We start from the raw sequence: 41,674 nt of genomic DNA on the forward strand, positions 1-41,674 counted from the left end.
TCCGCTACGTGTCCACAATTTGCGGGCAACCCCAGTTTGCGTTGCTTCTTGGTGCGTTGTTGTGTTGTCACTTATGTGTTGTCGCGCGTCATTGGGTGTTTGCGCGTCGAATTCGCCTCGCCTGGAACAATGGTTGGATTGACTTCTACCCTGTGCTCTTGGGCAGTTTCTTCTGTAGTGAAGGGCACCCCCGAACAGGAAAGAAGCACTACCTGTATAAGACGAAGGGTCTTGTTCTCGCGCCAAATGGAGATTCCCGCTGCATTGAAGTGCGCGTCGCAGGAGCTAGCCCTAACCGGATGAGTATGCAGGGCGTAGCCCTGTCTCGGGATGCCGAAAGGATTCGTCTTGACGTCATGCGCAACAACGGTTGGACCTTTTGGGCGGTCGTCCGTGGTATGCCATTGGAGCACGGAAACGTAGAGCATGGACTTAGCTCTTCGCAGGTGGCTGCGGGATTAGAGTGCGTGCGTGATGAGTGGCGTTTGGGTGAGGTTGCCTGGCCGCCGAATAGTGTGTAGTCGCCGAACTGGGACCGTAGGTTGTGGGGCACTTCACTAGCAGTTGGTTCGTATTGCCGTTTCTGGGGCCGTGACCTGTAGACTGGTTCGGTACATACGGACACGTCTACCGCAGAAAGTGCATGGCTTTAATGTCTGAATCCAACTCCCGTAACCACGGCCGTGGCCGCGAAGGTTCCGCAGAAGGCAACCGTGGGCACTACGGCTCTGGGGGCCGCAAGTTTGAGAAGCACGGCGGCGCAGCGGGGCGTCGAGAAGAGCGTCGCGGTGATCGCCGAGACGACCGCCGAGGTGGCCGCGCAGGCGCTAAACCTCGCCGCAACGACCGCAATGGGCATGGCGGCGGCAAAAATAAGGTCTCGCACCCACAGCGTTCAGGCTACCGTGAGGAGCGCATCAGTCGTCGTATGACAGATCCAGACCTGCCATCTGATATCGACATTACGGATCTTGATCCTTCGGTACTTCAGGATCTTTCGTCGCTCTCCAAGGAAAACTCCGAAGCCGTTGCTAAACACCTCATCATGGCGGCAACGTGGCTTGAGGACGACCCCCAACTGTCGCTACGCCATGCACGTGCTGCCAAAGACCGTGCCGGACGTGTATCAGTCGTCCGTGAAATGAACGGAATCGCTGCATATAGGGCTGGAGAGTGGAAGGAAGCCCTTGCGGAGCTGCGTGCAGCGCGCCGCATTTCCGGTGGCCCTGGGCTGCTCGCGGTCATGGCTGATTGCGAGCGAGGCCTCGGGCGCCCAGAAAAGGCTGTTGATTTGTGGCGGGGCGAGGAGGCTAAGGAACTCGCGGCGGAGGATGCGATCGAGTTGGCTATCGTTGCTGCAGGGGCGCGATTGGACATGGGGCAGGCAGATTCAGCCGTAGTTACCATCCAACGCGCAAAGCCTTCTAAGGATTCCACGGGATTCTCGGCATGCCGCCTTTCCTACGCCTATGCCAATGCTTTGTTGGAGGCTGGCCGCAAGGAAGAGGCCCGGGAGTGGTTCCAGCACGCGATTGACATCGATGAAGGAGACTGGACCGACGCTGCAGAGCGTCTGGCCGAGTGCAAATAATGAGTATTCTCAAAACCCATGATTCATTGCTCCTCGATCTCGACGGAACAGTATGGGAGGGCGGACAGGCTCTTCAGTGCGTCGTCGACGTGGTCAATTCCTGCGGTATTCCTGCAGTTTATGTCACGAACAATGCATCCCGAAGCCCCCAAACCGTAGCCGGTATGCTCGGCGAGATCGGCTTGGAGACGGATGCGCAACACGTTGTTACCTCTGCGCAAGCGGTAGTCAAGATCGCTCGTGAGGAACTTCCAGCAGGCGCGAAAGTCCTCGTCATCGGCGCGGACTCATTTCGTTCACTGGCGCGTGAGGCGGGCTTCGATGTTGTACAAAGTGCCGACGATAAGCCCGCCGCGGTCCTGCAAGGTATGGACAAGTCGGTGGGCTGGGAGCAGCTCTCTGAAGGCGCGTTGGCAATTAATCACGGCGCAAAGTTCTTTGCCTCCAACCTGGATACGTCTCTTCCGACGGAGCGCGGAATGGCTGTGGGCAACGGCTCGCTAGTCGCAGCTATCGTTTCAACTACCGGCGTAGAACCCATTTCGGCAGGTAAGCCGGAACCCGCTATGTTCACTCAAGCAGCTAAGCTCGTGGGGTCGACGAAGCCTCTAGCTGTAGGGGACCGCCTTGACACGGACATTGTTGGCGGCAACAACGCTGCAATGGATACCTTCCACGTCCTTACAGGTGTGTCCCGGGAGCTTGCTCTGATTGAAGCTACTGCGGAGGAACGCCCTGATTTCATTGGTGCAGGATTCCACGAGCTCTCCTTATCGGCCGCACAGGCGCGCCCAGGTTCCCAGGGAGGCTTCCGGGCACGGTTTGACGGCTACGACATTGTTCTTCAAGGCGGGAACGAGAAATCGACGTCGATCGAGGCGTTGCGTACCGTCCTCGAAGTTGCCTGGGCCGGTGCTGAGCCGCCTCGCTACATTCAGCCACGGAGTGAAGCCGCGGAGAGGGTTGTGTCTACATGGCGGTAAAGCCTCATGACCCGCGCGCGGTTTTGGCTCCGGAGAAGCTGGATGCGTCGCTCGCGGAGATTCTCAATGAACCAGCTGAGAACCTTGAACAAGAACTTGCTCAGCTGGATCGCGCTCATACTGTGCTGCGGGATGCGCTCCAAGACAATTAGCGCTGACCGTCGAGGATTCTAAGGGAAGAGGAGCTTTTCATGCCACCGCAACGCCGCCGTCTCGACGCGGAGCTAGTGCGCCGAAAGATTGCGCGCTCACGGGAACAAGCCGTTGAGATGATCAAGGCCGGCCGCGTGACCGTCGGGGGTTTCAAAGCGATGAAGCCCGCGACGGTAGTTGAGCCTGAGGTGTCTATCAAGGTTGAGGCCAGCGAGGGGGATGATTGGGCTTCGCGTGGCGCGCACAAGCTCCTTGGCGCTCTCGAGGCTTTCGACGTTGACCTTAGGGGAAAGCGAGTGTTGGATGCGGGGGCGTCGACTGGCGGCTTTACCGATGTGTGCCTGCGCCGCGGTGCCGCGGAGGTGCTATCCGTCGATGTGGGCTACGGGCAGTTGTTGTGGCGTTTGCAGAATGACGAACGGGTTACGGTGCTCGACCGCACTAACATTCGCCACCTGACACTTGAGCACACGAATGGTCCCTGCGACGCCATGGTTGGTGACCTATCGTTTATCTCCCTGAAGCTTGTGCTTCCAGCGATTGCATCGTGCATGGCTGATGGCGCGTGGCTATTGCCCATGGTCAAACCACAGTTTGAGGTGGGCAAAGACCGGATAGGGTCCGGTGGTGTGGTGCGCTCTCCTGAGCTACGGGCGGAAGTAACCAAGGATGTCGCTATCTTCGCTCAGGAGCTCGGGCTCAGCGTGAAAGGCGTGGCGGCATCGCCGTTACCTGGACCAAGCGGCAATGTTGAGTGCTTCCTCTGGTTGGTCAAGGATGGATTGTCCACCCCGGAAGATAGGCTTGATGCAATGATCGAGACGGCTATCAAGGAAGGACCCCAGTGAGCAGTAGTGTCGCCGCGGAGGGCACCAACCGCCGCGAAATTCTTCTTGTTCCGCACGCGAGCCGCGCGGATAATCTTGCCGCTACGCATCGCGCGGCGGAGCTGCTCCAGGAGGCAGGCATCAAGGTGCGCGTGTGCGCAGCGGATACCGTCCTTCCGGGCCTGCAGCATGTTCGGCATACGCCAGCTGCTGCCGAAGGTTGTGAATTGGTGCTGGTTCTCGGTGGCGATGGCACATTTTTGCGCGCGGCAGATATGGCGCGTGCCGTCGATGTTCCCGTGCTTGGAATAAACCTGGGCCACGTCGGCTTCCTCGCCGAGTGGGAAGCGGAGTCACTCGACCGTGCGTTAGTACGAGTTATCGAGCAATCCTATGAGGTCGAAGACCGGCTTACTATCGACGTCACCGTGTTTGATGCTGACGGGAAACTGCGTGAGCGTAGCTGGGCGCTCAATGAGGCGTCGATTGAGAATCTCAACCGCTCGGGGGTGCTGGACGCCATCCTCGAGGTGGATGGGCGCCCGGTATCTGCTTTTGGTTGCGATGGCGTGCTCATCTCCACTCCGACTGGATCCACGGCCTATGCCTTCTCCGCCGGAGGGCCAGTTCTGTGGCCTTCTCTTGATGCCATCCTGGTTGTGCCAAACAACGCGCATGCCTTGTTTACCAAACCGCTCGTGGTGTCTCCGGATTCGCAAGTCGCGGTGGAATCGGCGTCGGCGACGACTCCGGCCGTGGTCATCCTTGACGGATTCCGGGAAGTCTCGATGCCTCCAGGTTCGCGCGCGGAGGTCGTTCGTGGTGAAAGGCCGGTGCGCTGGGTACGTCTAGATCAGCAGCCATTCACTGATCGTCTGGTGTCCAAGCTGCGCCTCCCCGTGGAAGGATGGCGCGGGCCTCGTCACTAGGTTGTTTAGTGCGTATTCAGGAAGGAAGATAGCTCACCGTGCTCGTTGATATCAGCATCTCTGACCTCGGCGTGATCGAAAGTTCCGCAGCGGAACTATCGCCAGGACTCACCGTGCTCACCGGCGAAACCGGCGCTGGTAAGACCATGGTGGTAACTGGACTGCGCCTTCTCGCCGGCGGTCGCGCGGATGCATCACGTGTGCGCGATGGCGCCGCGAAAGCAGCCGTAGAAGGGCATTTTTCTTCCAGTTCTCTTGCCGTAGCGAAGGTAGTCGAAGAATCAGGCGGTGAACCAGATGAAAACGGCGAGTTCATTGCCTCCCGCACGGTGTCGGCGGCGGGACGCTCACGCGCCTACTTGGGCGGGCGTTCAGTGCCGGCGGCGACGTTAGGAGAGTTCGCCTCCCACCTGATTACTGTGCACGGTCAGAACGACCAGCTGCGTTTGCTATCTGCCGATCAACAATTGGCAGCGATCGATCGATTTGAACCTGCGATTGACAAGGTTCGCACCGCATATACCGATGCGTTTAGCCACTGGCGCGCGTTGGCTAAGGACTATCAGCGTCGTACGGAATCACGGCGCGAGATGGCGCAGGAAGTTGACAGGTTGCAGTTCGCTATTAAGGAAATTTCCGAGCTCGATCCGCAACCAGGCGAAGATGCCGAACTCGTGACCCTTATTAAGCGCTTGCAAGATGTTGATGCTTTGCGTGAGGGCGCAGCCACCGCTCTCAGCGCTCTGGATGGGGGCGAAGGATTTGGGGATGAGGACACCGCCGTCAATCTTGTCGGCGCCGCCGAATCAGCACTCGCTGGGGCAAGTGATACCGAGCTCGCTCGCCTAGGGGAGCGCGTTAGCGAAGTCACCGCGCAGCTGACCGACATCGCTGCCGAGCTCACGACGTATTTGAGCGATCTACCCGCCGATCCCAACCTCCTCGAGGAATCCCTACAGCGCCAACAGGAGCTCAAGCGGCTTACCCGCAAATATGCTGCTGATATCGATGGAGTCCTGGCCTGGCGGGATGCCGCTGAGGCCAAACTCGCTACGTTGGATACCTCTACCGAGGCCCTTGAGGCCTTAAAGAAAGAGGTAATGGAGGCCGAAAAGACGATGGTGTCCAAAGCCGAAAAGCTCACTGCCGCCCGTACCAAGGCCGCGAAGAAGCTCGGGGCTCAGGTCACCGAAGAAATTCATGGCCTGGCCATGCCGAACTCCACCTTGACGGCCGCCGTCAAGAAGACGAAGTACTCCAAGTCCGGCGCGGATGAGGTCGAATTTCAACTCAACGGCAAGCCCTTGGCTTCCGCGGCCTCGGGCGGTGAGCTCTCGCGCGTCATGCTGGCCATGGAGGTAGTTTTGGCCAGCGGCGACGGGACCACCTTGGTCTTCGACGAGGTGGATGCCGGCGTCGGTGGCCGCGCGGCGGTGGAGATTGGGCGTCGTCTAGCGCGGCTGTCCACCACCAACCAGGTCATTTGTGTCACACACCTGCCGCAAGTGGCCGCCTATGCGGACTCACACTTGCACGTGTCGAAGGAGAAATTCACGTCGGGTGTTGCGGATCTGACCGCCGAGGAGCGCGTTGAGGAGCTCGCGCGTATGCTCGCTGGCCTCGATGACACCGAGACGGGCCGCGCGCATGCACAAGAGCTCTTCGATAGGGCTCAAGCAGAAGTCGAGACTTTCCGCGCGCCTTCCACACCTTGAGCCCCTAACAGGGGAAACTGTCAGACATGAGTCTGTTTTCCCGTAATACCGATCTGCCTGGAGAACACGGCGCGCTGCGTGATTGCACCCCGGGTGGCAAGGGCATGAAGAAGTTTAGCGCTGGTGACTTCGCAGTCATCAACGCCGCCAATATCTCCCGCCAAGAGGCCCAGACCCTCGTGGATATGAAGCCGGCCGCCGTGATCAACGTCGCGGAGTTCTCCACTGGTTCTATCCCGAATTATGGACCCCACATGCTTCTCGACGCCGATGTCACCCTCATCGAGGGCGTAGGCCAAGATTTTGTGGACAATTTCAAGGATGGAAAGAAGGCGCGTCTGACCGAAGACGGCGCCATTTTTGCGGGCGATACCCAGCTTTCTTCGGGAACGGTGGTTACCCGCGACCGGGCGGAAAAGAATTTTGCTTCTGCCCAGCAGGAACTCATCGATCATATGGAGGCATATTTCGGTAACTCCATTGAGTTCATTCATTCCGAAGGTCCGCTACTCATCGATGGCCTGGGTGTTCCCGATGCAGGGTCCGTCATGGCCGGGCGCAAAGTTCTCGTGGTCTCGCCCACTGAGGAACACCGCAAGAAGCTGACGCTCCTGCGCAACTTTATCCGCGAGTATGAACCCATCATTATCGGCGTGGACGCTGCCGCGGACACCCTGGTTGAGCTGGGATACCAGCCTCACTTCATCGTGGGTAACCCTTCCGAGGTGAGCTCGGAAACCCTGCGCAGCGGTGCCCAGGTTATTCTCCCCGCCGAGCCGGACGGCACTGCTGACGGGCTCGAGCGCATTCAGGATTTGGGGATTGGTGCGATGACCTTCCCTGCCGCCACGGATTCAGCTACCGATCTCGCGCTGTTGCTTGCGGACTACCACGAGGCTCAGATGATTGTGCAGGTTGGCGGATCCCTCGACCTCGACGACATCTTTGCTAACGAGCCGAATGCTACGCCCGCGGCTTTGCTGTGCCACATGAAGGCGGGCACGCGCCTGGTGGATGCGGACGCTGTTATCAACCTTTATTCCGCGCCCGATTCCGGAGCTATGGGATGGCTGTGGGCGCTGCTTGGCATCCTCGTAGCACTTGCCGTCGTTATTCTGATCGTCGGCTTGGGCGGCGATGAATCCTTCCTCCAGAACCTGATCGATACCTGGAATAACTTCGCGTTAAGCGTGCAGGAGTGGTTTAAATAATGATGTCGCCTAAGTCCCTCATTATCACCGGCCTCGGTTTCGGCGCAGCCCTTGGCATTGCGTTGGGCACGCTGGTGATTGCTCCAAACATGGATTCCGGATCGGGTCCCGGGGGTGAATCGACCAGTGAGGTGCGCGAGAAATACGGAAAGCTGGTTCTTGAGAATAACATCGCGGAGGCCCAGCTAGACTCTGCTGATTCCGTTATGGGAGATCTCGGCCGATACGTGGTGGATGGTTCCTTGGCGCAGCGCCCGGTCATGGTTGTGAGTATGCCCGATGCCGACGACGCCGACGTCAAGGCCGTCAAGGATTTGCTGGGTTCTGCAGATTCCACCGATGCAGGAAGCATCAAGCTGACTGAGAAGTTTGTAGCCCAAGAATCCGCGGACAAGCTTTTGTCCCTCGTTACCACCACGTTGCCGGCGGGAGCGAAGCTCGATAAAAAGAAGATTGATTCCGGCACACATGCTGGTCAGGCACTTGCGGCGGGGTTGATGATGGATGCTGAGACCACCGAGCCGCTTGCATCAGTTGATGATCGCGCGACCCTTTTGCGGGCTCTGCGCGATGCCGGCTACATTGACTACAAGGATGGCACTATTCTTCCTGCCCAGGCCGTAGTCGTCGTGGGCGGAGGCATGACCCCGGGAGAGGAAGACGACAGCGCTGCTGCGAAGTACGCCATCGATACGACGGTCAACTTCCTAGAAGGTTTTGATTCGGTGGATACCGCGATGGTTTATGCAGGGCGCGTGGAATCCGCCGGTGACGACGGCGTCCTGGATAAACTCCGAGCCGACAAGACGAAGATCAGCACCGTGGACTCCATTGATCATCCGGTGTCCCAGATGGCCAGCGTTTTAGCCGTGAAGGAACAACTCGACGGTGGCCACGGTGTGTATGGTTCTGCGGCGAATGCTGAAAGCGCAGCGCCGGCGCTGCCGAAGGATCTCTAGATGTCACACCATTTTCGTACGGTGGGAACCGAGCTGCTTGTCGACGCCCCCATCATCGCTGTTCGCCGCGATGATGTCGTCATGCCGGGGGAGGTTGTTGCTCAGCGAGAAGTTGTCGAGCACCTTGGTGCTGTAGCCGTTGTGGCGTTGGATGAGAACAACCGTATCGCCATGGTGGAGCAGTACCGGCATAGCGTCGGCAAGCGCTTGTGGGAGCTGCCGGCCGGCTTGCTCGACGTGAAGGGCGAAGACGAGCTCAGCGGCGCGCAACGCGAGCTCCAGGAAGAGGCCGGCCTGGCCGCCGAGGAATGGGCAGTGTTGACTGATCTGGTGACCTCCCCGGGATTCTGCGAGGAAGCCGTGCGCGTGTTCTTGGCGCGAGGCCTGTCGAGCGTGCCCAAACTCAACGCCGAAGGCGACGAGGAAGCTGACATGGGCTTTGCATGGGTTCCCCTTGCGGAGGCTGTCGAGCGCATCCTGGTGGGGGAGATTGTGAACTCCATTGCGGTGGCAGGAATCCTTGCGGCATATGTCTGCGTGCGTGGGGATGCCACCCCGCGCCCAGTTGGCTCTCCTTTCGAGCTACGGCCGGAATCGATCGCTCACCGGCGCCCGGGTCCGGATCTTAAGCAGCTGTGACGCCCTCTAACCCCGCCGCAGCCGCCGGACAAGCTTGGTTGATGCACCTCATGGTGGAAAAAGGTGCCTCGAAGAATACGGTAAGCAATTACCGTCGAGACATTAACCGTTACGTCAATTGGCTTGCGGAATCTGGGATCACGGATTTGCGCCACGTAACCCGCTCGCACGTGGAGAACTACCTCGTTTACTTGCGTAAGAGTCTTGCGCAGTCCTCTGCTAGTCGCGCTTTGGTTGTCGCTCGAGGACTGCATAAGTTTGCCCTGGCCGAGGGGATGATCGAGGAAGACGTCGCGGCGGAGGTTTCCCCACCCAAGCGGGCGCAACCGCTGCCGGAGACTCTTAGCGTGGAGGATGTGGAGGCACTCCTCGATGCCATCCCTAGCGGAGATACTGCAACGCCCATTGATATCCGAGATCGCGCTCTATTGGAGATGCTGTATGGTACGGGCGCACGTATCTCCGAAATCATCGCGCTAAATGTGGACGATGTGACGGGTGAGGGGAGTGCTTCAGTTCGTGACATTGTGTTGTTGAGCGGCAAGGGCGATAAGCAACGGCTAGTTCCGCTGGGTTCACATGCGGTGACAGCGGTGGAGAACTACCTAGTGCGTGCCCGCCCAGTGCTGGCTACGGGAGCCTCTCACGCCCTGTTCCTCAACACTCGGGGCAAGTCTTTATCGCGGCAAAGCGCCTGGGCCGTGATCAAGACCGCAGCGCAGCGCGCCCACCTGAGTACCAAAATTTCTCCGCACACACTGCGTCACTCATTTGCCACCCATCTGCTCGAGGGCGGGGCTGATGTGCGTACCGTACAGGAGCTCTTGGGGCATTCTTCCGTGACGACGACACAGATTTATACCCACGTCACTGCGGATTCACTCCGCGAAGTGTGGCGCACTGCCCATCCACGCGCCTAAGAGCGCCTAGAATCGTCACGACTTCAACCTAATGAAAAGGATATTTATGGCTTCAACCACTGCTTTGTCCCAAACCTATCGAGCGGTTGCGCTAGCTTCCGTGCTCTCCGTAGGTTCCCTTTCCGGCGTCGCGTCGGGCATCGTGAGCGCAACTGGGGTGCTGCCAGGGTTCGGCACGGCCGCCGCCTATGCACAAGACGCCACCATTCCGGTGCCGGCTGGTCAGACCACGACCGTTTCGCTGCCAGTTCCTGTCGACGTCAACGTGGCCTCCGATGGCTGGAACGTCACTGCTTCCGGCGGCAGCGCTACGGTGACTGCACCACCCGCGGGAGGACAAATCAGTGTGCCGGTGACCTACCAAGGCGTGACCATGACCATCGTGCTCGTTGCTGACGCCGACGTCACCGCCGATGAACTCAACGACGCAGCTGAGAACGGAGACCCGGGCCAGCTCGGCGGTGAGCAGCAGGACCACGAGAACCCGGACAATCCCGGGGGCAACGGGGGGCCGGCGGGGAACGAGAACTCCGATGACAGCGCAGGTGGTGGTGAGCAGAACGGAGGACAGCCTCCCGTCGATGGCTCGGCGCCCGCTGTGGATGGCTCTGGTCAAGGCCACGTGCCTCCTCCGCGAACAGGCCGCGGGTGGGAAGGAATTGATGATTCGAATACTTCCTATGTGAACCTGGAATCCACGATTGACGGCCAAACAATCACTGCCAAGCTTGGGCTCAAACAGGCTCTCGACCTGTACAACCGCTTCAAGCACCTTGAGGATGACGGAGTTACGCTGCGCTACCTCAACGCGGAAGGCGAGTTCGTAGAGGGGGTCAAACGGGAGATCGACAAAGGCTCGCGCACCATGACCCTGACCTACCCAGAGGGGGCGGAGCCGGACAATCCTTTCATCATGCAATTCGTGAACAAGGACACTCAGTCCGCTGAGCTGGTAGTGACGCTTACCGATCCAACCCGTGAGAGCGCGAGTGAGGTGCCTGCGGAGCAGCAGCTGGATTCTGATGCAGCTGACAAGGCCGGGGGAGAGGAACAAGGAGACTCGGGGCTTGGAGTTGGCGCACTTGCAGCAGGTATCGCGGGCCTCGGAGTTATCGCGCTCATCGTGTGGCTCGCGCTTAAGGGACGCCGGTCGAAGGGAGCACAGGAGGACGCCTAATCTAGGCCATGGACTTTATTCACCGGTTTTCCTTAGCTATAATCGCGGCGCAGGCACCCACGGGGTACCCTATAATCACAAGGATGTAAGAATGCGGCGCCGCGTGTTGCTGCAAAGCCGAAGCGGAAAGACCGCACAGGGGCCGTACAGGTCAAGGAAGCAGGTGTGACTGTGAGCGACGAGGGACTGTTTGAGGCCTCGGAAGCACAGGTCGGGTTAACCGGCCGCCCACTGCGGGAGCTTCCGGAACCGGAGCCATTGGAAAAGCATGGTCCCGCCACGATTATTTCCATGTGTAACCAGAAGGGTGGCGTCGGAAAAACCACGTCCACCATCAATATGGGCGCGTGTTTGGCGGAGCTGGGGCGTAAAGTCCTCCTCGTTGACTTGGACCCGCAGGGTGCTCTTTCGGCCGGCCTAGGCCTGACCCACGACCAGATCCAGGACACCATTTATGACGTCATGCTTGATAGCGAAGTCTCAGTGCATTCCGCTATCGTGCACACCGGTGTGGCCGGGCTCGACCTCGTCCCCGCCAACATCGACCTCTCCGCCGCTGAGATCCAGATGGTCAATGAAGTTGGCCGCGAACATACCCTGGCTCGTGCCCTTCGCCCGGTACGCAAGGACTATGACTTCATCATCATTGACTGCCAGCCTTCACTGGGTTTGCTCACGGTCAATGCTTTGGCCTGCTCGCAGGGAGTTATCATCCCCATGGAGTGCGAGTTCTTTTCCCTGCGCGGCCTCGCGCTGTTGACCGATACCGTGGAGAAAGTAGCGGACCGCATTAACTTCGATCTCGAGGTCATGGGAATTCTGGTTACCATGTTTGATCGCCGCACCCGCCACGCCCGGGAGGTCATGGACCGCGTGGTGGAGTATTTCGGGGACAAGGTCTTTGACACGGTGATTACACGTACTGTTCGTTTCCCAGAGACGTCGGTAGCCGGCGAGCCCATTACTACCTGGGCTCCCAGCTCCCAGGCAGCCAAGCAGTACCGCGACCTGGCTAAAGAGGTCATCGAGCGAGCTAACGGCTAGTCGCTCATTATGACCCAACCGGAGATTACCGGCTTTCGCATCGCCCTGGGCAATTTTGAGGGCCCTTTCGACTTGCTGCTGCAGCTGATTCAGGCGAAGAAGCTGGACGTTACGGAGGTGGCGCTGTCTGAAGTTACCGATGAGTTCGTGGCCTATACGCGTGCTTTAGGGGCAACCGCGGATTTGGATGAAACCACGGAGTTCCTTCTTATCGCCGCAACACTTCTGGATTTGAAGGCCGCTCGATTATTGCCGCGTGGCGAAGTCGATGACTTTGAAGATCTTGAGCTCCTGGAGACTCGCGATCTCCTCTTTGCACGCCTTCTGCAGTACAAGGCTTATAAGCAGGTTGCCGACCAGTTCGCGCAATGGCAGCGCGCGGCCCAGCGGCGTTATCCGCGTGCGGTGGCGATGGAGGAGCGCTTTAGCAACCTTCTTCCGCCAGTCAAGATTGGGCATACTCCAGCCACGTTCGCCGAACTCGCAGCTGGTGTCTTCCGGCCCAAACCCCCGGAAGAGGTTGCCACAGGCCATATTCACCAGGTTGCTGTCTCCGTGCCGGAGCAAGCCGGAAAGATCCTCACGACGCTCAAGATGCTGGGCACAGGGCAATGGATGAGTTTCGAAGCCTTAACCAGGGACTGCACCATCTCTATGGAGGTCGTTGGACGTTTCCTGGCGTTGTTGGAGCTCTACAAAGCCAAAGCGGTTGATGCTTCCCAGTCAGAGTCTTTGGGGCCACTTGAATTGTCCTGGACCGGGCTCGACGTGGACCCGGCGGTCGTCGCGGCGGCGAACTGGGATTAGGGTAGGCTACCGAGTCATGGACGATACGTCATCCTTGGCCCCCAGCGACCTCGCAGCCCCGAGCCGACAGGGAGCTTTGCCTCTTATTTCACAGTTGCGCTCACGCCTGGAGTCCATCCTCCTCGTTATTGATTCCCCAGCCAGCGTGGAGGAGCTGGCCCGTGTACTGGATGCGGAGGTCACCGTCGTCAGTGATACTCTGCGTGCACTAGAGCGCGAGCTGAGCGAGCGCGGCTCCGGCATCGATCTGCGTGAGACACCGGAGGGCTGGCGCTTTTATACGCGTAAAGAGAACGCAGATGCCGTCGAGCAGTTTGTTCTCGATGGCACCCAAACCAAGCTTTCCCGCGCGGCATTGGAGACCTTGGCAGTTATCGCATACCGCCAACCGGTCACCCGAGCCCAAGTCGCTGGCGTACGCGGCGTCAACGTCGACGGAGTAGTTCGTACGCTCATGTTGCGGGGGCTCATCCGGGAGATAGAGAGCCCAGAGCCCTCAGCTGGCAACGCACATCACTATGAGACTACTGAGCTTTTCCTAGAGCTACTCGGTATTGATTCCCTTGAGCGCCTCCCGGATCTCGCTCCGCTGCTGCCAGACATCGAGCAGATCGACGAGGACTACTCATAAAGGCGCTGTCTGCGGTAGGATTGCGGCCGGACATCGGCGCGTTTCCGCGCGCCGCAAATTGAAGAACTATTGAGAGGACACATTCCCGTGACTCCACCCGCTCGCCGCGATGGCACACCGGAAAAGAAAAAGCGTGACAGCGACATGATCGTGTCGAACGCTAAGCCGGCCCGCCATCAGCATGTAAAGAAGAAGGCCACCGCAGAATCTATCGCCCGAGACTTGGGCGCGGACTGGCTGGTAGACGGTAAAAATAAGAAGGGCTCCCAGAACCAAGGCGAGCGCCTGCAAAAGGTCTTGGCAAAGGCCGGCGTTGCTTCGCGCCGCCATGCAGAGATCCTCATCGATGAGGGCCGCGTTGAGGTCAACGGCCAGGTCATCATCAAGCAGGGCACTCGTGTTAACCCCAACACGGACGTGATTCGCGTCGATGGCACACGCATCAACGTCAACGAGGAGACCCAATACTTCGTGCTCAACAAACCGCGCGGTATGCAGTCCACGATGTCGGATGACATGGGCCGTCCTTGCGTGGGAGATGTCGTGGCTGATCGCGTGGTAGCAGGCCAGCGCTTGTTCCATGTCGGACGCCTCGATGCGGATACCGAGGGCCTTCTCTTATTGACTAACGACGGCGAACTTGCCAACCGTCTCATGCATCCCAAGTATGAGGTGACCAAAACATACCTCGCGACTGTCCTTGGTGAAGCAGATAAGAAGCTCGTTCGTCAGCTGCGCGAAGGCATCGAATTGGACGATGGTCTTGCGCAGGCGGACTATGTGCAGATTGTGGACAAGAACCAGGGCTATTCGCTGGTGCGCGTCGAGCTGCACGAAGGCCGGAAGCACATCGTGCGCCGCATGCTTAAAGAAGCCGGGTATCCGGTCCAGCGTCTCGTGCGCACCAAACTCCACACGGTGCAGTTGGGTGATATGAAGCCCGGCTCCTTGCGTGCACTGAACTCCAACGAACTGACCAGCCTGTACAAGGCGGTGGGGATGTAATGATTTCAAATATGCCCAATCAAGGCCTCATTCTGGCTGTTGACGGTCCCTCCGGAACCGGTAAATCCACGACGTGCCGAGCACTGGCCAAGAAGCTTGAGGCCAAGTACGTCGATACCGGTGCAATGTACCGCGTGGCAACGCTTGCTGTGCTGCGCGCGGGTGTGGACCCAGCGGATACTGAGGCGGTGATTGCAACGACTGCTGACCTGCCTCTCGAGGTGTCTGATGATCCGGATTCCACCATGGTCATCTTTGATGGTGAGGATGTCTCCCGCGTCATCCGAGAAGATGAGGTCACCCGCAATGTCTCGGCAGTTTCCGCCATTCCGGAAGTGCGCCAAAACCTCGTTGAACTGCAACGTAAGCTTGCCGCCCAGGCTCACCGCGCGATTGTCGAAGGGCGCGATATCGGCACGGTTGTTCTTGCCGATGCCCCCGCGAAGGCTTTCATGACGGCTAGCGCCGAGGTCCGAGCACAGCGCCGTCACGACCAAAACCTAGCTGCCGGCATCGACTCGGATTTTGACTCCGTGCTTGCCGCCGTCGAACGGCGCGACGCCGCCGACTCTTCCCGCGCTACATCGCCGCTGCGCCCGGCGGAGGACGCGGTACTCGTTGATACGTCCGAGATGACCCGAGATGAGGTCCTTGACGCTCTCATCGCCGTCGTCAAAGAATCGGCTGCACAGGAGGCCTGACATGACTAATGAACCGCAGAATCCGGATGTAAATCCGGCGCAGCAGCCGGAAGACTTTGAGACGGAATTTCACTATCCGGCCGGAAAGCTTGAAGAAGAGGTCGTACGCGATCCGCACGGCGGTTGGGCTCCGAAGGATTTCGACTCTGAAGACTTTGACTATGAATTCGACGAGTCTGAATTCAGCGAGGCCGATTTTGGTGAGGATGAGACCGATTTCGATGATGAGGCTCCGCTGAGCGAGGAAGAATGGGAAGCCCTATCCCACGCCTTTGGTGTCGGTGAGGGCCATACGGAGGAAAACCTGTGCACGGTGGCCGTAGTGGGCCGCCCGAACGTGGGCAAGTCTTCTCTGGTGAATCGCTTCCTTGGGCGCCGTGAAGCTGTTGTAGAGGACCACCCGGGCGTGACCCGTGACCGCGTGTCTTATGTAGCGGAGTGGAATGGCCAGCGCTTCTTTGTTCAGGACACCGGAGGTTGGGACCCGAACGTCAAGGGAATCCATGCCGCCATCGCACGCCAGGCAGAGCAGGCGATGGAAACTGCCGACGTCATCGTATTCGTGGTGGACACCAAGGTGGGCATCACTGAGACCGATGCGGTTATGGCTCGGAAATTGCAGCGCTCCGAGGTCCCAGTCATCCTGGTATCCAACAAGTTTGATTCGGAAACCATGTATGCAGACATGGCCGAGTTCTACGCGCTTGGTTTGGGCGATCCGTGGCCAGTATCTGCTCAGCATGGTCGGGGCGGTGCCGACGTCCTCGATGAGATCCTCCGTTTGTTCCCTGCGGAACCGCGTCATTCCTCGATTACCTCCGGTCCTCGCCGCGTGGCGTTGGTGGGCAAGCCGAACGTGGGCAAGTCCTCCTTGCTGAACAAGCTGACGGCGGAGGAGCGCTCCGTGGTAGACAATGCTGCAGGCACCACGGTCGACCCAGTTGATTCCCTGGTGCAGCTGGACCAGCGTTTGTGGAAGTTCATTGATACCGCAGGTCTGCGCAAGAAGGTTAAAAACGCGCAGGGCCACGAGTACTACGCCTCCTTGCGCACGCGCGGCGTGATTGATGCGGCCGAGGTGTGCGTCATGCTTATCGACGCTTCCCAAGAAGTCTCGGAGCAAGACCAACGCGTCCTCAACATGATTCTCGAGGCCGGAAAAGCCTTGGTTATTGCCTTTAACAAGTGGGACCTTGTGGATGAGGATCGCCGCTACTACCTAGAGCGCGAAATTGATGAGAACCTGCGCCACCTGCCGTGGGTGACCCGTGTGAATATCTCTGCTGAGACCGGGCGCGCCCTGCAAAAGCTTGAGCCCGCCATGATCGAGGCCCTAGAAAGCTGGGATCAGCGCGTGTCCACCGGTCAGCTCAACAATTGGATGCGTGACGCGATTGCCGCGAATCCACCGCCGATGAATAATAACCGCCTGCCGCGAGTGCTCTTTGCCACTCAGGCGTCGACGCAACCACCGACCATCGTGCTGTTTACAACCGGCTTCTTGGACGCTGGCTATCGTCGCTACCTAGAGCGTAAATTCCGTGAGCGTTTCGGTTTCCACGGCTCGCCCGTGCGCATCGCGGTGCGCGTGCGCGAGCGCCGCCAACGCCGATAGCTCCGCTAGCGGGCTGAAGGCGGAACCACGAAGAGGCCTCAAATCCACCCGTTTGCTTCGGCCCGCCGAGCAGCCTCGAAGCGATTTCCAGCCCGCGTCTTCGCCATGATGGCGGAGACGTGGTTGCGCACGGTCCCGCCGCTGAGGTGAAGTTGCGAAGCGATATCAGCGGAGCCGAGTCCACGGACTAACAGGCGGCATACCTCGATTTCTCGTTCGCTCAGTGGGTTGTCGGGGGCGAAGAGAATGTCCTGAGCAAGCTGCGGATCGATAACGCGCAAACCCGAATGGACACGGCGGATGGCATCAGCGAGTTCATCGGGAGGGGTGTCTTTGACGAGAAAGCCATCTATACCTGCTTCGAGAGCGCGTTTGACGTAACCGGACCGTCCAAATGTGGTGACGATAAGGCTCCGGCAGTCGGTGCTGGCGATACTCTTGGCAGCATCGATGCCGTTCATACCAGGCATCTCAATGTCGAGTAAAGCCACGTCAACGCTGTGCTTAGCGACGAGCTCCGCGACCTCTGTCCCAGAGCCACAGCCTGCAACGACTTCAATGTCCGGCTCGGTATTAAGGAGCGCGGTCAGCGCGCCGCGAACTAGAGACTGGTCCTCGGCAATGAGCACCCGGATGGCGTTCGTCAAAACTGCTTAACCTCCTGCGTATCAGGTCCTTTGAGCGTCACGCGGACTGTGGTCAAACCGCCGGCGCGCTCGATTGTGACCTCACCGCCGGCGGCTTCTGCCCGGCGGCGAAGACCTGCGAGGCCCGTGAGACCGGAGGCAAGTGCACGCGTAGCGTCTTCTGTGAAGCCACAGCCGTTGTCCATAACCTTGAGGGAGTTCTCCGTGAGTAGTACCCAGCATTCGGTAGCCCCAGAATGTCGCACGACGTTGGTGCTAAGCTCCCGTAACGCCCAGGAGAACAGATCTTCATGAGACTGTGGGTGCGTGAGGGTATCCGGAAGGTGAGTTTGTATTCTGGCGGTTTCGAGGATTCGGCGCGCAGCGTGAATCTCGCCGGCAAAGGTGGGGTTCTTCATACGAGTAACAGTCGAGCGGACTTCGGCGAGTGACATCCTTGACAGGGCGCTGATCTCCTCGAGCTCGGCAGCTGCCTTGGCGGGGTCGTGTTCGATGAGCCGACGGGCTACTTCGGATTTGAGGTTGATAGCAGTAAGCGAGTGGCCGAGAAGGTCATGGATATCGGAGGCAATATCTTCGCGTTGATGCGCCAGATCCAAATCATGGCGAAGAGCTGTCTCAGTGTCCTCGCGCTGGGACAACGCTCCGAGGACCAAGATGAGAAGCGGCCAGCCGAAGAGGATGATCGCGAGGTCCATAAAGCGAGGATTCTCGTAGATCCATGCGGGGATACCAGCAAGTATGCCGGTGAGCATAATAACCGTCGTGGCAGTCCTGAACGGTTGTGTATATGCTACGAGCGCTCCGAGATATGGGACGAAGGCGACAGCCCAGGCACCATATCCCGGAATAGATGCTAGGGCGAGTAGCGCGAGGATAACCCACCGAAGGGTGACGCGTTGATCCAAGGTCCAGCCGCGCGGAAAGAAGTCGACAGAACCAAAGGAGAGAAAATAGGCCACACAGAAAAGCACAGTGATGGCCACAGCCCAGGTCCGCTGAGCAGGCGTATAAGTGGGAAGGAACAAGACCTGGAGAAGGACAAGCAGGAGAAAGATCAACCAAATAGCTGCGAAAGCGGCATTGCGAACCTTGAAGCTACTCATCATGCTCGGTTCTTGTCGCGCTTGTGAAGAATCAGGCACAACCCGACGAAAACCATTGTCCATACAGCGATATTAACCCATGCGTACCATAGCGGGTCTTCAATAAAGAGCTGCTCGCTATTGATCATTTGGGCGCCTTCAGACAAAGGCCCACGCGAAAGAGCCTGTGCGCCGTACATCGGAGTGAATCGTCCGACCACGAGTAGCGATTCTTTTAGCGGCATGAAAACATTTCCGGCGAAGGCGAGAATGACAATAGTGGATGTCGTGATAGAGACGGTGTTTTCTGAGGGAAAGAGCATGGCACAGGCCATGCCGTAGAAGCCGAAGGGGATAGCGCAGGCGACGGTAGCAAGAAATGCTAATGCCCACTGGGTCGGTTGCATGCTTGCTGCGGTGAGTGCACCGGTAATGAAGACAGCGGCGATCGGTAAGATCGCGCGGACCGCGATATTGAGGAAATTGGAAATCCCTAGCTGGGAAGAGCGCAGGGGAGTGAGCGCCAATTGCCGGCCCCATCCTGCACGGTTTTCTGCAACCATGGAGCCGGCGGCGCCAACAGCACCTGTAGCACCGGCATAGAGCGCCATGCCGATCATCACCAGGGCAGCAACATTTCCGCCGTTAAACTCGACTTGGCCGTATTCTTGCATGGCGCCGAAGAGAATATAGAAGATGATTGGAAGGCCAACGCTGAAAAAGAGCGTAGGCAGGTCGCGACGTAGCCGCTTTAAGTCGTGGGCAGCGTAGTTGAGGGTGGTGCGAAGAGTAGGGTGCGCAGCGGTGTGGGGGCTCATGTGAAATCTCCTTATCGCGTGGTGTTACTGGATGTAGCGTTGTAGAGCTCGAGGAAGGAATCCTCCAAGCTGTGTCCTGTGATAGTGATGTCGCGAGCAGTGGTTTCGTTAAGCAGGTAGCGTGCCACCGCATCAGAGTCTCGAGCAGTGATGACCAGCCCCGTGTCTGTTTGCTCTTGGTGGATAGCTCCGGGAAGTAGGTTGGCCGTCAGCACATGTGGTACCTCGCCGGGAAAGGTGGCCCGGACGATGCGGGTGGAGTTGGAGTTGCGGATCTCTTCTGTCGAGCCATCGGCTTGAATGTGGCCCTTGTTGAGCATGATGATGCGCTGGGCAAAGGTCTCGGCTTCTTCTAGGTAATGGGTGGTGAGCACGATGGTGCGGCCGGCATCTGCCTCTTCGCGCATAGTTTCCCAGAAGTGGTGTCGGGCACCGGCGTCCATCCCCGTAGTTGGCTCGTCGAGAAGCAGCACTTGCGGATCTCCTAAGAGAGCCAGTCCGAAGCGAAGGCGTTGTTGCTCACCACCGGAACATTTGCTCACGCGGCGCGACAGGATATCTCCTAGATTTGCGCGCTCGATGATGTCGTCAAACGCACGGTGAGATGGGAAGGCCGCGCCGAGGAGCTCGAGGGTTTCCTTGACGGTGATGTTAGGAAGAAGGCCGCCGGATTGCATGACGGCTCCTATGCGTCCGCTTTTAATAGCGGTCTGTGGGCTTTCTCCGAGCACCTGGATAGTGCCGGATGTCGGTGTTGTCAGGCCCAGGATGAGATCAATAAGCGTCGTTTTTCCGGCGCCGTTCGTTCCCAGCAGGCCAACGATTTCGCCCCGATGAATGGAAAGGGAGACGTCGTGAAGCGCTTGTACAGGATTGGGCGAGGCCGCATTAAAAACCTTGCTGACGCCATTGACGTCAATGACTGGTAGGAGAGTGCGTGTTGTGCTCATATCTTCACGCTATGGTGGGCAGATATGTGCAGCGTAGACGTGGTGTCACCAATTAGACGTGACAGTTGTCATGGTTGGGGCGGGCTGGCTACTCGCCAGCGCGGGCCAATAAGAACGCATCCGTCCGATAAGGAATGCGAAGGACTTGGCCGGGGCGAAAGCCCATGTGTTCGAAGAGGTACCAGTTGAGGTTATGTGTCATGCGTTCATGGATCTTGTGGCCATTGCGAAGCCAATATGAGCGAGTATGCATGAGAGCATGAAGGCCTTCGGGGCTCAGCTCGTGTTCCCACGTCAAGCGGAGCTCTTGGCGAAGCGTCCATGGTTCACAAAAAGCGGGATAGAAACCGGGACGGTGGACATCTCCGGAATGCATGATGCGGGAAAGACGCAGGACCCACGGGTCCGCATTGACGTCCAGAGTGTTCCACACCAAGAGGACTTTTCCGTTGGGGCGGAGAACCCGGTCAAACTCTGCACAGGCTCGTTGGACGTCAACCCAATGCCAGGTCTGCGCGCAGGTGAGGGCGTCGAGGGAGGCGTCGGCAAGCGCAGTGTTCTCGGCAGTTGCACGCCAGCACGGCACCCCGAGGCGGTTTAGGACTCGGGTCATGTCAGGGGATGGATCGCTGGCGTAGACAACGGGGTTGCTTAGTGATTCAGTGAGCTTTCCGGTGCCTGCGCCAACATCGAGGACAGTCCGCGCGGAGGCAATGAGCCGTGATACCTCCTGCGGGTAACCAGGACGCACGTCATGATAGGCGTCGGCGCCGTGGCTGAATGATTGGGCAGAACGAAGACGCTGCTGAACTGTGTTGAAGCTCGGTGCCTCTTTCCCCGAAGCCGGGCGATAGCTGGGGTAATGCTCGGGAACCGGGAAAGGGGATGAGGCGCTGGGAGAATCAGTTGATTCGGAAGGAGTTGGGCTCATGATGCTCCTAAATCTACCGCGGTGCTGCAGGTTCGTGGATGTCGGTGGGATGTTTTAAGGTGGACGAGGATATTTTCCCGAGGGCGAGCGTGGCGAGGCAAATGATGAGTGAAGATTCTGCAGCATGGCTGCGGTGTTCGCGCACGCTGGCTGGGATCATCTCAACCGCAGCTTGCGTCATGGCGCTGGTCTCGTGCAGCTCGCCTGAAGAAGACACGACTACTTCTCCATCAACAGCAGAGTGGAGAAGTGACCTCGGTTTTCCCGTCGCCCCTATGCTCGTTGGCCCCGACCCCGGGCACACGAAAAAAATGAAGTTGGCCTCCGGACGTAGTTTTCTCCTCCACGTGCCCGAAAACTACACTGCAGATCGATCCTGGCCGGTCCTGTTGTCCTTCCACGGTTATACAGATTCTCCGGAAAACATGGAGCAATACAGCCAGTTTGATGCGGCTGACGCCATAGTCGCCTACCCTGCAGGGGAAAATGCGGCGTGGGCTCCGGCACCTTATGCTGCTACCAGCGCGGAAGAAGACCTAGAATTCGTGCGAGCAATCGTGGACAGCCTGCGCGCGACTTATGAGGTAGACGATAACGCTATCTTCGCTGCGGGCCTGTCCAATGGAGGAGGATTCGCGGCATTCTTAGCCTGCCGTATGCCGGGGACGTTTCGTTCGGTAGCTACTGTATCGGCGGCTTATTACGAAGGCATCCATACGGATTGCTCAGACAAGCCTGTTGGCCGTTTGGATATTCACGGTACAAAAGACCCCGTTGTCAACTATGAGGGCGGCGTGCGGCACGAGACTGCTTATGCTTCGGTCGCAGAAGTGCTCGGGCAGCATCAGCGTCGTAACAAGTGTCGTGGCGACGTTGAGTCCGTACGTCTCACAAACGGTGCCACCAGAGAGACATGGACTGCCTGCCAAGCACCGCTGCAGCACATTCGCATCGAAGGCGGATCCCACGTGTGGCCTGGTGGAAACAACGCTACGAAAACTGAGGTGGGTAAAGGTTTTGCCACCGACGCGGTACTAGACTTCTTCGGTATCCCCGGCCGGCCTGCAGACACCGAGGAACACGGAGTGGCCTAGGATTGATTCCTTCGTGGACTACTCGCTCAGCGTGTAGTGATTAAAGGGGATGCCGAGGGAGCGAACCCGCGTTAAGCAGATATCTGCCACCGTTTTATAACCAGCTTGGTGCGCGGCACTGGTGGTTTCCGTGGGGGCCGGAATCTGTACGAGGTGAAAGGAGCGTTGGCCGCCATCCTCGCGATTGAGCTCGACGACGGCCTGCGCGGTGGTGCCAGAGCCAGCAAAAAAGTCGAGGACTACCGCGTTGGGGCCGCCGGCGATTGCGATGAGGTGCTTGATAAGCCGCACTGGTTTGGGAAAATCGAATACGCCTTTAACACCGAGTGCCTCTTCAGCGTCACGACGGCCTGTACGGGTTACACCGAATCGTTCCCCGTCCAGTATGGAGCGTGGGCGCGCACCCTTCTTTTCATAGTTTTTGGTATAGACAAAGCCGCGTCTGAAAACCAGGTCGTCATAGTGCTTATCAACTTTGTCCCGCCCCCAACGCCAGCGCGCGACCTTCGACTTCCCGTCGGGTTGATGAGGCCAGTATTTATCACCATTCGGACCGACGATGGGAAAGTCGAGGCTTGGTAGATAACCCAAGGTCTTGGAATCTAGGCGAACGAGGGAATAGTTACCCTTCTCATCGCGATGGTTGTAGCGGGTCGATGTCTGCGCCCCTAGATCAACATTGAACCCGGAGTTTTCCGGAGATTTAGCGTAGCAAAGGACATATTCGTGCTCTTGGACGGCATATCTTGAATCATTCTTTCCAGTACCGCCTTTTTTCCAAATGAGCTGGCTTGCAAAGCAATCCTCGCCGAAAACCTCGTTGAGGAGTAGGCGTACATGGGCACATTCTGATTCGCCGATCGAAACCACGATGAATCCTGTGTCTGCGAGTACTTCACGCGCAAGGATCAGTCGCGGAAGCATCATAGAAAGCCATTCGGCATGCCATTGACCAAAGTGCTCTGAGCGCATTTCTCGCCGTTGGCGGAAGTTGTCGCGATAAACAAAATCCTTGCCGGTGTTATACGGCGGGTCGATATAGATGACGTCGGCCTTCATACCGCGGGCAACAAAGCTCTTGAGCGCGGATAGATTATCGGCGACGGTGACTGAATTGGTGGTGGAATCCGAGCCGCTTATCAACGTTTGCCTCCCCGCAGCTTGAGAGGCAGCAAGCGCAGCGGCAGCATTCTTTCCGGGCCACACTAAGCCAAAGGCTGAGTCATCGTTTGTGGGTATTTCTAGCCCATGAGAGGGCGTCGAAGAATCAGGTTGTGTAGCGGGTCGGGGAGTTGGCTCAGAATGAGGGGAAGGCATTGTGGGCAGGTTTGTACTTTGGCGATTGATCTACGGACGAGGGTATGTGCGTTAATTATTGCGCAAAGAACTGAGCGCGGAGCGCAGCCAAAGAAGTGTGTCCTAGAGTGCACAGCAATGCTAACGAAAGCGCGCCTGCTTTTACCAAGTTGTTGAACGAAAAGGGGTAGGTGGAGGGGGTAAACGGATGCGCCGACCCTGAGAATTCTTAGAGTGCTGCTTTGTGTGGGAACGGTACGTCTCATAACTAGGGTGATTAATAACTCGTGTGGCGAAGACTCTGGTGCGTCGGTACGGTGGAGTCTCGTGATGGCTCGCAACGTGAATGCCGCGGTCGATAGTGCACTTGTTCGTAGTGTGCGGAGCCGATCGATGGGGTTCACGCCTACTGATCGGTTGTAGCCGCAGGCGTATTGACACGTTGGTAGCTAGCACGGTTAGAAACAGTAAAAGCAACGAAAGGATTGTAGGAATGGGTATTTTTGACAAGGCAAAGGACGCGCTGAACTCCGATAAGGGCGAGCAGGTTTCGGACAGCGCACTGGACAAGGGCGCTGATCTTGCTAAGGGTAAGCTCGGCGAAGATAAGGCCGATAAGATTGACTCTGCTCGCGACCAGCTCGATGATCGTATCGGTAACGAGGGCGCTTAAGTCCTAAAAATTGAGGGCGGAGGCAGTGTGCCTGGTACCCTGACGTCGCAGGAGTAAGAACCCACTGCCTCTGAAATGCCACGCTAGGCTCGCTCTATAAGTCCTGTCCACGATGTGGGCAGGACTGTATAAGTTTTGTAGCAATGTATATGTTGGTTTCGGCTGGGACATAATATGGGCGAGTTGATAGAGAAAAGGAATCTGAGAGAAACCTTTAAATCCTCCTATGTTGTGTTTATGAATATAAAATCGGTCATTTCCTAGGTAGGCTGAACACTGTGAATACTTCAGTAGGTGTGGAACAAAGTAGCCAGCCCTTTAAGCAGCTTCTGATTGAGCAAGCTGGCCGGGTCATTGCTAAGGCGGGCATCGATGAAGTGCGCCTTCGGGAGGTTGCTGACCAGGTTGATGTGCCTCTTGCGGAAGCTCAGGCACTTTTTGCTTCCGAAGCGGAACTCGTCGAGGCAACTAAGCACTCTCTCAATGATGCACTGACGTCAACTATTGATGTGCACCTACAAGGATTGCCCGAAAATGCGACCGCGGTAGATAAGCTTCGTGCTACCGCGCTGTCCTACTTTTCTTTTGCGGTCGAGGACCCATCCTCTTTTGCGGCTTTTACTGCTGTCTACGCTTCTCCCCGCACGGGATTGACGGCTGAGGACTTTGCTAGCCGTGATGGAGAGGCTGACACCTGCCCCATTATGCGTATTCTTTTTGACCTGACTAAAGACGCTATTAAAGAATCCGGCGGCACGGAGCTCGATGCCTATGGGACGCTGCTCTCCGCTCTGTCGATATTCTCCCACCTACACGGCGTTACACAGCTTGCAGCCGAAGGGATTCTGCGCTACCTCTCGCCAGCGGCGAAAAAACAAACCTTTAGTGCTGTCATGGATACGCTGAGCGTTGGTCTTTATCCCTTTTTTAGGGGCGAGCGTATCAAGCGCGCCGAACCTTGCGGCCTGGCAGGGGAGCAGCCTGAAACACTCCTAATCAGTGCAGAAAACTTTCCGCGGGGGACTGAAGAAGAGCAGCGGAGAGCTCTGCTCCGAGGTGCCGTTGAGGAGGCTCTAGACCACGGCGTGACTGGCTTGCATATCGGTGGCGCCGCAAAACGAGCAGGACTTAGCGTCCAAGAGGCTGAACACCTTATTGAAAGCGACCAAGAGCTGGCGAGTTTCTTGGAGCGCTATTTGGACAAAATCAACTATGAGTTCATTTACCGTCAGGTAGCCGCGTTGCCGCAGGACGCTAGCGCAGTGTCGAAGATTAAAGCTACGGGCTATGGATATGTCTCGCATGCTTTGCATGACCCGCAAGGATTTGAGGCGCTCATTAAGATCGCATCCGGCCCGATCGTGCCCATGTCGTTTGAGGATGACTTCCTGCCAAACGCGAATAAAGCGGTCGAGCTTCAACGTGATTTCAGCGAGTTCGGCCGAGCCTTTGGGTTCATTATGTCTCTCGTACGCGAGGCTATCGATGAGGTGGACGGGCCGCGCACTCCATGGGTTCTTTTTACATTAGTGATTTCAGTGTGGGCTGGCGCCCACGGTCTTGCCATGCTGAGCACCAACGGGCCATTGCGTGGGTATAATTCCGATTTTATTTTTGAAATTCTGACTCAGTATATGGATATCGAACTCGGCGGCATCATGCGAAGCCTCAATGGCATGGCAGGCTAGTTCAGTGAAATGAGCGTGCGGGATGCTCAACTGAGAGTGATTCGCATCATATTCCTCCCTACTTTCTTAGAGTGAAAGTGGGGATTCTTTTGTCAATATCTGAGGGTGGCGGCACCTTGTCGGGGTGGTGTGGACGTGGGCTTTGGCTGGGCGCATTCATTGCGTGAAGGGGGTAGAAATCGGTCTGGAGCGACTAATGTTTACGGCGTGAACGGCAAAGATGTCGATGGCCGGTGTCTCTGAATGGGGGTAGCAAGTAGTTGCTCAAGTGTAGAAAATATACTCTGCAGGTTGTATGGTGGCCACGTCCGAACCTTAATCGCAAGCCTTATAAGGCTAAGCGGGTTTTCACTTCAGTTTAAGAAAGACTAACTATGCGCCCTACTCGCTCTCGCATTGTCGCCACTGTAGCGGCAGTGGCTACCTTTTCTTCCGTTATCGTTGCTCCTCAGGCAATTGCGGTAGAGGAACCGGCAGAATCTTCCTTCGTTCATGAGGAGAATGGCACTGGCACTCTTGATGTCAACGGCACTGCCTTCGACGAAGACGGCAACCTGGTTGATGAAGACAACGCTGGTGATAACGCGATTGAAGAGCTTGACCGCGACTCTCGCAACAACGACATCAGCTTTTATGACGCGGAAAACAGCAAACCGACGACGCTTGATGAGCTGAAGAGCACTGAATCATCGACGGCTGACGCTTCGATCAAGGTCGTCGAGAAGGACGGCAAGCTGGTCTGTGAGATTTCTGATGCTCCTGGTAAGGAAGGCGAGATTCTTGAGCGCAAGCTCGACCTAGCTCGTGCATTCTATGATGGCGGCAACAAGCTGCTGCAGACCGTATGGGAAGTTATTCCTGTTGTCGGCGATCTCGTCCCGTCGGACTTCATCAAGAAGATTGGCGCAAGCTCGTGGGAGCGGATCGCTGAAATGGTCCGTGAAGGCGAGAAAGACAAGGATGTCACGTGGGACCTCGCACGTGCGCAGGGCATGGCTATCGCAAAGATCGAGAACTCCGATGCTGATGTCGATTTGAAGAACCCGGATGCGGCGAAGAAGACCGTCTCTGGGCTCATCAAGTTTGCTGATGGTGCTTTCGGTACTGGAGTCGCTACCGTATTGAAGGTTTTTAATGCCGCCGTTACGATTGCTGGCCTTTTCCCGGGCGCTAGTGCCGCTAAGGACTTGAAGCTGAGCGATACTCAGCGCAAGGAAATTGAGTCCACCCTGTCTGGTATCTCGACCGCGGCTTCTGCGTTGGCCGAGGTTAACGCACCGGCTGGACAGAAGTGTGCGGACATGCTCAATGGCAAGCAGGTCAGCGACGAAGCGCCGGATTCCACCTCGACAACCGAGTCCTCTGAGCCTTCTGAGTCCGCCGAGCCTTCTGATTCCGAGAAGCCCTCCGAGTCCACTGAGCCTTCCGAGTCGAGTGAACCCTCCGCATCAGATGAGGCTTCTGAGTCCGCAGAGTCGACTGCGCCTGAATCTACTGAGTCCGAGGCGGCCGAACCTGAGGATCCGACGGAGGAATCCGAGCCTGCTTCCACTACCTCGGCCCCTGTAGATTCCGATGATGAGGATAATAACGGTGAAGACGGGGAGCCTGGCCGTGATGGCAAGGACGGTGCCGACGGCAAGGATGGCCGCGATGGACGCGACGGTGAGGACGGCCGCGATGGTCGCGATGGCCGTGATGGCAAGGACGGCGCCGACGGCAAGGACGGCCGTGACGGTCGCGACGGCCGCGATGGGCGTGATGGCAAGGACGGCGCCGACGGCAAGGATGGCCGTGACGGTCGCGACGGCCGCGATGGGCTTGACGGCAAGGATGGCATCAACGGCCGCGATGGCGTCGACGGCAAAGATGGTAAAGATGGTGAAGACGCTGATATGTCCTCCGCTGTTGGTTACTCATTCCTTGGAGCGATTCTCGGTGGCGGTCTAATCGTTTCCATCTTCGGCGCTATTGATTACCTCTACCTGCTGGGCTACCTGCCCAAGGAAGGCATTCCGTGGCGCGCTAACCGCTAAGACCAACTCGTAGTTCCAGCCTGAGCAGAGAAATCTCAGGCAGAGCAATACAGAACAGCCCCATTGCATCCGCAGTGGGGCTGTTTGCATGAGCGATTGAGGGGTAGGCAAGCGCAGCATTGGGCCAAAGCTTGCTGTTTATAGCAGCGTGAGTGCGTATTTCAGAGCTGCCTGTGATGGCGTTTGCCCTTGTGTTGGGCTGGCACAACGAACACAGCGGTGTTGACCAGATGGTTTATCGCAATAAGAGCAGCATTCCTGTGGCGGTTCTAGGCGATGAGTAGGTCGTAAACACCGGACTATAGAGTGGGAAGCGTGACTGCAACAGTCCTTTAAGCACTAATTTCTTTTTCATGCGCCACGCCGTCCGCGGTGCCGCCGACCCATTGGAGGTGAAGTAGGTGGGCAAATCATCTCAGCTCGCAACTATGAAGAGCTCGCGGAGGCGGCCGCGCCGGTGGTGGGAAATCGGCGTAATCCTGCTCGTCGTCGTGATCATCGCCGGCAGCGTACACGTGGCGCGTAATACCGCAGGGATATCCGTGGGAGAGTTGGACCCGATTGATCGGCGCGCCTTAGAGGAGTACTCGGAATACGCCGCTGCCGTCGCAGATCGTCCGGAGCCGGCGGCCTGGCTCAATGCGGCCGCTACCGAGTTCCCCACGCTGCTAATCAGCAGGAAGACCCACTTTTCCTACCTGATCAACCCCTCCCAAGAAGTCTCTTCGCCCTTCGCTGCCCCTGTAGACATGGGCGATAACCCCGCCGGCCTCGAAGTCTATCGGTTGGACCGGATCTACCCGAGGCTGTGGCCGATTAAGATTGCCGGCGGCAACTTCAACACGGTGGGCGAGACCACGACGGTCCAGGGGAGCGATGTCTACTACCTCAAATTCGGCGAGGATAATTTTGACAAACAATTCTCCTCAGAACACTTCATTACCTTCTTCGCGCATGAATCCTTCCACTTCTACGGTCAAGCTCGGTGGGCTTTGGACTCGCGTGTCTTTGGCGAGCTCTCCCCGCATGGGGTGGAGCTGCTCGACGAGAGAATGCGGCTGCTCGATGCAGTCCGCGACGCGGGTGCAGACCAAGCTCGGCTGAGGGAACTGGCCACAGAATTGCTCGCTCTGGAAAAGGAACGCCTAGCTGCAGATCCTGACTACGTCAGCCAAGAACGCTGGATGGAAACCGTGGAAGGCACGGCTACCTACCTCGGGATAATGGCCTCACGTGCGGTGGGGTATGACTTTGGCCCGATGTACTTCGACAACACTAAGGAAGCGCGTTTCACCGACGTTGTTCCGTTCCTAGAGTCCGGGCAGATCGACAATGACTTTCTGCGCAATCGATTGCCATATGAGGCCGGCGCTCAGTTGTGTTTGCTGCTTGCAGCATTAGCGCCGAGCGGGGAATGGCAGGCCTTTCTCAATGAACAATCTCCGGATTCTCACCGCACGCTTATCGACGCCCTGGGCCACGTCCTTAGCCAAGAGAAGTAGATCCGCTAAACAGGGCCGCCAATAAACTGGGCGAAAAAGAAAGGCTGGTCAGAAAAGCTCTGACCAGCCTGGATGCTGTCGGACTAACAGGATTTGAACCTGCGACCCCTACACCCCCAGTGTAGTGCGCTACCAAACTGCGCCATAGTCCGCCGCCGCACCATTTGGTGCAACTGCTACAGATTACACCAGCGGTATTCGCTTCGACAAATCCCAGGTTGACGCGTGTTTTGAAGGCTCTAGAACTCGCCGCTGGAGTAGACCCACTGCCCGTCTTGCCTGCGGAAAGAGGAGCGTTCCCGCTGAGAGCCTTGTGCGGCGCCCTTATAGAAGGCCTCGAATTCAACGACGCCGGTATCGTCCAAGGGGCCGCCGGCGACGGTGTCGATAATATCGAGGCGGTAAAAGCGGATGCCGCTATCTGCGAGGTTGAGGCGCTCAGGGCGGGTCTCTGGGTCCCAGGTGCGGAGCAAATAGTCCTCGTCGCCGGTGACGAAAGCACTGAACCGCGAGCGCATCAGCGCCTCGGCCGAGGGGGCGGGCGTGCCGGCGTGGTAGCGCGAGCAGCACTCGCCAAACGTCAAGCCGGTTCCGCAGGGACAGCGGGCAGCCGGATCAAGAAGGTTGAGAACTATCATGTGAATCTATTGTGCCGCGGTTGTCACGGTGGTGGTCACCTCGAGGGTGAGGAGGGAGTCGATGGTGGTGGACGTGGAGGCGTCGCCAAGCGCGCGTTGTTGATCCGCGCTAAGGGAGGCAGGAAGTGTCACCGTACGTGTAAATCGGGATTCGGACTCTTGGGTAATGCTGACGGACACAGCTTCGAGAGCCTTCGCGTCGATCTTGTGTGCCTTGCCCGCCGCCTTGATGGCCTGGGTGCTTGCCACAGCCAGTGCGGACATGAGGAGGCCTTCAGCGGTAAAACCTTGGCCCTTGCCGCCGCTTTTCTTCGTGCGGTCAGCGGTCACAGAACGGTCGTTGTGGCGTACTACGACGCCCATCCTCGTGCCCACCGCAGGGATTGCCACCGCGGAGTCATCTGCGACCGGCGCGGGAAGGTTCTCCGGAACGATGAACTGCTCCGCCCACGCGCCAATCAGGTCCGCAGCGCGTGCGGCGGCGCCTTGCTTGGTGACGAGGTGATCAGCCTTATCCAAGGCGACCAAGGACTTGGGGTAGCGCGTGGTGCGGAAAATGTTCTGCGCATTGTCGATGCCAACGGTCTGATCAATGGGGGAGTGCAGCACCATCAGGGGCTTGCGTAGGCGCGGAAGGTACTCCTCCGGGTTGGTCTCAGCAAGGTCTTCGAGGAAAAGGCGCGAAATGGTTAGCGCGCGGCCGCCCAAGGTGACCTCTACCTCGCCATTGGCGTCGACCTCGCCAATCTTGTCGGCGTAATGCAGCACTGAATGTGCGGGATCGAAAGGAGCACCGATGGTGGCGACGGCCTTAAGGGAACGAATGCCGTTGGCCGCCGCGAGGGCAGCGGCGCCGCCCAGCGAGTGCCCCATGAGGAGCTGCGGTGCGGAGTAGTTCTGGGCCAGCCACTCGGCGGCGGCCTGGATGTCTGCAACGTTTTGGCTGAAACAGGTATCAGCGAAATTTCCCTCGGACTGTCCCAAGCCTGGGAAGTCGAAGCGTAGGGTGGCGATGCCAAAGTTTGTCAGCTGCTTGCTCGCGCGGGCGGCGCCGGGGGTATGGCGCGAGCCGGCAAAGCAGTGCGCAAAGATGGCGAAGGCTTGCGGAGGGGAGTCTGGGAAATCGATGGTTCCGGCCATCGTGGTACCGGTGCTGGAGGGGAGCGACACGTTCACGGATTGCATGCCCACAAGGATATAAGGGCAACTGCACGCCTGCGAACCGGGGTTGACTAAAGTCGATAGAAGACCTGTATGACGCACAAGGATGGAGGAGTGCTCATGGGCGCATTCGATTGGTTCTGGAAGGCAATGGGCGCGCAGTCCGAGCGCAACAATAAAAAGTCGAAAGCTGTCGTCACGGCTGCGGATTCCGCGGTGGAAGAAATTGCCAACTTATCGGATGCAGACGTTGCCACCACCGCACGGGAATGCGTGAAGGATGGCGCGATTGCGGATAAGTCGCGTTTCCTCGCCGCTCTGGCTGTGGCCAGCGAACGCAAGCTCGGTATGCGCCCATTTAATGTCCAGTCCCAAGCCGTTCTCCGCTTGCTTGAGGGTGATGTCATCCAGATGGCCACCGGCGAGGGAAAGACCCTAGTGGGCGCAATGGCCGCGACTGGTTTTGCGTTGACCGGAAAACGTGTCCACTTGGTGACGGTCAATAACTATCTCGCGGCGCGCGATGCCGAGTGGATGCGCCCGCTTGTGGAGTTCTTCGGCCTCACGGTGGCCTCGGTAACGGAGAAGCTCGGCCCGGAGGAGCGCCGCGCGGCTTACCTATCTGACATCATCTATGCGCCAGTCAACGAGCTCGGTTTCGACGTGCTACGGGATAACCAGATCACCTCCCGTGAGCAGACGGTGCAGGCGCGCGCAGATGTTGCGTTGGTGGATGAAGCGGACTCCGTGCTTGTCGACGAAGCCCTCGTCCCCCTCGTCCTCGCCGGAAACCGCCCGGGTGAGGAGTCCACAGGCCACATCACCAACGTGGTTTCGCGCCTGCGCGAGGAACAGGACTACGTTATTGCGGAGGACGGGCGCACGGTAGCGCTGACCGACGATGGAGCGGCGCGAGTCGAGCGCGAGTTGGGCATTGATTCGCTCTACTCCGAGGAGAATATCGGCTCCGTACTAGTCAAAGTGAACTTGGCGCTGCACGCGAAGGCGCTGCTCATTCGTGACATTCACTACATCATCACGGACGGAAAGCTGCAGCTTATCGATGCCTCCCGCGGCCGCGTAGCCGAACTGCAGCGCTGGCCCGACGGCCTGCAGGCCGCTGTGGAGGCCAAGGAAGGCTTGGAGGTATCGGAAGGAGGACGCATCCTCGACACCATTACGCTCCAGGAACTCATGCGCCGCTACCCGTTGGTGTGCGGGATGACCGGTACCGCTGTGGAGGCGACCGATCAGCTGCGCCAGTTCTATAACCTCCACGTCTCGGTCATCGATAGAAACAAGGAACTGCAGCGCTTCGATGAGGCGGATCGCATCTATGCCTCGGTGGATGAGAAGTCCCGGGCCATCGTGAACGAGATCGTCGCGATCAACAGCACCGGTCAACCAGTTTTGGTGGGCACCCACGACGTCGCCGAGTCCGAAGATCTCGCCGCTGCGTTACGCGAACGGGGGATCGAGGTTAACGTCCTTAATGCGAAGAATGACGATGACGAGGCGCGCATTGTGGCGGAGGCTGGCGACGTCGGCCGTGTCACCGTTTCCACCCAGATGGCGGGCCGCGGCACGGATATCAAGCTGGGTGGCGCTGATGAGTCAGACCGCGATGCCGTCGTCGAGAAGGGTGGTCTGGCGGTGCTCGGCACCTCGCGGCACCGTTCCTCGCGTCTGGATAACCAGTTGCGCGGTCGCGCTGGCCGCCAGGGAGATCCGGGCAAGTCCATCTTCTTCGTTTCCTTAGAAGATGACGTGGTTAAACAGGGTGGGGAAGATGAATCCTTGTCCGCCCGTCCCGATGCCGACGGGCTCATCGAATCCAAAAGGGTTCGTGATTTCATTGCGCACTGTCAGCGCGTGACCGAGGGGCAGCTTCTAGAGATTCACGCGCAGACCTGGAAGTACAACCACCTGCTCGCAGATCAGCGCATCATCATTGATGAGCGGCGAGCTAAGCTGCTCGATACCGACCAAGCCTGGCAGGAGCTGGCTGAGCGGGCACCGGAGCGTGCTGCTGAGCTTCGTGACGTCCCCGCTGAAGCGCGCGAGCGGGCGGCCCGTGAGATTATGCTCTTCCACCTCGACCAGGCGTGGGCCGACCACCTGGAGTTGATGGATGATGTGCGGGAATCTATCCACCTACGTGCCATCGCCCGCGAGACGCCAATCGATGAATACCACCGCATCGCGGTGCGCGAGTTTAAAGACCTAGCGCAGCGCGCGGTTAATGACGCCGTTGATACTTTTAAGACCGTGCTTATCGATTCAGATGGCGCCCATCTAGAGGATCACGGCCTGTCCCGCCCGAGCGCAACGTGGACTTATATGGTCTCCGATAACCCACTATCAGGGGGCGGAAACTCCGTGCTCAAGGGCATAGGAAACATTTTCCGTTGATGTAAATTGCGGAGAGGCGACTCGCGCGGGCGGCGGAGTCGCTAATATGGAATGAGTCAACATTGATCCGACCCTTCGGAGGTAAAAATGAGCGAGAATACCGGAACGCCGGAACCGCAGGCAGAAACTACTTCTGTCTTCCGCGCAGATCTTCTTAAGGAGATGGAAAACGGCACCGCGGCGGGCTCTGACGCCTCCGTTGCTGGCGCTGAGAACTTGGCTGAAGGCCAGGCCCTGCTCGTCGTGAAGCGTGGCCCTAATGCAGGCGCTCGCTTCCTGCTTGATCAGCCGACCACCACCGCCGGCCGCCACCCAGAAGCTGATATCTTCCTCGATGACGTCACCGTGTCTCGTCGCCACGCGGAGTTCCGTGCGAAGGACGGTCAGTTCGAGGTGGTTGATGTCGGATCGCTCAACGGAACCTACGTGAACCGCGAGCCGCGCAATGCTCAGGTGCTCGAAGTGGGCGATGAAATCCAGATCGGTAAATTCCGCTTGGTATTCATTGCCCCGAAATAAGGCAGTGCCTGTCCTAAAGAACTAGGGGAGAAGGCCGGGAGAAAGCTTCCTCCCGTGCTCCCCTTATGTCATAGTGAAACCGTGTAGAAAGCAGTAGTAGTCCTATCGTGAGTGCGCAGAAGTCCACCGCCGCTGCCGCAGCAGCGTCTTCCGTGGCCAAGAAGACCAAGCCTGCTAAGCAGAAGCCCATGTCCATTGGCGTAACGCTAAAGCACGTGCAGAAGCAATTTCCGGATGTGACGGTGTCGAAGATTCGCTTCTTGGAATCTGAGGGGCTGATTACTCCAGAGCGCACCGCGAAGGGCTACCGCCGCTACTATCAAAAGGACCTTGATCGCCTTCGTTATATCCTGACTGCGCAGCGCGATCACTATACGCCGCTCAAGGTTATTCGGGAACAGCTAGACGCGATGGATTCGGGGCAGGTTACCGCCATCGTGTCCTCCCAGGCCGAGGCCCTCATCAGCGCCGAGCAGCTACGCGCACCGGTGGTTTCTCGGCTTACCGACGCCGATGTGGCCGACCAAGCAGGCACCACGCAGGAAAACATCGCCAAGCTGGTTTCTGCGGGACTGATTAAGCCGGATCCGGCGGGCTTCTTTGATACGGATGACGTGTCCATCGTGTCCGCGGCCGTGGCGCTGGAATCCTTCGGGTTTGAGGCGCGGCAGTTGAAGTCTCTGCGCAATGCCGCCCGCCGCCAGGCGGACATGATTTCGCAGGTCGCGACGCCGGTGGCGCATTCGAAGTCTGATACTGCCCCGCAACAGGCGGAGGAGCTTTCTCAGCAGATGGCGGCCCTTGTTTTGTCGCTTCACGGGACACTTGTCAAGACTGAGCTTCGTGACGAGTTCCGGCCTTAAATCATACGGGCTTTTATTTCCGCAAGCTTGGCGACGACTTTTCTACGCCACTCAGCCGGCCCGACAACCATGGGTAAGGAATGTGTGTAAAAGTGGATTCCATGAACACTGAAGTCTTGAAATTTCTCGGAATCCACCCCGTTGGCCCCGAAAATAACTTATGCGCTCTTTTCTATTGGGCGGAGGCAGACCGGCACGTGCCGGTGTGGGTCTCACCCATCGACGGCGCGCGTGTCCTCCAAGTACTCGAGCGGCACTTCAATGCGCGCCCAAGCACGTATGAACTGCTCATCGCCTTTGCGGACCAACTAGATGGCATCGAGCATATTTGTGTGTCCGAGTACCGTAAGGGCGTTTTCATGGTTGATCTCTTGGATGGAACCGGTGAAGAGCACGATGCCCGCTTGTGTGACGCTCTTGTCCTCGCAGATCACTATGGGTTGCCCATTCATTTTGAGAAGGATGTGCTCGACGAGGTAGCCATTTACATTAGCGATGAGGACCTTAAAGAATATTACGGCCTAGAACGCGAGGCAGAATCTCCGGAGACGTTCCCAGAAAAGCGCATGCGCGAGTTTAGGGAGCGCCATTCCCAGCAGAGCGCGCTGGAGGACGATGACTTCGAGCAGATGATGCGTGATTCCGGAATCTCCGAGGAAGATTTGCTCGGCGGCAAAGATGGTGAAGAGGAGTAAAAGGGGAGTTTAAGCTCCCTTCCACATAATTCAGCCCTAAGCCCTGATCCCAGCTAGACATTAGAAGCGGCGCCCTCTGTGGCGTCGCTTTAGTCGTGCTACCACTGGTTTTTTAATGACACGCGTGTGACTAATGATGACAAAGTGACTCAAAAAGTCTAAAGTTCTACTAGAGGTTCACGGAGGACGACTCTTGACGCGGTCGCTGACGTGCCCTTTAATAGAAAAATAGAACTCCCCTCAAGTATCACTGGAGTAATTACGTGAGCAGTAAGAATAACCGTCCCGAGTCCAGCGCACTGCCGCTCGAAGATTTCGCAGCCAACGACTATGTTCAGGAATCCCTTTTTGATGTCGGGCCCGACGAGGAGCTGGGCTACCGCGTGCCCATCGCTTGTCAGGTAGCCGGCATTACCTACCGCCAGTTGGACTATTGGGCGCGCACGGACCTGGTGAAGCCCTCGATTCGCACTGCTCGTGGCTCTGGTTCCCAGCGTCTGTACTCCTTTAAGGACGTGCTGGTTCTCAAGATTGTCAAGCGCCTTTTGGACACCGGCATTTCTTTGCAGAATATCCGCCTCGCGGTGGAATCCCTGAGGGATCGCGGAGTTAACGATCTTGCTGAGCTCACCCTCGTCTCCGATGGCACCACGGTTTATGAGTGCCGTTCGAACGACGAAGTAATCGACCTTCTTGCCGGTGGACAGGGCGTGTTTGGCATCGCTGTCCCAGGCATCCTGAAGGAGCTTTCCGGAACCATCACTTCCTTCCCGGCCGAGCGCGTTGTGGAGGACGAAGAAGTCGACGTTGTATTTGGCCTCGACGAACTGGCTGCTCGGCGCAAGCGCAAAACCTCCTAAGGAAGCCATCCGCCGCCGCTCCTCTTAGTCACTGCAGCTCACGTCAGTGCTCTAGAGGAAGCGGCGGCTTTTTTGATGTGCGGCGTCGATGCGCCTGAAGTGTCCCGGTTATCGTGCCCCGGCGGCGTTGGCGATGGCCTTCTTGCCCTCTTGGGCATTTGAAGGGTCCGAGATGGTCTTGTAGGAGTCAGCGAGCTTTTCGAGCTCGGCGTCCTTTTCACCTTCACCGATATGCACCACGCTCAAGCTAACGCCCTGACCGCGCGCGGCTTTGACTGCCTCTGTAAAGCTTGCGTCATCCATATCTTGTTGGGTCCCAGTAGTAACGAGCACGACGCGGGCGTCTTTGCCCGTTTCTGCCTTTTGGTCCGTGGCGTTATCCAGTGCCGCGACTACGGCGCTGCGAGTTTGAGGAACGCCACCAGTGCCGAATTGCCGTACTGCGAAGGCCACGTTCTCGGCGTCGCCATAGGCTACATTCTGACGGAAGCCCACGGTGGCCGTGGCTGAAATGGGTGAGGAATAGTTCCAGAGAGCCACCTGGCTTCCCTCCGCGCCGACTGCCGACGCCGCCTCCGCCACGTCCTGGGTTACCTCATCGAAGTACGGCGCAAGGTTGTCGGAGGTATCAAGAAGGAACAACGTATTCGGCGCCACCCCTTGATCTTCCTTGTTTTCAGTGCTGGGCGTGGCTGATACCGATTCGGACGGCTGTACTGACTTCGAGGGCGTGGTCGATGCAGACGTAGTGCTAGCGCTTTCACTCGTCGGTTTCTGTACAGCCGATGACTCAGTGGTTTTATCCGCCGCTACTGGCTCGCTCGAATCGGATTCCCCTCCGCGGAAGAGGAAGAATGCGCCGATAACCAACGCCAAAACCGCGAGGACGGCCACGATGATGACCCACGGTGCGATTGCATAGTTATTCTTTCCATCCGAGTGCCGGGCCATCTTTTTCCTTCCGCGCTGGGGTCTCGGGGCAGTAGAGGGCGCCCCGACGGGTCACATCAATGGTCTCTCATTGTAGCGCTCAGCGCTGCTCTAATTTGGGAGACAAGCCGCGCGCGGAGCGGCTCGGAGGCGTCGGCAAGCGCGCGTTGGCGCCGCACATACTCCGACTTTCCCTCTGGTGTTTCGATGGGGACAACCCCAAAGCCCCACTCGCGGCAGTCATATGGCGAGGCCTCCATGTCGAGCGTGCGCGCGGCCACCGCCAACCGGAAGGTATCGAGGAACAAGTCACCTGGCACCAACGGGCCCAATTTCCACGCCCATTTATATAAATCCATAGTCGCATGGACGCAGCCAGCCTGGTCGTTTTCCGGTTGGTCCTCACGGGTCAGCACCGTGAGGTTAAGCGGGCGGGCGGGCTCAGTAAAGAAACGGAAGGCATCGTAGTGCGTGCACTTGATGCGGTGCTTGTCGACGACTGCGTTCGTCCCTTCCGCTCCCAACCGCAACGGCAGGTCATGGCGAGGGGAATCGGTGTGGTACACCATGGCCCATTCATGCAGGCCAAAACAATCAAATTGGGTGGGATTGTGCGCCGTCTTTTCCAGAAGTTCCAGGATGTAGCGCACGGTTCCGCCGCGGCGTTCGAGGAAGGCCTCGGTGTCCATCGTGATGCCCTCGGCAGTGCGGCGGTAGTAGCGCCATTCGCTGTGCGGAGCGTTCCCTTCCAGGGTGACCCCTACGCCTGGGTGCCAACGGCGCAGATGAGAGGGGCGGACGGGGTAGTACTCGAAAAGGAAGTCGTAGACAGGGTGATACGAGCCTGGGTGGCGATAGCGAGCGAGGAACTCATTTGCTTCCTCCTCGTGCTGTCGCATCCGGGCTTGCCAATCCTTGGGCTCGAGAATCATCGTTGTCCAGCACTGCCTCGACGGTGGCGGTTGTTGCGGCCGCGGCGGCGGTGCCCCGGTGCTTCCTGCTTAGGCTGCTGTTGGTTCGGTGGCCCGAGCGGCTCGCCCTTCGGCTTGCGCGCACCGGTCATCTGGGCAAGTTCGGGGCTGCTGGCGGGGTTGGCGCGGTCGCTGATGTCGAGGTCGGTGTGGTCCACTCCGGCCTTTGCAATGAGCTTGGCCACCTCTTCGCGCTGCTCGTCGGTAACGAGTGTGACGACGGTGCCTGACTCACCGCCGCGGGCGGTGCGGCCGGAACGGTGTAGGTAAGCCTTGTGCTCGGCGGGTGGATCTACGTGGACGACGAGGGAGACATCCGCAATGTCGATACCGCGCGCGGCGATGTCCGTGGCGACGAGCACGGGTACGCTTCCGTCGGCGAATCCCTCAATCGCCTTGGTACGTGAACCTTGGCCCTTATCGCCGTGAAGCGGCAGTGCGTTAATACCGACTCTGCGCAACTTCTTTGCCTGCCTGTCGACTCCGTGCTTGGTCCGCATAAACATGATGGTTTTGCCCTTGCGCGCACCGAGCCGCAGGACGACGTCGTTGCGTGCCTCGCGGGTGCCGATGAAGATGAGGTGGTGCTCCATCGTGTCCACGGCGGCTTCGACGGGGGCTGTGGAGTGGGTTACGGGGTCGTGCATGAACTGCTCAACCAACTTGTTGACCTCACCGTCGAGAGTGGCGGAGAAGAGTAAGCGTTGGCCGTCTGGTGGGGTGAGCTTAAGCAGCTTGCGTACCTGGGGAAGGAAGCCCATGTCCGCCATCTGGTCGGCCTCGTCGAGCGCAGTGATGGTGATCTGGTCGAAGAAAAGCTTGCCTTGGTCGATGAGATCCTGTGCGCGGCCCGGCGTAGCAACAAGTAGGTCAACCGGGCGGGCCAATGAACGAATGTGGTTGTTGATGTTGACACCGCCGACAACCGCCAACACGCGCAGTCCCAGCGCGGCTGCGGGTTCATCCAGGCGTTGTTGGATCTGCGTTGCCAGCTCACGCGTTGGTGCTAACACGAGACCGCGGGGGTGCGCCGGTCGGGAGACCCCGGATTCGGCAAGTCGAGTGAGCATGGGAAGGCCGAACGTGAAGGTTTTCCCCGAGCCCGTGGGGCCGCGACCGAGGACGTCCTTGCCGGCGAGGGCGTCGGGAATCGCGGCTTCTTGGATAGGGAAGGGGGTCGTGATGCCCTGTTTGTCAAGGACGCGGACAACATCGCGGGGGAGGCCGAGGTCGGCGAAAGTATTCATCGGGAGGAAGTTTAGTTGGGTTCGCTGCCAGATAGAAAAGCCAGTGCGGGAATGGGCCTCGCATCCTGCACTGTTGGCAGTAATGTGATGTAGGTCTCTGCTAAATTGATCGACATGACGAACCCTTTCAGTAGCCCGCAGCAGCAGCCCCGTGGATTTGGCCAGAACCCGCAGCACAACCAAGCACCGCCTGGCTTTATCAATCAAAATCAAGGATCTCACGTCGGTGGCCCGGCGATGCCACAGCCGCTCGAAAAGAAGCCCAGCTCGAAGAAAGCATTGTGGATCGTTCTGGCGGTTGTTCTTGTATTCGCCATCATCGCAGGCGTCGCTATCTTTGCTGCAGTTTCTTTCTTCAAAGATGTTGCTGCCGATTTTGATGATGCGCCGCAAGACGTAAGTGCTTCCGACAATGCCTACTGGAACAGCACATATGACTCCGATGAGGTTGACAGGATTCGCGCCTCCGAGGTTTCTGCCCCGGTGCCCGCTCCGCTCATTGACCTTTCGGACGAGTGCTATAAGGACACGTCATTCTTCGGGCAGGCGGACTATCTGGGCCTAGATGTTCAGTGGGTTCCGACGATTTCTTGTATCTATGGTCCGGACAGAGAATTCGTGGCTCAGTACACAGAGAACAAGGATGCGATACGCGATACTGAAAGCGTTGGGCTGGCCGGCACCGTCGAGGATTTCACCTCGGACCGCGGCTCCCAGATTGGCGCTTTTAGAGAGGAAGATGAGTACGTGATTGCTGAAGTGCTTGAGGATGGCAATGCGGTTATCGAGTACGTCATGGACGGCTATGATGCCAACGGGGACGAAGCGGACTTGAATGATTTGGCCAACTATCTCGTGGGTGCGGGAATCCTTGACTCGGCTCTGGGTGGTCCGTCGGTGGATGCCTAGCTATCTTCGGCGCCGCACGCGCTTGACGACGCTTCACCCACCCCAAGTGGCCCGTCAACCCTCATCCGGTTGGCGGGTCTCGTTCTTTAAGGGCTTAAATGCGCGTTGTTCCTGCCGGTATTTGAAGGGGGTCAAGGATCACCGATGTGCCCGCGTGCCTTGATGTGGTCCGCGGGTGGCAGTGTTGTCACTGGTGGTTAGCTGTTTCCTTTCTGCCGTTGCTGCGTGTGGTGGCTGTGGGTGTTAACTGTTGTCGGGTGGTTCCTCTGGTGGTTGTTCTGCTTGTTCGGCGTTGAGTCTGGCTAGTGCTTCTTGGTATTCGGGCATTGCGGTGATTGGTGTGCCCCAGGGTGGGATGAAGCTGACCCCGGTGTTGAGCCGGTACATGTAGCCGCGCCCGGTAGGCCTTTGTGGGTCATCGTCGTTAATCCCGTTGTGGTAGGCGCACAGGAAGGTCAGGTTCTTGATGTTGGTGTAGCCTCCTGCCTGCCAAGGCACCAAATGATGGACTTGGCAGTAGTCTGCCGGCTTATTGCAGCCTGGTCTAGAACAGGTGTGGAATTCAGCATGCAGGGTAAGCCGTTGTTTGAAGTTTGCTCCACGCTCTAGCCGGAAGGTGTCGATGGGTCCTTCAATGGGGTGCACGATGGTGGCATACCCTATTTCGGCAAACTTGTGGGTGAGGAATTCTGCCCCGGTCATCCGCCCGCCGTTGGTGAGGTTGAGTTCGATGTCGTCCCCGTCGCCGTTGATGATTTGGTCGAGCTCGTTCAATGTGACGATGACTTGGGTGCGCACCGCTGGTTTGGAACCGCTTGTTTCTTTGTTGAAGAAGATGTCGT

At 58.1% G+C, this 41,674-nt stretch carries 42 protein-coding genes and 1 tRNA gene; 29 read left to right on the plus strand and 14 right to left on the minus strand.

What is annotated here, in order from left to right:
- The 18 genes from HMPREF2967_RS13400 to der form a co-directional block, all read left to right on the plus strand.
- Nucleotides 1-521, plus strand: a 521-nt coding sequence (locus HMPREF2967_RS13400) for a hypothetical protein (RefSeq protein WP_232770639.1), incomplete at its 5' end; no start/stop codon positions are given.
- Between the two features lie 131 nt (nt 522-652).
- The gene (locus HMPREF2967_RS03585) at nt 653-1,591 is read left to right on the plus strand and encodes a tetratricopeptide repeat protein (protein ID WP_070685034.1); all 939 of its coding nucleotides are present in this window, start codon (nt 653-655) and stop codon (nt 1,589-1,591) included.
- Entirely contained in the window at nt 1,591-2,574 is a 984-nt protein-coding gene (locus HMPREF2967_RS03590) for an HAD-IIA family hydrolase (RefSeq protein ID WP_070685068.1), read from the plus strand. The genes HMPREF2967_RS03585 and HMPREF2967_RS03590 overlap by 1 nt, the downstream gene beginning before the upstream one ends.
- Nucleotides 2,565-2,726 (plus strand): hypothetical protein, encoded by a 162-nt coding sequence (locus tag HMPREF2967_RS13215; protein ID WP_168164024.1) that lies wholly within the window; start codon nt 2,565-2,567, stop codon nt 2,724-2,726. The genes HMPREF2967_RS03590 and HMPREF2967_RS13215 overlap by 10 nt, the downstream gene beginning before the upstream one ends.
- A gap of 39 nt (nt 2,727-2,765) precedes the next feature.
- Nucleotides 2,766-3,575 carry a TlyA family RNA methyltransferase gene (locus HMPREF2967_RS03595; protein ID WP_070685036.1) on the plus strand — a complete coding sequence of 270 codons (810 nt, stop codon included), beginning with the start codon at nt 2,766-2,768 and terminating at the stop codon, nt 3,573-3,575.
- The gene (locus tag HMPREF2967_RS03600) at nt 3,572-4,483 is read left to right on the plus strand and encodes an NAD kinase (RefSeq protein WP_070524783.1); all 912 of its coding nucleotides are present in this window, start codon (nt 3,572-3,574) and stop codon (nt 4,481-4,483) included. The genes HMPREF2967_RS03595 and HMPREF2967_RS03600 overlap by 4 nt, the downstream gene beginning before the upstream one ends.
- Before the next feature lie 38 nt (nt 4,484-4,521).
- Nucleotides 4,522-6,198 carry a DNA repair protein RecN gene (recN, locus tag HMPREF2967_RS03605; RefSeq protein WP_070685038.1) on the plus strand — a complete coding sequence of 559 codons (1,677 nt, stop codon included), beginning with the start codon at nt 4,522-4,524 and terminating at the stop codon, nt 6,196-6,198.
- 26 nt (nt 6,199-6,224) lie between these two features.
- Nucleotides 6,225-7,409: a putative cytokinetic ring protein SteA gene (gene steA, locus HMPREF2967_RS03610; protein WP_070532557.1), complete on the plus strand. Its 1,185-nt coding sequence runs from the start codon at nt 6,225-6,227 to the stop codon at nt 7,407-7,409.
- Nucleotides 7,409-8,368 carry a copper transporter gene (locus HMPREF2967_RS03615; protein ID WP_070532551.1) on the plus strand — a complete coding sequence of 320 codons (960 nt, stop codon included), beginning with the start codon at nt 7,409-7,411 and terminating at the stop codon, nt 8,366-8,368. Before steA ends, HMPREF2967_RS03615 begins: the two co-directional genes overlap by 1 nt.
- On the plus strand, nt 8,369-9,007 hold the full coding sequence (locus HMPREF2967_RS03620) for an NUDIX domain-containing protein (RefSeq protein WP_070685040.1): 639 nt from the start codon (nt 8,369-8,371) through the stop codon (nt 9,005-9,007). It abuts the gene before it with no gap.
- A 41-nt stretch (nt 9,008-9,048) separates the two neighbouring features.
- Entirely contained in the window at nt 9,049-9,927 is an 879-nt protein-coding gene (gene xerD, locus HMPREF2967_RS03625) for a site-specific tyrosine recombinase XerD (RefSeq protein WP_070685070.1), read from the plus strand.
- A gap of 46 nt (nt 9,928-9,973) precedes the next feature.
- A complete protein-coding gene (locus HMPREF2967_RS03630) occupies nt 9,974-11,104 on the plus strand; it encodes a hypothetical protein (protein ID WP_070685041.1) in 1,131 nt (376 codons plus the stop codon).
- 165 nt (nt 11,105-11,269) lie between these two features.
- Nucleotides 11,270-12,148, plus strand: coding sequence for a ParA family protein (locus tag HMPREF2967_RS03635; protein WP_180952111.1), 879 nt, complete (start codon nt 11,270-11,272; stop codon nt 12,146-12,148).
- 9 nt (nt 12,149-12,157) lie between these two features.
- The gene (locus HMPREF2967_RS03640; RefSeq protein ID WP_070562639.1) at nt 12,158-12,955 is read left to right on the plus strand and encodes a segregation and condensation protein A; all 798 of its coding nucleotides are present in this window, start codon (nt 12,158-12,160) and stop codon (nt 12,953-12,955) included.
- Between the two features lie 16 nt (nt 12,956-12,971).
- Complete coding sequence (gene scpB / locus HMPREF2967_RS03645; RefSeq protein WP_070685043.1) at nt 12,972-13,586, plus strand: SMC-Scp complex subunit ScpB; 615 nt, start codon at nt 12,972-12,974, stop codon at nt 13,584-13,586.
- Nucleotides 13,587-13,673: 87 nt separating this feature from the next.
- The gene (locus tag HMPREF2967_RS03650; protein ID WP_070524802.1) at nt 13,674-14,591 is read left to right on the plus strand and encodes a pseudouridine synthase; all 918 of its coding nucleotides are present in this window, start codon (nt 13,674-13,676) and stop codon (nt 14,589-14,591) included.
- Complete coding sequence (gene cmk, locus HMPREF2967_RS03655; protein ID WP_070685044.1) at nt 14,591-15,292, plus strand: (d)CMP kinase; 702 nt, start codon at nt 14,591-14,593, stop codon at nt 15,290-15,292. Before HMPREF2967_RS03650 ends, cmk begins: the two co-directional genes overlap by 1 nt.
- 1 nt (nt 15,293) lies before the next feature.
- Nucleotides 15,294-16,907: a ribosome biogenesis GTPase Der gene (gene der / locus HMPREF2967_RS03660; RefSeq protein ID WP_070685045.1), complete on the plus strand. Its 1,614-nt coding sequence runs from the start codon at nt 15,294-15,296 to the stop codon at nt 16,905-16,907.
- Nucleotides 16,908-16,945: 38 nt separating this feature from the next.
- Here der and HMPREF2967_RS03665 read toward each other — a convergent pair whose 3' ends face one another.
- The 6 genes from HMPREF2967_RS03665 to HMPREF2967_RS13405 all read right to left on the minus strand — a co-directional run bounded on the left by HMPREF2967_RS03665 (nt 16,946) and on the right by HMPREF2967_RS13405 (nt 21,555).
- On the minus strand, nt 16,946-17,554 hold the full coding sequence (locus HMPREF2967_RS03665) for a response regulator transcription factor (RefSeq protein ID WP_070596375.1): 609 nt from the start codon (nt 17,552-17,554) through the stop codon (nt 16,946-16,948).
- Nucleotides 17,551-18,663 carry a sensor histidine kinase gene (locus tag HMPREF2967_RS03670; protein ID WP_070685046.1) on the minus strand — a complete coding sequence of 371 codons (1,113 nt, stop codon included), beginning with the start codon at nt 18,661-18,663 and terminating at the stop codon, nt 17,551-17,553. Before HMPREF2967_RS03670 ends, HMPREF2967_RS03665 begins: the two co-directional genes overlap by 4 nt.
- Nucleotides 18,660-19,457 carry an ABC-2 transporter permease gene (locus HMPREF2967_RS03675; RefSeq protein ID WP_070596378.1) on the minus strand — a complete coding sequence of 266 codons (798 nt, stop codon included), beginning with the start codon at nt 19,455-19,457 and terminating at the stop codon, nt 18,660-18,662. Before HMPREF2967_RS03675 ends, HMPREF2967_RS03670 begins: the two co-directional genes overlap by 4 nt.
- Nucleotides 19,458-19,468: 11 nt before the next feature.
- Nucleotides 19,469-20,407, minus strand: a complete 939-nt coding sequence (locus tag HMPREF2967_RS03680) for an ABC transporter ATP-binding protein (protein WP_070524816.1) — start codon at nt 20,405-20,407, stop codon at nt 19,469-19,471.
- Nucleotides 20,408-20,495: 88 nt separating this feature from the next.
- Nucleotides 20,496-21,338: a class I SAM-dependent methyltransferase gene (locus tag HMPREF2967_RS12785; RefSeq protein ID WP_083312577.1), complete on the minus strand. Its 843-nt coding sequence runs from the start codon at nt 21,336-21,338 to the stop codon at nt 20,496-20,498.
- A gap of 13 nt (nt 21,339-21,351) precedes the next feature.
- On the minus strand, nt 21,352-21,555 hold the full coding sequence (locus tag HMPREF2967_RS13405; RefSeq protein ID WP_154737134.1) for a hypothetical protein: 204 nt from the start codon (nt 21,553-21,555) through the stop codon (nt 21,352-21,354).
- A gap of 94 nt (nt 21,556-21,649) precedes the next feature.
- On the opposite strand from HMPREF2967_RS13405, the gene HMPREF2967_RS03690 reads away from it, so the two are divergent.
- Nucleotides 21,650-22,432: a CE1 family esterase gene (locus tag HMPREF2967_RS03690; protein WP_227486307.1), complete on the plus strand. Its 783-nt coding sequence runs from the start codon at nt 21,650-21,652 to the stop codon at nt 22,430-22,432.
- Between the two features lie 18 nt (nt 22,433-22,450).
- On the opposite strand, the gene HMPREF2967_RS03695 is transcribed toward HMPREF2967_RS03690, so the two are convergent.
- Nucleotides 22,451-23,749, minus strand: coding sequence for a site-specific DNA-methyltransferase (locus HMPREF2967_RS03695; protein WP_083312578.1), 1,299 nt, complete (start codon nt 23,747-23,749; stop codon nt 22,451-22,453).
- Between the two features lie 472 nt (nt 23,750-24,221).
- On the opposite strand from HMPREF2967_RS03695, the gene HMPREF2967_RS03700 reads away from it, so the two are divergent.
- The 4 genes from HMPREF2967_RS03700 (at nt 24,222) to HMPREF2967_RS03715 (ending at nt 29,627) form a co-directional block, all read left to right on the plus strand.
- Nucleotides 24,222-24,401 (plus strand): antitoxin, encoded by a 180-nt coding sequence (locus HMPREF2967_RS03700; RefSeq protein ID WP_070524820.1) that lies wholly within the window; start codon nt 24,222-24,224, stop codon nt 24,399-24,401.
- A 278-nt stretch (nt 24,402-24,679) separates the two neighbouring features.
- Nucleotides 24,680-26,089 carry a TetR/AcrR family transcriptional regulator gene (locus HMPREF2967_RS03705; RefSeq protein ID WP_070685048.1) on the plus strand — a complete coding sequence of 470 codons (1,410 nt, stop codon included), beginning with the start codon at nt 24,680-24,682 and terminating at the stop codon, nt 26,087-26,089.
- Nucleotides 26,090-26,505: 416 nt separating this feature from the next.
- Nucleotides 26,506-28,125, plus strand: coding sequence for a prolipoprotein diacylglyceryl transferase (locus tag HMPREF2967_RS03710; RefSeq protein WP_232770644.1), 1,620 nt, complete (start codon nt 26,506-26,508; stop codon nt 28,123-28,125).
- Between the two features lie 428 nt (nt 28,126-28,553).
- The gene (locus tag HMPREF2967_RS03715) at nt 28,554-29,627 is read left to right on the plus strand and encodes a hypothetical protein (RefSeq protein ID WP_198531017.1); all 1,074 of its coding nucleotides are present in this window, start codon (nt 28,554-28,556) and stop codon (nt 29,625-29,627) included.
- A gap of 78 nt (nt 29,628-29,705) precedes the next feature.
- Here HMPREF2967_RS03715 and HMPREF2967_RS03720 read toward each other — a convergent pair.
- The 3 genes from HMPREF2967_RS03720 to HMPREF2967_RS03730 form a co-directional block, all read right to left on the minus strand.
- Nucleotides 29,706-29,779, minus strand: a tRNA-Pro gene (locus tag HMPREF2967_RS03720).
- Nucleotides 29,780-29,866: 87 nt separating this feature from the next.
- Nucleotides 29,867-30,265: a YchJ family protein gene (locus HMPREF2967_RS03725; protein ID WP_070685051.1), complete on the minus strand. Its 399-nt coding sequence runs from the start codon at nt 30,263-30,265 to the stop codon at nt 29,867-29,869.
- 6 nt (nt 30,266-30,271) lie between these two features.
- Nucleotides 30,272-31,450, minus strand: a complete 1,179-nt coding sequence (locus HMPREF2967_RS03730) for a bifunctional alpha/beta hydrolase/OsmC family protein (RefSeq protein WP_198531018.1) — start codon at nt 31,448-31,450, stop codon at nt 30,272-30,274.
- 96 nt (nt 31,451-31,546) lie between these two features.
- Here HMPREF2967_RS03730 and secA2 point away from each other — a divergent pair, with 96 nt between their 5' ends.
- From secA2 to HMPREF2967_RS03755, 5 genes are all read left to right on the plus strand, one after another.
- Nucleotides 31,547-33,838, plus strand: coding sequence for an accessory Sec system translocase SecA2 (gene secA2, locus HMPREF2967_RS03735; RefSeq protein ID WP_070685073.1), 2,292 nt, complete (start codon nt 31,547-31,549; stop codon nt 33,836-33,838).
- An 87-nt stretch (nt 33,839-33,925) separates the two neighbouring features.
- Nucleotides 33,926-34,357 (plus strand): oxoglutarate dehydrogenase inhibitor Odhl, encoded by a 432-nt coding sequence (gene odhI, locus HMPREF2967_RS03740; RefSeq protein WP_010186533.1) that lies wholly within the window; start codon nt 33,926-33,928, stop codon nt 34,355-34,357.
- A 107-nt stretch (nt 34,358-34,464) separates the two neighbouring features.
- On the plus strand, nt 34,465-35,220 hold the full coding sequence (locus HMPREF2967_RS03745) for a transcriptional regulator FtsR (protein WP_070685058.1): 756 nt from the start codon (nt 34,465-34,467) through the stop codon (nt 35,218-35,220).
- Nucleotides 35,221-35,321: 101 nt separating this feature from the next.
- The gene (locus HMPREF2967_RS03750; RefSeq protein ID WP_070685075.1) at nt 35,322-35,915 is read left to right on the plus strand and encodes a bifunctional nuclease family protein; all 594 of its coding nucleotides are present in this window, start codon (nt 35,322-35,324) and stop codon (nt 35,913-35,915) included.
- Nucleotides 35,916-36,214: 299 nt separating this feature from the next.
- Nucleotides 36,215-36,775 carry a MerR family transcriptional regulator gene (locus HMPREF2967_RS03755; protein WP_154762730.1) on the plus strand — a complete coding sequence of 187 codons (561 nt, stop codon included), beginning with the start codon at nt 36,215-36,217 and terminating at the stop codon, nt 36,773-36,775.
- 108 nt (nt 36,776-36,883) lie between these two features.
- Here HMPREF2967_RS03755 and HMPREF2967_RS03760 read toward each other — a convergent pair whose 3' ends face one another.
- From HMPREF2967_RS03760 to HMPREF2967_RS03770, 3 genes are read right to left on the minus strand one after another with little or no spacing between them, the layout of a single operon-like run.
- Nucleotides 36,884-37,726, minus strand: coding sequence for a vWA domain-containing protein (locus HMPREF2967_RS03760; RefSeq protein WP_070685060.1), 843 nt, complete (start codon nt 37,724-37,726; stop codon nt 36,884-36,886).
- A gap of 56 nt (nt 37,727-37,782) precedes the next feature.
- A complete protein-coding gene (locus tag HMPREF2967_RS03765) occupies nt 37,783-38,637 on the minus strand; it encodes a 3-methyladenine DNA glycosylase (protein WP_070685062.1) in 855 nt (284 codons plus the stop codon).
- Nucleotides 38,634-39,923 carry a DEAD/DEAH box helicase gene (locus HMPREF2967_RS03770; protein WP_070685064.1) on the minus strand — a complete coding sequence of 430 codons (1,290 nt, stop codon included), beginning with the start codon at nt 39,921-39,923 and terminating at the stop codon, nt 38,634-38,636. The genes HMPREF2967_RS03765 and HMPREF2967_RS03770 overlap by 4 nt, the downstream gene beginning before the upstream one ends.
- 114 nt (nt 39,924-40,037) lie before the next feature.
- Here HMPREF2967_RS03770 and HMPREF2967_RS03775 point away from each other — a divergent pair, with 114 nt between their 5' ends.
- A complete protein-coding gene (locus tag HMPREF2967_RS03775) occupies nt 40,038-40,832 on the plus strand; it encodes a hypothetical protein (RefSeq protein WP_232770646.1) in 795 nt (264 codons plus the stop codon).
- A 243-nt stretch (nt 40,833-41,075) separates the two neighbouring features.
- On the opposite strand, the gene HMPREF2967_RS03780 is transcribed toward HMPREF2967_RS03775, so the two are convergent.
- Nucleotides 41,076-41,674 (minus strand): HNH endonuclease signature motif containing protein (locus tag HMPREF2967_RS03780; protein ID WP_198531019.1); only part of this gene is annotated, 599 nt, incomplete at its 5' end.

It is taken from the genome of Corynebacterium sp. HMSC059E07, from assembly GCF_001814395.1.
GTDB lineage: Bacteria > Actinomycetota > Actinomycetes > Mycobacteriales > Mycobacteriaceae > Corynebacterium > Corynebacterium hesseae.

What these genes read in the sequence shown, in the direction of transcription:
- xerD (WP_070685070.1), top strand. Translation starts at nt 9,049, where the DNA reads ATGCACCTCATGGTGGAAAAAGGTGCCTCGAAGAATACGGTAAGCAAT.
- HMPREF2967_RS03595 (WP_070685036.1), top strand. Translation starts at nt 2,766, where the DNA reads ATGCCACCGCAACGCCGCCGTCTCGACGCGGAGCTAGTGCGCCGAAAG.
- HMPREF2967_RS03585 (WP_070685034.1), top strand. Translation starts at nt 653, where the DNA reads ATGTCTGAATCCAACTCCCGTAACCACGGCCGTGGCCGCGAAGGTTCC.
- HMPREF2967_RS03590 (WP_070685068.1), top strand. Translation starts at nt 1,591, where the DNA reads ATGAGTATTCTCAAAACCCATGATTCATTGCTCCTCGATCTCGACGGA.
- HMPREF2967_RS03725 (WP_070685051.1), bottom strand. Translation starts at nt 30,265, where the DNA reads ATGATAGTTCTCAACCTTCTTGATCCGGCTGCCCGCTGTCCCTGCGGA.
- HMPREF2967_RS03700 (WP_070524820.1), top strand. Translation starts at nt 24,222, where the DNA reads ATGGGTATTTTTGACAAGGCAAAGGACGCGCTGAACTCCGATAAGGGC.
- HMPREF2967_RS03690 (WP_227486307.1), top strand. Translation starts at nt 21,650, where the DNA reads ATGAAGTTGGCCTCCGGACGTAGTTTTCTCCTCCACGTGCCCGAAAAC.
- HMPREF2967_RS03775 (WP_232770646.1), top strand. Translation starts at nt 40,038, where the DNA reads ATGACGAACCCTTTCAGTAGCCCGCAGCAGCAGCCCCGTGGATTTGGC.
- HMPREF2967_RS03670 (WP_070685046.1), bottom strand. Translation starts at nt 18,663, where the DNA reads ATGATGAGTAGCTTCAAGGTTCGCAATGCCGCTTTCGCAGCTATTTGG.
- HMPREF2967_RS03630 (WP_070685041.1), top strand. Translation starts at nt 9,974, where the DNA reads ATGGCTTCAACCACTGCTTTGTCCCAAACCTATCGAGCGGTTGCGCTA.
- HMPREF2967_RS12785 (WP_083312577.1), bottom strand. Translation starts at nt 21,338, where the DNA reads ATGAGCCCAACTCCTTCCGAATCAACTGATTCTCCCAGCGCCTCATCC.
- HMPREF2967_RS03615 (WP_070532551.1), top strand. Translation starts at nt 7,409, where the DNA reads ATGATGTCGCCTAAGTCCCTCATTATCACCGGCCTCGGTTTCGGCGCA.
- HMPREF2967_RS03675 (WP_070596378.1), bottom strand. Translation starts at nt 19,457, where the DNA reads ATGAGCCCCCACACCGCTGCGCACCCTACTCTTCGCACCACCCTCAAC.
- HMPREF2967_RS03695 (WP_083312578.1), bottom strand. Translation starts at nt 23,749, where the DNA reads ATGCCTTCCCCTCATTCTGAGCCAACTCCCCGACCCGCTACACAACCT.
- der (WP_070685045.1), top strand. Translation starts at nt 15,294, where the DNA reads ATGACTAATGAACCGCAGAATCCGGATGTAAATCCGGCGCAGCAGCCG.
- HMPREF2967_RS03770 (WP_070685064.1), bottom strand. Translation starts at nt 39,923, where the DNA reads ATGAATACTTTCGCCGACCTCGGCCTCCCCCGCGATGTTGTCCGCGTC.
- HMPREF2967_RS03620 (WP_070685040.1), top strand. Translation starts at nt 8,369, where the DNA reads ATGTCACACCATTTTCGTACGGTGGGAACCGAGCTGCTTGTCGACGCC.
- HMPREF2967_RS03760 (WP_070685060.1), bottom strand. Translation starts at nt 37,726, where the DNA reads ATGGCCCGGCACTCGGATGGAAAGAATAACTATGCAATCGCACCGTGG.
- scpB (WP_070685043.1), top strand. Translation starts at nt 12,972, where the DNA reads ATGGACGATACGTCATCCTTGGCCCCCAGCGACCTCGCAGCCCCGAGC.
- steA (WP_070532557.1), top strand. Translation starts at nt 6,225, where the DNA reads ATGAGTCTGTTTTCCCGTAATACCGATCTGCCTGGAGAACACGGCGCG.
- HMPREF2967_RS03715 (WP_198531017.1), top strand. Translation starts at nt 28,554, where the DNA reads ATGAAGAGCTCGCGGAGGCGGCCGCGCCGGTGGTGGGAAATCGGCGTA.
- HMPREF2967_RS13215 (WP_168164024.1), top strand. Translation starts at nt 2,565, where the DNA reads ATGGCGGTAAAGCCTCATGACCCGCGCGCGGTTTTGGCTCCGGAGAAG.
- odhI (WP_010186533.1), top strand. Translation starts at nt 33,926, where the DNA reads ATGAGCGAGAATACCGGAACGCCGGAACCGCAGGCAGAAACTACTTCT.
- HMPREF2967_RS03730 (WP_198531018.1), bottom strand. Translation starts at nt 31,450, where the DNA reads ATGCAATCCGTGAACGTGTCGCTCCCCTCCAGCACCGGTACCACGATG.
- HMPREF2967_RS03640 (WP_070562639.1), top strand. Translation starts at nt 12,158, where the DNA reads ATGACCCAACCGGAGATTACCGGCTTTCGCATCGCCCTGGGCAATTTT.
- HMPREF2967_RS03680 (WP_070524816.1), bottom strand. Translation starts at nt 20,407, where the DNA reads ATGAGCACAACACGCACTCTCCTACCAGTCATTGACGTCAATGGCGTC.
- secA2 (WP_070685073.1), top strand. Translation starts at nt 31,547, where the DNA reads ATGGGCGCATTCGATTGGTTCTGGAAGGCAATGGGCGCGCAGTCCGAG.
- HMPREF2967_RS03750 (WP_070685075.1), top strand. Translation starts at nt 35,322, where the DNA reads ATGAACACTGAAGTCTTGAAATTTCTCGGAATCCACCCCGTTGGCCCC.
- HMPREF2967_RS03765 (WP_070685062.1), bottom strand. Translation starts at nt 38,637, where the DNA reads ATGATTCTCGAGCCCAAGGATTGGCAAGCCCGGATGCGACAGCACGAG.
- cmk (WP_070685044.1), top strand. Translation starts at nt 14,591, where the DNA reads ATGATTTCAAATATGCCCAATCAAGGCCTCATTCTGGCTGTTGACGGT.